The sequence below is a fragment of the Peribacillus sp. B-H-3 genome, from assembly GCF_048572925.1.
Taxonomy (GTDB): Bacteria; Bacillota; Bacilli; order Bacillales; family DSM-1321; genus Peribacillus.
Window position 1 is genome coordinate 288358 of sequence record NZ_CP183879.1, and the last position, 57671, is coordinate 346028.

General features: G+C 42.8%; 51 protein-coding genes and 2 pseudogenes (2 of these 53 only partly in view). 19 read left to right on the forward strand and 34 right to left on the reverse strand.

The genetic code is table 11. From position 1 onward, the window contains the following. Window positions 1–743 carry the 5' portion of a ParM/StbA family protein gene (locus tag ACN6MY_RS01280; RefSeq protein ID WP_090988533.1) on the reverse strand. It extends 451 nt beyond the left edge of the window, so 743 of the gene's 1194 nt are visible here — the first part of the coding sequence; its start codon is at window positions 741–743; its stop codon lies off the left edge, out of view. Window positions 744–1277: 534 nt separating this feature from the next. Here ACN6MY_RS01280 and ACN6MY_RS01285 point away from each other — a divergent pair. The 3 genes from ACN6MY_RS01285 (at window position 1278) to ACN6MY_RS01295 (ending at window position 3318) form a co-directional block, all read left to right on the forward strand. Further along, entirely contained in the window at window positions 1278–2819 is a 1542-nt protein-coding gene (locus tag ACN6MY_RS01285; RefSeq protein ID WP_419882476.1) for an FAD-dependent oxidoreductase, read from the forward strand. A gap of 106 nt (window positions 2820–2925) precedes the next feature. Further along, on the forward strand, window positions 2926–3117 hold the full coding sequence (locus ACN6MY_RS01290; RefSeq protein WP_419882477.1) for a hypothetical protein: 192 nt from the start codon (window positions 2926–2928) through the stop codon (window positions 3115–3117). Continuing rightward, window positions 3118–3318 (forward strand): YwbE family protein, encoded by a 201-nt coding sequence (locus ACN6MY_RS01295; RefSeq protein WP_090988530.1) that lies wholly within the window; start codon window positions 3118–3120, stop codon window positions 3316–3318. Window positions 3319–3358: 40 nt separating this feature from the next. Here the strand turns inward: ACN6MY_RS01295 and rluF are convergent, their stop codons facing one another. Then, on the reverse strand, window positions 3359–4045 hold the full coding sequence (rluF, locus tag ACN6MY_RS01300; RefSeq protein ID WP_419882478.1) for a 23S rRNA pseudouridine(2604) synthase RluF: 687 nt from the start codon (window positions 4043–4045) through the stop codon (window positions 3359–3361). A 131-nt stretch (window positions 4046–4176) separates the two neighbouring features. Between rluF and ACN6MY_RS01305 the strand changes: the two genes are divergently transcribed. Next, complete coding sequence (locus tag ACN6MY_RS01305; protein ID WP_419882479.1) at window positions 4177–4806, forward strand: SIMPL domain-containing protein; 630 nt, start codon at window positions 4177–4179, stop codon at window positions 4804–4806. Between the two features lie 53 nt (window positions 4807–4859). Here the strand turns inward: ACN6MY_RS01305 and ACN6MY_RS01310 are convergent, their stop codons facing one another. Beyond that, on the reverse strand, window positions 4860–6119 hold the full coding sequence (locus tag ACN6MY_RS01310; RefSeq protein WP_419882480.1) for a M14 family metallopeptidase: 1260 nt from the start codon (window positions 6117–6119) through the stop codon (window positions 4860–4862). Window positions 6120–6255: 136 nt separating this feature from the next. On the opposite strand from ACN6MY_RS01310, the gene ACN6MY_RS01315 reads away from it, so the two are divergent. The 5 genes from ACN6MY_RS01315 to ACN6MY_RS01335 all read left to right on the forward strand — a co-directional run bounded on the left by ACN6MY_RS01315 (window position 6256) and on the right by ACN6MY_RS01335 (window position 12095). Continuing rightward, window positions 6256–7686 carry a methyl-accepting chemotaxis protein gene (locus ACN6MY_RS01315; protein ID WP_419882481.1) on the forward strand — a complete coding sequence of 477 codons (1431 nt, stop codon included), beginning with the start codon at window positions 6256–6258 and terminating at the stop codon, window positions 7684–7686. Between the two features lie 246 nt (window positions 7687–7932). After that, window positions 7933–8712, forward strand: coding sequence for a transporter substrate-binding domain-containing protein (locus tag ACN6MY_RS01320; protein ID WP_419882482.1), 780 nt, complete (start codon window positions 7933–7935; stop codon window positions 8710–8712). A 33-nt stretch (window positions 8713–8745) separates the two neighbouring features. Next, on the forward strand, window positions 8746–9411 hold the full coding sequence (locus ACN6MY_RS01325; RefSeq protein ID WP_419882483.1) for an amino acid ABC transporter permease: 666 nt from the start codon (window positions 8746–8748) through the stop codon (window positions 9409–9411). A gap of 12 nt (window positions 9412–9423) precedes the next feature. Then, a complete protein-coding gene (locus ACN6MY_RS01330) occupies window positions 9424–10167 on the forward strand; it encodes an amino acid ABC transporter ATP-binding protein (protein ID WP_419882484.1) in 744 nt (247 codons plus the stop codon). Between the two features lie 275 nt (window positions 10168–10442). Next, a complete protein-coding gene (locus tag ACN6MY_RS01335) occupies window positions 10443–12095 on the forward strand; it encodes a glutamine--tRNA ligase/YqeY domain fusion protein (RefSeq protein ID WP_419882485.1) in 1653 nt (550 codons plus the stop codon). A 528-nt stretch (window positions 12096–12623) separates the two neighbouring features. On the opposite strand, the gene msrB is transcribed toward ACN6MY_RS01335, so the two are convergent. The 5 genes and pseudogenes from msrB to ACN6MY_RS01360 form a co-directional block, all read right to left on the reverse strand. Beyond that, the gene (gene msrB, locus ACN6MY_RS01340) at window positions 12624–13583 is read right to left on the reverse strand and encodes a peptide-methionine (R)-S-oxide reductase MsrB (RefSeq protein ID WP_419882486.1); all 960 of its coding nucleotides are present in this window, start codon (window positions 13581–13583) and stop codon (window positions 12624–12626) included. A 186-nt stretch (window positions 13584–13769) separates the two neighbouring features. After that, window positions 13770–14372: an AmiS/UreI family transporter gene (locus tag ACN6MY_RS01345; protein WP_419882487.1), complete on the reverse strand. Its 603-nt coding sequence runs from the start codon at window positions 14370–14372 to the stop codon at window positions 13770–13772. 115 nt (window positions 14373–14487) lie between these two features. Continuing rightward, window positions 14488–15671, reverse strand: a pseudogene (locus ACN6MY_RS01350) (NupC/NupG family nucleoside CNT transporter). A 104-nt stretch (window positions 15672–15775) separates the two neighbouring features. Then, entirely contained in the window at window positions 15776–16174 is a 399-nt protein-coding gene (locus tag ACN6MY_RS01355; RefSeq protein WP_419882488.1) for a cytidine deaminase, read from the reverse strand. 513 nt (window positions 16175–16687) lie between these two features. Further along, window positions 16688–17623 carry a sugar-binding transcriptional regulator gene (locus ACN6MY_RS01360; RefSeq protein ID WP_419882489.1) on the reverse strand — a complete coding sequence of 312 codons (936 nt, stop codon included), beginning with the start codon at window positions 17621–17623 and terminating at the stop codon, window positions 16688–16690. A 376-nt stretch (window positions 17624–17999) separates the two neighbouring features. Here ACN6MY_RS01360 and ACN6MY_RS01365 point away from each other — a divergent pair, with 376 nt between their 5' ends. Further along, on the forward strand, window positions 18000–18704 hold the full coding sequence (locus ACN6MY_RS01365) for a DUF2278 family protein (protein WP_419882490.1): 705 nt from the start codon (window positions 18000–18002) through the stop codon (window positions 18702–18704). A 92-nt stretch (window positions 18705–18796) separates the two neighbouring features. Here ACN6MY_RS01365 and gntK read toward each other — a convergent pair whose 3' ends face one another. Beyond that, window positions 18797–20347: a gluconokinase gene (gntK, locus tag ACN6MY_RS01370; RefSeq protein ID WP_419884040.1), complete on the reverse strand. Its 1551-nt coding sequence runs from the start codon at window positions 20345–20347 to the stop codon at window positions 18797–18799. A gap of 506 nt (window positions 20348–20853) precedes the next feature. Between gntK and ACN6MY_RS01375 the strand changes: the two genes are divergently transcribed. Then, complete coding sequence (locus ACN6MY_RS01375) at window positions 20854–21678, forward strand: MurR/RpiR family transcriptional regulator (RefSeq protein WP_419882491.1); 825 nt, start codon at window positions 20854–20856, stop codon at window positions 21676–21678. Window positions 21679–21711: 33 nt separating this feature from the next. On the opposite strand, the gene ACN6MY_RS01380 is transcribed toward ACN6MY_RS01375, so the two are convergent. The 8 genes from ACN6MY_RS01380 to ACN6MY_RS01415 form a co-directional block, all read right to left on the reverse strand. Further along, window positions 21712–22950, reverse strand: a complete 1239-nt coding sequence (locus tag ACN6MY_RS01380) for a sensor histidine kinase (protein WP_419884041.1) — start codon at window positions 22948–22950, stop codon at window positions 21712–21714. A gap of 10 nt (window positions 22951–22960) precedes the next feature. Further along, window positions 22961–23632: a response regulator transcription factor gene (locus tag ACN6MY_RS01385; RefSeq protein WP_419882492.1), complete on the reverse strand. Its 672-nt coding sequence runs from the start codon at window positions 23630–23632 to the stop codon at window positions 22961–22963. A gap of 195 nt (window positions 23633–23827) precedes the next feature. Then, complete coding sequence (locus ACN6MY_RS01390; RefSeq protein WP_419882493.1) at window positions 23828–24973, reverse strand: ABC transporter permease; 1146 nt, start codon at window positions 24971–24973, stop codon at window positions 23828–23830. Then, window positions 24945–25685: an ABC transporter ATP-binding protein gene (locus ACN6MY_RS01395; RefSeq protein ID WP_419882494.1), complete on the reverse strand. Its 741-nt coding sequence runs from the start codon at window positions 25683–25685 to the stop codon at window positions 24945–24947. The genes ACN6MY_RS01390 and ACN6MY_RS01395 overlap by 29 nt, the downstream gene beginning before the upstream one ends. Then, window positions 25686–26648: an efflux RND transporter periplasmic adaptor subunit gene (locus ACN6MY_RS01400; RefSeq protein ID WP_419882495.1), complete on the reverse strand. Its 963-nt coding sequence runs from the start codon at window positions 26646–26648 to the stop codon at window positions 25686–25688. Between the two features lie 400 nt (window positions 26649–27048). After that, complete coding sequence (locus ACN6MY_RS01405) at window positions 27049–27777, reverse strand: amino acid ABC transporter ATP-binding protein (RefSeq protein ID WP_419882496.1); 729 nt, start codon at window positions 27775–27777, stop codon at window positions 27049–27051. After that, window positions 27774–28418 (reverse strand): amino acid ABC transporter permease, encoded by a 645-nt coding sequence (locus ACN6MY_RS01410; RefSeq protein ID WP_419882497.1) that lies wholly within the window; start codon window positions 28416–28418, stop codon window positions 27774–27776. Before ACN6MY_RS01410 ends, ACN6MY_RS01405 begins: the two co-directional genes overlap by 4 nt. 57 nt (window positions 28419–28475) lie before the next feature. Then, window positions 28476–29246 (reverse strand): transporter substrate-binding domain-containing protein, encoded by a 771-nt coding sequence (locus tag ACN6MY_RS01415; RefSeq protein WP_419882498.1) that lies wholly within the window; start codon window positions 29244–29246, stop codon window positions 28476–28478. Window positions 29247–29718: 472 nt separating this feature from the next. Between ACN6MY_RS01415 and ACN6MY_RS01420 the strand changes: the two genes are divergently transcribed. Both ACN6MY_RS01420 and ACN6MY_RS01425 read left to right on the forward strand, forming a co-directional pair. Beyond that, entirely contained in the window at window positions 29719–31608 is a 1890-nt protein-coding gene (locus tag ACN6MY_RS01420; RefSeq protein ID WP_419882499.1) for an OPT family oligopeptide transporter, read from the forward strand. Beyond that, window positions 31601–31957 (forward strand): hypothetical protein, encoded by a 357-nt coding sequence (locus ACN6MY_RS01425; RefSeq protein ID WP_419882500.1) that lies wholly within the window; start codon window positions 31601–31603, stop codon window positions 31955–31957. Before ACN6MY_RS01420 ends, ACN6MY_RS01425 begins: the two co-directional genes overlap by 8 nt. A 46-nt stretch (window positions 31958–32003) precedes the next feature. On the opposite strand, the gene ACN6MY_RS01430 is transcribed toward ACN6MY_RS01425, so the two are convergent. The 6 genes from ACN6MY_RS01430 to ACN6MY_RS01455 all read right to left on the reverse strand — a co-directional run bounded on the left by ACN6MY_RS01430 (window position 32004) and on the right by ACN6MY_RS01455 (window position 36613). Beyond that, window positions 32004–33050 carry a class I SAM-dependent methyltransferase gene (locus tag ACN6MY_RS01430; protein ID WP_419882501.1) on the reverse strand — a complete coding sequence of 349 codons (1047 nt, stop codon included), beginning with the start codon at window positions 33048–33050 and terminating at the stop codon, window positions 32004–32006. A gap of 362 nt (window positions 33051–33412) precedes the next feature. Further along, on the reverse strand, window positions 33413–33856 hold the full coding sequence (locus ACN6MY_RS01435; protein ID WP_177201316.1) for a threonine/serine exporter family protein: 444 nt from the start codon (window positions 33854–33856) through the stop codon (window positions 33413–33415). Between the two features lie 12 nt (window positions 33857–33868). After that, window positions 33869–34624, reverse strand: coding sequence for a threonine/serine exporter family protein (locus ACN6MY_RS01440; protein ID WP_419882502.1), 756 nt, complete (start codon window positions 34622–34624; stop codon window positions 33869–33871). A 283-nt stretch (window positions 34625–34907) separates the two neighbouring features. Continuing rightward, window positions 34908–35342, reverse strand: a complete 435-nt coding sequence (locus ACN6MY_RS01445; protein WP_419884042.1) for a hypothetical protein — start codon at window positions 35340–35342, stop codon at window positions 34908–34910. A gap of 15 nt (window positions 35343–35357) precedes the next feature. Further along, window positions 35358–35702, reverse strand: coding sequence for an ASCH domain-containing protein (locus tag ACN6MY_RS01450; protein ID WP_419882503.1), 345 nt, complete (start codon window positions 35700–35702; stop codon window positions 35358–35360). Between the two features lie 101 nt (window positions 35703–35803). Next, window positions 35804–36613 carry an alpha/beta fold hydrolase gene (locus tag ACN6MY_RS01455; protein WP_419882504.1) on the reverse strand — a complete coding sequence of 270 codons (810 nt, stop codon included), beginning with the start codon at window positions 36611–36613 and terminating at the stop codon, window positions 35804–35806. A 239-nt stretch (window positions 36614–36852) separates the two neighbouring features. On the opposite strand from ACN6MY_RS01455, the gene ACN6MY_RS01460 reads away from it, so the two are divergent. Beyond that, the gene (locus ACN6MY_RS01460; protein ID WP_419882505.1) at window positions 36853–38118 is read left to right on the forward strand and encodes a dicarboxylate/amino acid:cation symporter; all 1266 of its coding nucleotides are present in this window, start codon (window positions 36853–36855) and stop codon (window positions 38116–38118) included. A gap of 68 nt (window positions 38119–38186) precedes the next feature. Here ACN6MY_RS01460 and ACN6MY_RS01465 read toward each other — a convergent pair whose 3' ends face one another. From ACN6MY_RS01465 to ACN6MY_RS01500, 8 genes are all read right to left on the reverse strand, one after another. Beyond that, window positions 38187–40412 carry an alpha-galactosidase gene (locus ACN6MY_RS01465; protein WP_419882506.1) on the reverse strand — a complete coding sequence of 742 codons (2226 nt, stop codon included), beginning with the start codon at window positions 40410–40412 and terminating at the stop codon, window positions 38187–38189. A gap of 103 nt (window positions 40413–40515) precedes the next feature. Beyond that, window positions 40516–41505, reverse strand: coding sequence for a LacI family DNA-binding transcriptional regulator (locus ACN6MY_RS01470; RefSeq protein ID WP_419882507.1), 990 nt, complete (start codon window positions 41503–41505; stop codon window positions 40516–40518). 23 nt (window positions 41506–41528) lie between these two features. After that, on the reverse strand, window positions 41529–42578 hold the full coding sequence (locus tag ACN6MY_RS01475; protein ID WP_419882508.1) for an aldose epimerase family protein: 1050 nt from the start codon (window positions 42576–42578) through the stop codon (window positions 41529–41531). A gap of 15 nt (window positions 42579–42593) precedes the next feature. Then, window positions 42594–44093, reverse strand: a complete 1500-nt coding sequence (galT, locus tag ACN6MY_RS01480) for a UDP-glucose--hexose-1-phosphate uridylyltransferase (RefSeq protein ID WP_419882509.1) — start codon at window positions 44091–44093, stop codon at window positions 42594–42596. A 13-nt stretch (window positions 44094–44106) separates the two neighbouring features. Then, a complete protein-coding gene (gene galE / locus ACN6MY_RS01485; protein ID WP_419882510.1) occupies window positions 44107–45096 on the reverse strand; it encodes a UDP-glucose 4-epimerase GalE in 990 nt (329 codons plus the stop codon). Further along, the gene (locus ACN6MY_RS01490) at window positions 45093–46274 is read right to left on the reverse strand and encodes a galactokinase (protein ID WP_419882511.1); all 1182 of its coding nucleotides are present in this window, start codon (window positions 46272–46274) and stop codon (window positions 45093–45095) included. Before ACN6MY_RS01490 ends, galE begins: the two co-directional genes overlap by 4 nt. A gap of 731 nt (window positions 46275–47005) precedes the next feature. Continuing rightward, window positions 47006–47695, reverse strand: coding sequence for a DsbA family protein (locus ACN6MY_RS01495; protein WP_419882512.1), 690 nt, complete (start codon window positions 47693–47695; stop codon window positions 47006–47008). Between the two features lie 51 nt (window positions 47696–47746). Further along, window positions 47747–48943, reverse strand: coding sequence for a class I SAM-dependent rRNA methyltransferase (locus ACN6MY_RS01500; protein WP_419882513.1), 1197 nt, complete (start codon window positions 48941–48943; stop codon window positions 47747–47749). Window positions 48944–49299: 356 nt separating this feature from the next. On the opposite strand from ACN6MY_RS01500, the gene ACN6MY_RS01505 reads away from it, so the two are divergent. Beyond that, a complete protein-coding gene (locus tag ACN6MY_RS01505) occupies window positions 49300–50241 on the forward strand; it encodes a Gfo/Idh/MocA family protein (RefSeq protein WP_419882514.1) in 942 nt (313 codons plus the stop codon). Between the two features lie 82 nt (window positions 50242–50323). Here the strand turns inward: ACN6MY_RS01505 and ACN6MY_RS01510 are convergent, their stop codons facing one another. Beyond that, complete coding sequence (locus ACN6MY_RS01510) at window positions 50324–51340, reverse strand: PTS transporter subunit IIC (RefSeq protein WP_419882515.1); 1017 nt, start codon at window positions 51338–51340, stop codon at window positions 50324–50326. A gap of 422 nt (window positions 51341–51762) precedes the next feature. After that, window positions 51763–51921, reverse strand: a complete 159-nt coding sequence (locus ACN6MY_RS01515; protein ID WP_419882516.1) for a hypothetical protein — start codon at window positions 51919–51921, stop codon at window positions 51763–51765. Window positions 51922–52164: 243 nt separating this feature from the next. Here ACN6MY_RS01515 and ACN6MY_RS01520 point away from each other — a divergent pair, with 243 nt between their 5' ends. The 4 genes from ACN6MY_RS01520 to pepT all read left to right on the forward strand — a co-directional run bounded on the left by ACN6MY_RS01520 (window position 52165) and on the right by pepT (window position 57239). After that, entirely contained in the window at window positions 52165–53631 is a 1467-nt protein-coding gene (locus ACN6MY_RS01520; RefSeq protein WP_419882517.1) for an alpha-amylase, read from the forward strand. A 257-nt stretch (window positions 53632–53888) separates the two neighbouring features. Further along, window positions 53889–54371 carry a hypothetical protein gene (locus ACN6MY_RS01525; protein WP_419882518.1) on the forward strand — a complete coding sequence of 161 codons (483 nt, stop codon included), beginning with the start codon at window positions 53889–53891 and terminating at the stop codon, window positions 54369–54371. Between the two features lie 119 nt (window positions 54372–54490). Further along, entirely contained in the window at window positions 54491–55849 is a 1359-nt protein-coding gene (locus ACN6MY_RS01530) for an MATE family efflux transporter (protein ID WP_419882519.1), read from the forward strand. Window positions 55850–56000: 151 nt separating this feature from the next. Continuing rightward, window positions 56001–57239 (forward strand): peptidase T, encoded by a 1239-nt coding sequence (pepT, locus tag ACN6MY_RS01535; RefSeq protein WP_419882520.1) that lies wholly within the window; start codon window positions 56001–56003, stop codon window positions 57237–57239. 293 nt (window positions 57240–57532) lie between these two features. Here pepT and pulA read toward each other — a convergent pair. Next, window positions 57533–57671: pseudogene (gene pulA / locus ACN6MY_RS01540) on the reverse strand (type I pullulanase) (its annotated part continues 1751 nt past the right edge of the window); the annotation flags it as partial.

The window sequence follows — 57671 nt, forward strand, 5'->3', positions numbered from 1 at the left end:
GCTTCTGCCACACCAAGATTAAATCCCTGGGCCTTATCATCATCCACTTTGCGGTTCTTGATTACAGCGATGTCTGTAGATAATCCGCCAATATCCTGAATAAGAATTCTTTTGTCTATTAAATCTCTGTTTATGATATTTGAATCATTGTCCATAACCAGATTTATGAAAGCTGCAAATCCCTCTGGATAAATTTTGACCTCATCAAATCGGATATTCACCTTTTTCCCCTGATACTTAGGAGTTACAAGGAATTCAACCTGATGAACAGACCCAAGAAGACGGGAGCGGTAGCCGACATCCTTTCCTTCCTTTACTTCACGAAGGGGCAATCCTGTTCCTAATGTATAATTTGCTTCAACAACTGAATTATTCGACTTGAAAACTTGATTATTCTCTTCCTTCACTGCATCAAGTGCAAGTGCTGCAAAAAGCATGATTAATGTCTGGTCTTCTTCCGACTTGCTGCTTCCTGGATCTAACTCAGACGGATTGTCAGCTTTCGTAGCCAGGTTACCCACACGGTAGATTGCATTGTTATCCTGAAGGGCAGGGGAGTGGACCCTAATATGAATACCTTCAATAGGATCATTGTCATCCAAATCTTCAATACCGATTACCGGGCGGTCTTCTATATCTCTTGCGATGACATTTGGTATGTAAAGTTCAGAATCCATTTTGCCAAACAAAGCTTTAATTGCATCATTTCCTACATCAACTGCTGCGATTCTTGAGTTACTCATCAAACCATTCCTTCCCTTATAAAAAATGATAAAACTCTTAACATGCTCTATTCACTTTTTATCGGCCTTACACGGCCATCTTTTTTTATGAGCTTTTTCCACATACAAAAAAACTCATTACACTAAGAATAAAAAAAATCCCACGTTTGGTCAATACTTCTTTAGTTGCATACTTTTATGTATACATGTAAACAAATTCGTGTACAAGATATTTAAAATTGTATACATCCCGTCATATCAACATGTATACATGTTTGTACACATGTAAACGAAAAGTGTATACAACACATACAAAAATGTTTACAAGTATACAATTTTGTAAACATACAAATTTCAAGCGTTGTCCAGCTGTCCTTCACCTCCCTTTCTCCCCCTGCAAAATAAAAGAAAGAAAAACCAATATTCAAAAAACTGCTAATGGATATCTCTTAATGAAGGTGAACATTTAACTCTGTAAAAGCCGTGTATAAATTTCGAATATGGGTATGGTAATAAATGGACTTAATCTGATTAAAAATACAGGAGGGGTTATTTATGGCTGACAAGCCGCAAAGCCTGCCGAAGTACCCGGAATCTTATTGGAGAGATCACATTTCCATCCCGTCTTTTCCGAAACTAGAAGAAGATATAGAGACAGAAGTAGCGATTGTAGGAGGAGGAATAACCGGCATAACAGCTGCTTATCTTCTATCCAAGGCAGGAGTTCCAACAGTGCTTATAGAATCTGGGGAACTGCTGAACGGCACCACAGGCCATACAACAGCCAAAGTGACTGCACAGCATGGATTGATTTATGATCGCCTGATAAAAGAGCATGGCCGGGAAAGCGCAAAGTTATATTATGAAGCAAACCATGAAGCAATGAACTTTATTAAAAATCTATCAGAAGAATTACATATTGATTGTGACTTAACCATTGAGGATGCTTACGTATACGCACAAACAAAGGAATATGCAGACAGTATCATTGATGAATTAAAAGCATATAAATCTCTGGACATTCCCGGAGAATTTGTCGAATCGCTTCCTTTCTCCCTTCCCTGCATGGGTGCAGTTGTGATGAAAAACCAGGCTCAATTTCATCCGGTAAAATACCTTGCCGGATTGATTCCATCCATCGAGCAGTCGGGGGGAAGAATTTTTGAGCATACAGCAGCCATGAAGGTGGAGGATGGCGACAATCCCGTCATTATAACCGATAACAAGAAAAAAATACGCTGCAGTTATCTGATTACAGCATCACACTTCCCTTTTAATGATGAAATGGGTCTGTACTTTGCCAGAATGCATGCGGAAAGATCATACGTGCTTGGTGTAAAAATTGATGAGGAATATCCTGGAGGGATGTATGTTAGTGCAGACAGCCCTTCACGTTCACTGCGTTACACTATGGTGGATGGAGAACAGCTGATTTTAGCCGGCGGGGAAAGTCATAAAACAGGACAGGGCATATCAACACACCAGCATTACGAAGAACTGGAGAAGTTCAGCAGAAACCACTTGGGCGTAAAGGAAATTCCATATCGATGGTCGGCGCAGGACCTAATCACTCCAGACCATCTCCCCTATATTGGCCCGATAACCGTAAACCACCATAATATATTGGTAGCTACAGGCTATGCCAAGTGGGGGATGACCAATGGAACTGCAGCTGCAAGGATTCTTACTGATCATATTTTAAAAAGAGAAAATCCATATGCAGACTTATTTCATCCCAGCCGTGTTAAAGGGGTTAAGAATCTCATCAAGGATAATGCAGATGTTGCGAAGCATTTAGTTCAGGGTAAATTTTCCATTGTACACAAAAATCCAGAAGACCTTGCCAATGACGAGGGAGCCATCGTCAAAGTTAATGGACAGAAGGCTGGCTGCTACCGTGATCCAGAAGGAAAGCTTCATATAGTCGACTCCACCTGTACGCACATGGGCTGTGAGGTGGAATGGAACAGCGGCGACAGATCATGGGACTGCCCTTGCCATGGATCCCGCTTCTCGATTTCAGGGGAAGTCCTTGAAGGTCCTGCTGTAGAACCACTGAATGTTATAGAAAACCAAAATCATCAGGACCAAGACTAATTGTCCTTTCCTTCTTTATCTGCACGGGTAGTGAAAATAACTCACAGCTGGCAGGCATTATCGATTATACTGTAGTTACTGCATACCTGCTCAGGAGGGATATTAAATGAGTGAATCAGAACAATCAGCACCTAAAAAGAAAATAAGCCTGCAAGAGGCAATTAAAAAGCAGCTGGAAAGCAAGAAAAATCAGGGAGAATCTGGAAAATCTTCTACCAACTCTCCACAAACAACAAAAAAAATGAAAAGCCAGCAAACAAAAAAAGCTAATAATCAGCGAAGAAGAACAGGTGTTTAAATGAATGGACAGAACCGCAAAGACATTATACCCGGAACCGCAGTGGATATTGTCTTAAAGGCAGATCAGCGAACCGGAAAACTTACCAGCGGCATTGTGAAAGATATATTGACAAATTCCCAATTTCACCCGCACGGAATTAAAGTACGACTCACGGATGGTCAAGTGGGAAGAGTACAGGAAATTAAAAAGCAGCCTTAAAGTAAAAAGCATTCAGAATGTCATCTGAATGCTTTTTACTTTATAATTTGTTCATCAAGTCCTGAAGTTCGCTGGCAGTAAGATTGCGCCAGCTGCCAGATTTAAGGTTATTCAAATGAATATTCATAATCCTGACCCGTTCAAGCTTGTCCACACGGTAGTCGAATGCCTGGCACATTCTCCTGATTTGGCGGTTCAGTCCCTGTGTCAGGATAATCTTAAATGTCCTGCTATTAATCCTGTATACCTCACAGGGCTTTGTAACTGTATCTAAAATTTCCACTCCGCTTGCCATTCCCTTTAAAAAAGAATCAGTGATAGGCTTATTAACAGTGACAATGTATTCCTTGTCATGGTTATTTTCAGCACGCAATATTTTATTAACAATATCCCCGTCATTTGTCAGCAAAATTAATCCCTGCGAATCTTTATCCAGTCTCCCGATTGGAAAAATCCGCTCTGGGTAGCCGATAAAGTCAATGATATTCCCAGGGACATGAAGCTCAGTCGTACTTGTGATTCCCACCGGTTTGTTCAAGGCAATGTATACCGGCTTTTTCTTTTCTCCAAGAGGCCTGCCGTCAACCCTGACATCATCATCAGGCCCAGCCTGGCTTCCGAGCTCTGCCAGCTTGCCATTAATGGTTATTCTTTTTGCCTCAACAAGCTTGTCTGCCTCTCTTCTGGAACAATAGCCCGTTTCACTAATAAATTTATTGATTCTCATCTATTCACATTCCTTATATCACTAAAATTACGTTTATTGTAACACATCCGGCACTTAAACTCGAAAAAGCGAATGCTGTTCCAGCTCAAGCCGTATACTTATATACCTCCATTAAAGGAAGTGGAAAATACATGCCCCAAAAAGAACATAAGCTGATTTCTGTCTCTGGAGAAGGTTCTGTGCCTGCCGTACCTGATCAGGCTGCCATAACACTTGGTGCGGTCACAGAGTCCAAGGATCCGGCATCCGCACAGAAAGAGAATAATAAGTCTATCACAGACATCCTTTCTGCTTTAGCGGCTAAGGGAATGAAGAAGGAAAACATGAAAACAATTGAGTATAGAGTGGATCCTCTTTATGATTATGCTGAAGGAAAAGCGGTGTCTGCCGGCTACAGGGTGACTCACATGATCAGGATCATAACTGATGATATTGAACAGGCAGGGGAGCTGGTGGATACAGCTGTCCAGCATGGGGCGAATGCGGTTGCCAGTGTCAGCTTTACCTTAAAGAACCCGGAAATGTATTATAACAAGGCATTCATCCTTGCATTACTGCAAACAAGGAGTAAGGCAGAAGCAGCAGCAAAAACATTAAGGGTCTCCCTCAACGAAAAGCCTGTGTATGTCCAGGAACTTTCCCAGTCACCTCAGCCATTTTCCTATCAAAGTGCTGTTTTTGCCAAGAGCCCCGGTGCTCCCATCCAGCAGGGAGAATTGCTTATTTCAGCATCAGCCAAAGCGGACTATACGTATCAATAAGGAACAAAAATGCAGTGTAATTGGCTCCATGCCACATACACTGCATCTTTTGATTAACGAGTTATAATCCCGCGGTTCACAAGCACTCCGTTCAGTCCTTGCCGGAAATCCCTTACTGCTTTTTTGCGCCACTTTTCATCAGTTGGGTAAAACATCTGCAGATACCTGTTCCTGATCATTTTTTCTGTTATCTTGCTCGATGATCCATGCTGATATAGACGATTTTCATCAATTGTATTTTTTAGAGATTGTATAGAGGCCGGCATATCATCCCCTAATGTTCCAAACTCGAATGTTGTGGAATACAGCGTTTTATCAGGTGCAATGGATTGTTTCAGTTTATTAAAGTATTCAGTGTTATCACCATTTGTCACATAATAATCCTCAGCATCTGGTGTTAATACCAATGGATAGTTAAAGGCTTTTTCTGCCTCTTTTTGATTCATCGTTTCATTGCTGGAGCTGAAAATGCTCATTTGGCTGCGGGGACCATATCCTGTGTGGAGGTCCACATGTACAATATTGCTATACGGTCCCTTAAGAATGCTTTTATACAGCTTTTTTAATAGCTTAGTAGCATCGGTATCGCTGTTTCCCCCAAAATAAACGCCATTAGGATTTGTATATTGCCCTGTCAGCAAAGCATCCTGAATTTTTCCTGTACCTGAAAAGACCGCTTCTTTACCAAGGCCAGCATAGTAACCAATTTCATGCAGTGTACTGTTGCCAAGCCCGCTGTTTTTTTCAAAAAATGCAGCCAGATCACTATAATCCTTATTTTTGTTAAGATTGAATGTTTTCCAGTTATATATAAAATTACGGTTAAGATCTACATTATTTTCATTATAGCGCCGGAAATTTTTCATTCCCCATGGATTTACCGAATGTACAATCACGATTCCCGTATTCTCAGGGTTAATCTTTGATAAAAATTCATGCTGAAATACATCGAGCATGGCAGATCCCTGATAGCCCTCGATTCCATGCACGCCTGCTGTCAGCACAATCAGATTCTTCCTCGTTCCATTTGCATCAGCCATCATATAATCCTGTGTTAAGCCCGTTTTTCCCACTTGGATTTTTTCGTGATGAACACTTTTCCAGGTTTTCTTCAGCATGGATTCATAGTTTAGAAAACGGTTCAGTGACTGATCGTAGGTATTGATATAATACGATAATTCTTTCCCTTTACCCTTCCTTTGGGGTTCATCTGCTTTAGACAGCTGAAGCAATACCGGTGGAATCACCCATTGTATAAGGATGATACTGAGCAATACAGTAATTAATAATACATATCCATTTTTCTTTTTCATGCGTCTCTCCTGCAAAATATATTTTTCCTTATACTACCTTAATTGCTATTAATGTGTATAATTTACTATATTTATCATAACAGCTATATTAAAATGGTAAATAGTTCAAAAATATAAGTCATACAGGAGCGTTAACATGGAAAATAAAACTGCTATTCGAAGTGAGGAAATGGTAAACAAGATCATCTTTCGTATATTCCTTGCTGCTGCCGTACTCATGGCGCTAAATGATGTTTTTCAAATTGTACTTTATGGCATGCCAAAGCTTAAGGTCATAAGTGTTCTTTATAATCTTCAGTTCATTTTGTTCCTTGTGCCGGCTATGTATTATAAATTAGGCAGGGACGCCAGGAAATTCAAGAGTTTATCACTCGTTTCCATGCTCATTTTTGCCTTTATCCTGCATACCGATTCCTGGGTCAATGTCCCATTTGTCTGGCTGATTCCCTTAGGCCTGGCCAGTCTATATGCCGATTATTCCCTTATTAAAAAGACATTATTTTTAACGGTTCCCCTTTTGGTTCTGTCTCAATTCACACATTACTATTTTGCAGACCGGATGGTTATCGAATCAAGCATACACCGTTCCATTTTGACTTCGGTCTACTATGGCATTCAATTTATATTGGTAGGGATTATTTTTCTGAACAGCACAAAACGGGCAAGAAAAACTCTTGAGAATAGCGAGCAGCTTACAGCGGATATCCAGGCTGTCCTGGAAGCCGTTAAGAGTTCCTCCGTTCAGCTTAATCAAAATGTTTCAAGCCTGAATCAAAACATATCAGATTCAACCGGCGCCCTTCAGCAAATAGACGGATTTGTCCAGGGAATCCATACGGAAAGCCAGGACTTCTCACATATCATTGAAGATACAGAGGAAAAGGTAAATGACATCATCGGCCGTTTAAGGGAAAACTCTGAAAAAGCAATTGAAATCAAAGGCTATACCAATCATGTTTCAAAAATGGCGGAAGAAAATAAAACAGCCCTAGAAAATACTGCGGCCCATATCGGGGAAGTTAAGCAGGCATCAACAAAGTCCAAATACGCGGTAACAGCTCTTGATAATAAAATAAGCGATATCACGGAGGCACTGAATTCCATCTCTGCAATTGCCAGACAGACGAACCTGCTGGCCTTGAACGCGGCCATAGAAGCTGCAAGAGCGGGTGAACAGGGTAAAGGCTTCGCAGTCGTTGCCGATGAAGTCCGCAAGCTTGCTGAGCAATCTTCACAGTCTTCTCAGTTCATTCAGCTGCTGCTGATGGAAATAATGGATGAAAAAGATAAAGTCATAGAATCACTCAATGAAACAGATTCTATAGTTGATTCCAATGTCACAGCCATTACGGCCTCTGTAGATGGATACGATGAATTAGTAGGCCTCCAGAAGGTGATGAATGCCCAATTGCAGGAAATGGCAGGTTCGATTAATCAGCTATCACAGAATGGCAGTGTTATTTCTCTATCAATGGGTGATTTCGGGAAAAGCATGCTAAAAACAACAGCAGCATCACGGAAATTGCTTCAGCCATCGAGCAGGTTTCAGCTACCTTCCAGGAAATAGCTGCAAATGTAGAAAATGTGCATGAAAAATCAAGCAATTTACATGAACTTCATAATCTTTAACTCAAAAAACCTGCATGGATGAATGCAGGTTTTTTTTGCTTCTCCTTCCTTCTCAAGTCTCCATCTTCCCTTTGGGCATATCAATTAATGGAAGTTAGTTAACTAGCGGATTACCAAGGAAAGATTAGGGGTATGGAAATAACTAAGCTGAAAATTTATGTAAAAAGGGGGCTAATTATACAGCATGAAAAGAAAAATGACATTTTTCCTTTCTTCCGTTCTCCTGCTGGGTCTTTTGGCAGGCTGTGCTGAGAAAGACCAGTTGCCCGATGGCGCCAAGCTCATCCATAAAGGCGAATTCATATTTGCAGCATCCGGCGAGTTTAAGCCGTTCAGTTATGTAAAGGATGATATGTCTTTAACCGGCTTCGACATTGAAGTGGGACGGGCCATTGCCAAGGAATTGCATCTAAAGCCAGTCGAAAAAAGGATTAAATTCAAGGGAATCGTAGAAGGAGTTAAAACAGGCCGGGCTGATGCGGCGGTAGCCAGCCACACCATTAATCCCCAGCGGAGCAAACATGTTTCATTTTCAACGCCCTATTACTACTCCGGACCTCAGATTTTTGTAAGGCCAGACAGCAAAATCAAGACGGTCCAAGACTTAAAAGGAAAAGAAGTGGCTGTAGCAAAGGGTTCTACATATGCTGATACAGCAAAAAGGTACACCAGCAACATAAAAATGTATGACAGTGACATCACTGCCTTGAAAGCATTAAGCGGAGGCAGGCATGATGCCGTAATCACGGATTTCGTAACAGGCAAAACCGCTGCCAAGGAAGGGTTCAAGATTACAGGCCGCCAATTGATTGAACGAAGCGAACAGGCTGTCGTCCTTCCGCAGGATAATCCCCAGCTTGTTAAAGATATAAACAAAGCGCTGGAGAACCTCCGCAAAGACGGTACTCTTGCCAGGATCTCAAAGAAATACTTTGGCGAGGATATCACAAAGAAACCTGAGTGACCCAAAAGTCCAGATAGAAAGGAAGTTGTCCATTTGCCTAGTTTTTCTCATTTTTTCGACACCTTATTTGGCTCGACCAATGTATTTGTCGATGCCATGCTCCTGACTTTGGAGCTGACAGTCGTATCTGTTTTAATCGGTATTGTGATCGGTCTGTTTTTTGCACTTCTTAAAATATCAAATATTAAAATTCTGGAGTATATCTCCAACGCCTATATTTATCTCATCAGGGGAACACCGTTAATCGTGCAGATCTTTATCTTATACTTCGGGATCAGCGGCATCTTCCTGCTTCCTGATTTCTGGGCAGCTGCACTGGCTCTTGCCCTGCATAACGGCGCATACATAGCGGAAATTTTCCGCGGAACGATACAATCCATTGATGAAGGACAAATGGAAGCCGGCCGATCCCTGGGAATGAGCAAGTCACTTACACTTCGCAGGATCATCCTCCCTCAGGCTCTGCGCAGGGCATTGCCACCGCTTGGCAACCAATTCATCATCGGCTTGAAGGATTCATCACTGGCCGCCTTCATTTCCATGAATGAATTGTTTAACGTTTCCACAACGCTCGGATCGAATAATTTTGACGAAATGACGTACTTGCTGATCGTTGCCGTTTATTATTTAATTCTGGTTGCGATATTAACGATTGCTGTAAACCTGATCGAAAAGAAACTGGCAGTCAGCGACCGATAGGAGGATGCTTACATGGAACAAAAAGTTATGATAAGAATTAAGAACCTGAACAAGTCCTTCGGTGACTTGCATGTTTTAAAAGATATAGATATGAAGGTCCTTGAAAGTGATGTAGTTTGCCTGATCGGCTCAAGCGGTTCCGGAAAAAGCACCCTGCTCCGCTGCCTGAATTATCTCGAAAAGAAGGACAGCGGCCAAATTATCATTGAGGGCAAGGAAATTAATCCGGGCAAGCAGGATATTAATAAGCTCAGAGAAAAAATCGGCATGGTATTCCAGCATTTTCAGCTGTTTCCGCATATGACCGTCCTTGAAAATGTAATTGAGGCTCCCATACATGTCAAAAAGGTATCTAAAGACACAGCCATTCAGGAAGCACAGGAGCTGTTAAAAAAGGTCGGTCTTGAAGATAAGGCGGATGTGTATCCAAGCAAGCTTTCAGGCGGACAGAAGCAGCGCGTTGCCATTGCCAGGGCTCTCGCCATGAAGCCTGACATTCTCCTATTCGATGAACCTACATCCGCGCTTGATCCGGAGCTGGTGGGCGAGGTTCTTGCCACAATGAAACACCTTGCCGATGAAGGAATGACAATGGTTGTCGTTACGCACGAAATGGGCTTTGCCCGGGAAGTAGCTGACTGGATTGTCTTTATGCATGAAGGCAAAATTGTAGAAAGCAATAGCGCCGCCCAATTCTTTGATAACCCAAAGGAAGAGCGCACAAAAGAGTTTCTTCAAACTACATCTCTTAAGTAAAAGTTAGGAGGCTGTCTGAAAAGGTCCTATTTACCGGACCTTTTGGGACAGCCTCTTTTTTGGGAAGAAAAGCTTTTAAACAGAAAATGGCAAGGCTGGCGGACTTTCAGTTCAGAACGTGGAAAAAAGTCTGTATTTATGGTATATATACAGGTAAAATTATATGATATAGATTTGCTCCCTTTACGAAATTTAAAAGGCGCATGCATATGCCCGGCGCTATCAGATCCTATTATCACGATATATATCCTTAAACACGAAAGAGGTCGAAACAGTTGGAACATAACTCTTCGAATTTTATCAGAAATATCATCCAAGAAGATTTAGAGACTGGAAAACACGAGAAAATTGTCACCCGTTTTCCTCCTGAACCAAACGGATATTTACATATTGGCCATGCTAAATCCATTATCCTGAACTTTGGCGTGGCGGATGAGTTCAACGGAAAAACAAACCTGCGTTTCGATGATACTAATCCTTTAAAAGAAGATATTGAATATGTGAATTCCATCAAAGAAGATGTAAAATGGCTTGGCTATGATTGGGACGGACTCTTTTTTGCTTCTGATTATTTTGGCGAAATGTATGACAGAGCCGTGCTTTTAATCAAAAAGGGCTTGGCTTATGTGGATGACTTGAGTGCAGATGAAATCCGTGAGTTCCGCGGAACACTGACTGAGCCTGGAAAGGACAGCCCCTACAGAAACCGCACAGCAGATGAAAACCTGGAACTATTTGAAAAAATGCGCGATGGCGTTTTTGCCAATGGAGAAAAGGTTCTGCGCGCAAAAATTGATATGTCTTCCCCTAATATCAACCTGCGCGACCCGGTTATTTACCGAATTTCACACACGGAGCACCATAACACAGGAAATAAGTGGTGCATTTATCCAATGTACGCCTTCGCACATCCGCTTGAAGATGCTATTGAGGGTGTGACCCATTCTCTTTGCACGCTCGAGTTTGAAGACCAGCGTCCGCTATACAACTGGATTATTGAACAATGCGAAATGGAAAACAAGCCTCAGCAGTATGAATTTGGCCGGCTGAATCTTTCCAACACCGTAATGAGCAAACGCAAGCTGAAACAGCTGGTTGAAGAAGGATATGTAGACGGCTGGGATGACCCGCGTATGCCGACTGTTTCCGGTCTTAGGCGCAGAGGATATACACCAGAAGCCATTCGTGCGTTCTGCCATGAAATCGGCGTATCCAAAGCATATGGAACAGTAGATTCACAGGTGCTGGACCACTTTGTAAGGGAAGACTTAAAGCTGAAAGCACCTCGTACAATGGGTATTCTTGATCCGTTAAAAGTAGTGATCACAAATTATCCTGAAGATGCAGTGGAAATGCTTGATGCAGAAATTAATCCCGAAAATCCTGAAATGGGCACACGCCAGATTCCATTTTCACGTGAAATATATGTAGAGCGCGATGATTTCATGGAGGATCCTCCAAAGAAATACTTCCGCCTGTTTCCGGGCAATGAAGTCCGCCTGAAGCACGCTTATTTCATTAAGTGCGAAGAAGTAATCAAAGACAATGAAGGCAATGTTATTGAGCTCCGCTGCACGTATGATCCTGAAACAAAGAGCGGTACAGGATTCACTGGACGGAAGGTAAAGGGAACTCTTCACTGGGTAGATGCCAAGCATGCCATTCCTGCTGAATTCCGGATTTATCAGCCTTTAATCTTAGATGATGAGACAGAGGAAGAAGAGGAAAAAACTTTCCTTGAACGAGTAAACCCTAATTCCCTGACTATCCTTAACGGGTTTGTAGAACCGAACATGAAGGAAGTAAAACCTCAGGACAAATTCCAGTTCTTCAGGCACGGATACTTTAACGCAGACCCGAAAAACACAACAAAAGACCATATCGTCTTTAACCAAATAGTAGAACTAAAAAGCTCATTTAAACTATAAAGCGAAAGCGCCTGGTCAGCCTCGACCAGCATAAGACGCGTAAGAATAGAAGGCGCCCTTTGCCTTCAATTCTTACGTGGCTTATGACCTCGAGAGGCTAGGCGCTGCAGCTGGATTAAATAAAGCGAAAGCGCCTGGTCAGCCTCGACCAGCATAAGACGCGTAAGAATAGAAGGCGCCCTTTGCCTTCAATTCTTACGTGGCTTATGACCTCGAGAGGCTAGGCGCTGCAGCTGGATTAAATAAAGCGAAAGCGCCTGGTCAGCCTCAACTAGCATAAGTCGCGTAAGAATAGAAGGCGCCTTTTGCCTTCAATTCTTATGTGGCTTATGACCTCGAGAGGCTAGGCGCTGCAGCTGGATTTTTAAAAAGCGAAAGCGCCTGTTGTCGTAGGAACAAAGACTAAGAGCGCCGCGTCCTGCGGCAGCGTCTTTGTGACCCCCATCCTGGGGGCCCTCGACCAGCATAAGACCAGTAAAAAGCCTGAATCCCCAGCTTGCCGGGATTCAGGCTTTTTTTCTGTCCTTATTATTTGATCCGGAACAGCAGCAGCAGATCTCCATAGCCCTGCTGTTCCATCTCTTCCCTTGGTATAAACCTTAAAGCGCTGGAATTGATACAGTAGCGCTGTCCGTCAGGTCCTGGGCCGTCCGGGAACACATGACCAAGGTGTGAGTCCCCTTCCCTGCTCCTAACCTCTGTCCGCGTCATCCGGTGGCTCAGGTCCACGGTTTCTTTTACACTTGAATACATAATGGGTTTTTTGAAGCTGGGCCAACCGCATCTGCTGTCATATTGGTCCCGGGAGCTGAACAGCGGTTCTCCCGAAACAATATCCACATATATGCCTTCGCTTTCATTGTCCCAATATTCGTTCTCAAAGGGGGGTTCTGTGCCGTTTTCCTGAGTGACATGAAACTGGAGTTCCGTAAGTTTTTCTTTTAAATCTGAAAGATCCCTGGGCCAATGCTCTTTTAAAAACGCCTCCCTCCCTGACCCCCTGCGATAGAGGGCATAGCGAAAAGCATTCTTTTTGTAAAAATCCTGGTGGTATTCTTCAGCATGATAAAAGACTCCTGCCGGTATGATTTTAGTCACAATCTCTTTTTTAAACCTGCCGCTTTCCTCAAGCAAACTTTTAGAGGCTTCAGCCTCCCTTTTTTGATTTTCATTACTATAAAAGATAGCTGTCGAATAGGAATGCCCTTGGTCAGAAAACTGGCCAGCTTCATTTGTAGGATCAATTTGCTTCCAATACACATCAAGAAGTTCTTTGTAGGTAATCTTATTGGGATCATATAGAATTTCCACTGCCTCCAGGTGTCCAGTCATTTCTGATGTTACCTGTTTATATGTCGGGTTTTCCGCAAAACCGCCTGTATATCCCGATATGACCCGGATAATCCCTTCTCTTTCATCAAAGGGCTCAACCATGCACCAAAAACAGCCGCCTGCAAATACGGCCCTTTCATGCTGAGCTGATATCATATGATTTCCCTCCTCTTACTCCTATATTTACGCGAACAGGCAAAAGACCCATTATTTTAACACTGCACACCGCATGCGTTTCACTATTATTATAAAGGGTATTTTTCTGCAAATTAAACCAGACAGTTCATCCGTATAAAAAGGCAAACGGGCGGGAATGAACATTCCTTGCCGTTTGCCGGGAAATCAGGAAGCATATTGTTTTCTGCGCTGCCAGCTGAATGTCAGATAGCAGAAATATACGATGGCACCAAGTGAGATGACATAATTTATTAGAGCCACTGTTTCCTCTGCTACTCCTGTCAGATTAAGTAATGATGGTATTGTCAAAGTTACCCACGATAACACGACAGCGACTTTTCCGATATACTCATCAATATCTTTGCCGCGTGACATAGAAAGGTAAAACAAGAACCAGAGATATGCCCACATAATCCATGTCAGTGCGCTTGATAAATCTCCAAAATGAATGACGGAAACAGCAGCATATACAATGGCTGCAATGCTTACCCACAGAGAATAATAGCCAAGTCCGCTGCCGTTCAAGTCCTTTATCGTAGTAACACCAACATAAAGATACGTTAACCCGAATAAAAAGATGCTGGCGTTATTGTAAAGCTCCCAGTTGCTTTGATCCGAAACAACCGCCAAGTAAAACGGAGAAACAGTTTGAATCGCTCCTACGAATAAGTTGAAATATGCAACGCTTTTTCCATCTGCTTTTCCAAGCAGCATAAGTCCATTTAAAAATAAAACTGCGCCTGATAAAAATAATCCTATTGTACCCATATGTTACTGTGAAAAGCTGCCTTTTCACCATTCCTCCTTATTATTCCATAATTATATTGTTAAAAAAAGAAAAGGCAGTTCTCCTTCTTTTTTGAAGGAGAATTGCCGTGTTTAATTATTTGATTATAAGACTTACAATGATTGATGATAAGACACTTACAAGTGTAGCGCCATATAGAAGCTTTAATCCAAAACGAGCTACTACATTACCTTGTTTTTCGTTCAGCCCTTTTACAGCTCCCGCAATGATTCCGATGGAAGAGAAGTTGGCAAAAGAAACAAGGAAGACAGATATGATTCCTACAGTTCTTGAACTCAATTGTGAAGCAGTTTTGCTTAGGTCAAGCATAGCCACGAATTCATTGGTAACCATCTTTGTAGCCATGATTCCGCCGGCTTTAACTGCTTCTCCTGCCGGTATCCCCATAAGGATGGCAAATGGAGAGAAGATATACCCTAAGATTGCTGGAAGCTGATACCGAAAATCATATCAAACAGACTGTTAATCGCAGCCATTAATGCTACGAAACCAATTAGCATGGCAGCAACAATGATTGCAACCTTAAAGCCGTCAAGAATATATTCTCCGAGCATTTCAAAGAAGGACTGTTTTTCTTCTTCTTGAACAATAAGAATATCCTCTTCATCAGCAATCGTGTAAGGGTTAATGATAGAAGAGATAATAAATCCTCCGAACAGGTTGATTACAATGGCCGTTACCACATATTTAGGTTCAATCATTGTCATATAGGCGCCAACGATGGACATAGATACTGTGGACATGGCAGAAGCACATAGCGTGTATAGACGCTGAGATGTTAATTGGCCGAGCTGTTTTTTTACAGTGATGAAAACTTCTGATTGGCCGACCATAGCAGAAGCAACCGCATTGTAAGATTCAAGCTTGCCCATTCCGTTTACTTTGCTCAGTAAAAACCCGATCCATTTCATGATGAAAGGCAGAATCTTAAAGTACTGGAAGATTCCGATCAGTACAGAAATGAAAACAATTGGAAGCAGCACATTCAAGAAAAAGGGCCCTTCCCCTTTATTGGCAATTCCGCCGAACACGAAGGAAATTCCTTCTCCTGCATATTCGAGGAGCTTTGAGAAAACATTCGCAAAGGCTTTTATAATAATGTAACCGAATTTAGTATTCAATAAGAGAAAGGCAAGAACAATCTGTATGATGACCATCGTTATGATAGGCTTGATTTTCACTTTTTTACGGTCGCTGCTTGCAAGGAATGCAAGTCCAAAGACCACAATCAGGCCGGCAATCGCAATAAGATATTTCATGATGTACCTCCGCTGGATGATTTAAATTTCTGTATGTGCATGCCACAAGCATGCTTACGTATATCTTGTTTATTCTTTGTACTAACTTCCTGAATTATAACTGATTACTGATTCAAATCTGATGCAGCGAAATACCCTGGAAGCAATTGCTTAATCGTTGTTTCAGTGACATCGCCTTTAAGATTGGTCAGGTATATTTTTGTGTTTTCATCAGAGAATTCTGCTATTACCTGTCTACAGGCTCCGCATGGAGAAACCGGGCCTTCTGTATCCCCCGCCACTGCTATGGCCTGGATACCTTTTGCGCCTTCTGATACTGCTTTGAAAATAGCTGTCCGCTCTGCACAATTTGTCAGGCCATATGAAGCATTTTCAATGTTGCACCCTTGATAAACACGGCCATCGGCAGTCAGCAGGGCTGCTCCCACCTGAAATTTGGAATACGGTGTATAAGCCTGCTTTCTTGCTTCTATTGCTTCTTGTATTAATGTTTTTTTATCCATATAAAACACTCCATTTCTTCAAATATGGAACGAACTTTCCCCAAAAATCTTCTATTTTTCTATCTATTTCAGGAAACGCTTTCATCACGCTCAAAAAAAGAGACCCTCTTGGAAATTCATACAAAGAGGTACGTACTTCTAACACTTTTATACTACAACAGGACTTGAACAAATGTAAACAGGAAATTGAACAAATGTAAAAATTATTTTTCTGGTATATAAAAAATGGCTTTTTTCGTAAATTTGCTGATATGGAACATGGTGGCTGATTTCCGCTCCAGGATGCTCGCTTTCCGCGGGGCGGGCGGCTGCGCCTGCGGCTCACCTGTTCCGCTAATCCCGCAGGAGTCTCGCACCTTGCGCTCCAATCAACCTGACTTAACAATGGGATCGCCTCACAGAACTTATTAAAAAACAACAATTTTTAAGAAAAGAGGTTAAGAAAAGAGCCAAAAAATAAACCAGGTTCAAAAAAAAAACGATCCCACTATAGGATCAGTTTTTTCATCTCCGCTATCCAAGCAGAGCCTGTGCAGTATATTGGTCAGTTATTAAAATGTTGGCGTACTCTCCGTTTAAGGCGCCTTTGATTCCAGCAATCCGGGCAGAACCTCCGGCTACAAGAATCGACTGATCCTTATCTTTCAGGCAATCCAGTTCAATGCCTAATGTCCGCTGATTGATTCCTTCATTGCAAACCTTCCCGCTTCTATCATAAAACCGGGAGCAGATATCGCCTGCCGCATGCTCATAGAGATGCCTTTTTTCATCCTCAGTAAAATAGCCCATCTGAAATAGCAGTGATTCTGCTTCAACTGAACCGACCGTGAAAACAGCAATGTTTGCCTTCTTGCCTGTATCCAGCACCCTGCGTATATGGCGGTCTGCCTCCATGGCTTGCTTGACAGCCATATGGTCGACAATAGCAGGAAGATGTAGCTGGATAGGCACTGAGTTGTAAGCCTTGCCAAAAAGGAATAATATTTCAGATGCATATGTGTTTTTTTCGGAGTGGCTGACGCCTCCCTTTAGCTGTACCACCTTAACATTTCTCACTGCTTTGGGCTTTAATTCAGAAGCGATATGGTAAAGTGTTGTTCCCCACGTAACTCCGACAATATCGCCATCCGCAACAACTTCATGCAAATAGGCCGCTGCTCTTTCACCAAGCCTTCGTTTTATCAGTTCTTCATCATTGAAGGGCACCGGAACAATGATGGCATCTTTAAGCTTATATCTATGCTGAAGCTTTTTTGCCAGGTCAGCCGAATTTTCTGCCGGATCCATGATGGTGATTTGGACGATCCCCTTGGTTTTTGCCTGCTGCAAAAAGCGGGATACTGTAGGCCGCGACACCCCAAGCTTTCTGGCAATGTCGTTTTGATTATAATCATGCAAATAATAGAGCTTAGCCGCCTCGATAATTTTTTTGATTTTTTCATCATCCATAAAGCACACCCGCTCACCTAATTGAATTAACATTATTCTACCAAAAATAATGGAAAGTGGTACTTCTTTTTTTCAAATGCACTCCAATCAACAATGTACTTTAACCAAAGCCTACTTCTAAATAGGACCTTCTTCGCAGCGAACTTTAAAAGAGAGAGAACCATGGCCATTTGCCCATTTTGATTCAGCAGGAATGAGCTTTACTCTTCTTTGGTTATATTACACTGAATATTTAGTATGTTATCTTTAAAATATGATATAAATAAAGAGCGGGTATTTTGAAAACGCCAGATTGATGGGGAATCTGTCAAGCGCATAAAAAGCCATGTTTAGTCCCTCTCAATGTTACATTCTTAAAAATGTCAGGAGGATGTTTATGCCAGTTCAGAATTATGGTGTACTGAAGGGAATTGTTTTAGAAGGCCGTCCTGAACGGAATGCCGATACTCCCCATTACCAAATCCATATGATTGGCGAGGAAGGCATGCATTACAGAATTGCAGTGAATGTGATGTCAAGCTCACAGCAGTCCGAGGTGCTGTATATGGCAGATGAAAATTTTAACGGTACTTCCTTGCGTGCCCTTCTTGCAATGAAGCCGGGATATACAAGAATTGACAGGGAAAGCAGCATTCCCGGGCTGGATTATGTACGAGGCAGACTATTTGACCCTTCCTTAATGAAAGCATTGCCCTTTGATGCGGCAGGACCAGATGATGATTTGAATGACAGGCTTGATGCTTATATTCAAAAAGCAAAAGCAGAGAAGGCTCCCGTATATATCTACGGATCCAGATTCGGGCCTGAAAATACCACTGATAAAGTGTTCGGGTTCCGCCCAGAAAATGGCATGCATAATGTTCATATGAACCAGGGAAATGAAGATAAACCAGGAAACGAAAAGGACTGGGCCAGGGACAATGGGATTTATCATGACGGAGGCATCCTCATTCAATTTGATTCACATTGGACGGCCGTGTTTTTAGCCTTTCTTTCACAGTCCTGGTGTACAGATGAACGGGGCTACCCTGATGGAACCTGTACCCATGACCAATTGTTAAAAAATGCGGGAGCGCCTTGACCTCCAGTCTGAATAAAGTATATAAAGAAAATCCCCAGCTTCCTTTCACGGCGGAAAGGAAGCTGGGGATTTTAAATGTAGATTTTCAGGACTTAAGAATTCGAACTCATTTTACGCTGAAAATCTGAGATAGCTTTATATTCTTCCTTCAATAAACGGGACATTCTAATGAAAATCGGAACAAGTTCCTCATAAATTTCCACATTTTCAGGAACTGGCTTATGATAATGGTCTGCTCCCACCATATCGGAAACAGCATCCAGCGAGTCAATCTCCCCTAAAGAATATAAGCCGAGAATGACTGCACCCAGGCAAGAGCTTTCAATGCTTTCCGGGACAAATACTTCATGGTTGAAAATATCAGCCATCATCTGCCTCCATAGCTCCGATTTAGCAAAACCGCCTGTAGCCTGGATTTTAACTGGTTCACCGATTAATTCCTTCAGTGCAAGCAGTACAGAATACAGGTTGAAGATTACACCTTCCAATACAGCCCGAATAAGGTGTTCTTTCTTATGGTGGAGCCCAAGACCAAAGAATGAGCCTCGTGCATTAGCATCCCACAATGGCGCCCTTTCTCCAGCGAGGTATGGATGGAACAGCAATCCTTCAGAACCCGGGCTTACTTTGGCCGCAATGGATGTCAGTACTTCATATGCATCCATTCCAAGGCGTTTCGCCGTTTCAACCTCTGCTGAACCGATTTGTTCTTTTACCCAGCGGAAAATCATGCCTCCATTGTTGACCGGCCCGCCGATGACCCAATGGTTTTCCGTTAATGCATAACAGAAAATCCTGCCTTTTGGATCCGTTATCGGACGGTCAACCACTGTGCGGATTGCACCGCTTGTACCGATTGTAACTGCCACTACACCCGGTTTAATTGCATTCACTCCAAGGTTTGACAGAACGCCGTCATTGGCGCCAACGACAAATGGCACACTCTGCGGCAAATTCATTTCAGCTGAATAGCCAGCATCAAGGCCAGTCAAGCTGTAAGTAGTCGGCACAAGCTGTGACAGCTGATCACTGGTAATGCCCGCCACATTTAATGCGCCTTCGTCCCATTGCATGGCTTTCAGGTTCAGCAAACCCGTTGCAGAAGCTATAGAATGGTCTACAACATACTGTCCAAACAGCTTAAAGAAGACATATTCTTTGATAGAAATAAATTTATATGTCATTGAAAATAGGCTGCTTTGTTCATTCTGCAGCCAGACGAGTTTTGAAAGCGGCGACATTGGGTGTATTGGCGTCCCTGTCCTGAGATAAATTTCGTGTCCGCCCATTTCACTCAGAATCTTCTCTGACCATTCTGCACTCCGGTTATCTGCCCAGGTAATGCACCTTGTCAGCGGCTTTCCATCTTTGTTCACAGCAATAAGGCTGTGCATGGCCGCACTGAAAGATACACACAGAATATCCTCTGGATGCACATTACTTTTCTTTACGGCTTCTTTTACTGTGGAAATTACGGCCTGGAAAATTTCTTCCGGATCTTGTTCAGCCGTCTCTGGAGTAGGGGAATACAACGGATACTCTTGGCTATGGCTGGAAATGATTCTTCCGTTTTTTGCAAATACCACAGATTTTGTACTCGTTGTCCCTATGTCTACACCGATTAGATATTTTTCGCTCATTATGCTGCCTCCTTGCATCTAACTTTTTTAAATCATCATGCATGTCCAAATAAAAGAAGACATTAGGTGCCTTCCTGGCCCAATCTTAAAAGTATATATCTCCCAAGAATAAACTAAGGTTCTATTATATGAGAATAAATTGAATGCAACGGCATCATGTGCTGTTCATTGCATAATTCCGCTTCATCCGTCACACTGAAAAAAAGAATGCGCTTAAATTTAAGTCTCTCCCGTTATTGCATGCAGAAAATCACAGCACTTCAAAAAAATCCCGAAAGAAGCAGCAATCCCCTTATAATCTTAAGAATCCCTTAGGCGCACATATATATCTCCCTAACATTTTATCATATGAAAAAATTTTTTTCATACTTGTACAGTTACTGAAAAATATTTCCGGCGATATTTGTGCTATAATTTTTTTAATAACGCTTACATTTTTTTATAGCAGAAAACCTTTTTACCGAAAGATAGGGAAATCATCACTCAATAACGCAGAAGGGAAATTTCACATGAATACAAATTGTTTGAGTAAAATACGTTCCTATTATCCGAGATTCAGCGATAAAGAAAAAATAATAGCTGATTATATTCTTGAAAACTCCGGTAAAATTATTCATTGCTCCATAAATGAAGTGGCTGAAGACCTAAAAGTTGCAGAAGCAACCGTATTTCGTTTTTGTAAGCGGATCGGCTACAAGGGATACCAGGCCATGAAGATTGCTCTTGCTTCTGAATCTATGACAGCCATTCAGCCAGCCAGTGAATTAATGAATGATGAAAACATTACCGAAAAGATTTTCAAGTCCAATATACGTTCTTTGGCAAATACGCTGCAAATAAATGAATGCGCTTCCGTAGAAAAAGCAGCTGAATGTATACTTTTTGCAAAACGAATTTCTTTTTATGGAGCTGCCGGTTCATCTGCTATTGCAATGGATGCATTCCAGAAGTTTATCTCTGCTGGATTTCATGCGTACTCTTTTATGGATACCCATTTTCAGTCAATGTTTGCTTCCCAGCTTGACAGTCAGGATACGGCTGTTATAATTTCTCATTCCGGTTCTGATAAGGAGAGCCTGAAGATACTAGATGCGGCGCTTGAAAAAGGAGCAAAAACAATTGTCATTACTGGCTTTCCCAACTCCCCGCTGGCTCGGAGGGCGCATGTTTCACTCTGCACAAGCTCGGAGGAAACCGAATACAGACCAGAAGACCTGGCATCCCTCATCACACAGTTAAGCTTAATCGATGCCCTATATGTAAATGTTATGGTGAAAAGAAGAGAAATTTCGAGATTGCCGGCCAGCAGAGAAAAAGCAACATCCAGAGCTTGAAAATAAAAAAAGCTGCTTCAGCGGCTTTTTTTATCATTGGCTTTTTTGGTTTTTTGGAAAAATCACTTCTATCTTTGTTCCTTTACGTAATTCGCTTTTCACTTTAATCGTCCCTTGATGTGCATCAATTATCCACTTGGCAATTGACAGGCCAAGCCCTAACCCTGATTCTTCACGGGCTGTCCTCGATTTATCCACCTGATAAAAGCGGTTGAAAATATTCGGAATATCTTCTTCAGGTATTCCAATTCCGTCATCTTCTACGGACAGGAAGATTGAATGTGAATTTTTATGGCAGGATAAACGGATTTCCTTGCCTTCTTCTGTATATTTCATGGCATTGTCCACAAGAATTACAAGAAGCTGATGGATCCGTTCTTTATCACCCAAAAAGGTCAGTGGTTCTTTAGAGTCATGAGTGATTGTTTTACCTTGAAAAGCGGCAATATCTGAATATTGATTAACAATTTCCGTGAGCAGGTCATTTAAGAAGAAACGCATTTTAATCACCTGGAGCTGGTTTGAGTCTGAACGTGCCAAGGTAAGCAGGCTTTTCACTAATTTATTCAGCCGCCTTGTTTCCTTGGAAATCATGGAAATGTCAACTGCTTTTTCTTCTATGGTGCTGTTCGGAGACTGAAATAGTAAATCTGTCCGCGACTGAATGACAGACAGAGGCGTGCGAAGCTCATGTGATGCATCTGAAACAAATTGCTGCTGGTTATCCCAGGCTCTCTTAATGGGAATTAAAGCGCGGCCTGCAAGGAAATATCCTGCAGCAATTGCCAGAACTCCGCCTAATCCCCCGCCAATCACCATAATGAGCAGCAGCCGGTGAAGAAGGGCAGCTTCAGCATCGACATTGCGGATAAATTGCACAGTTACTTTCCCGTATTCGGTATCCACCTGGTTTGCAAGAGTGCGGAATGTAGAGTCCCTCACCTTGATCGTTTGTATTTTCCTTAAAACCTTAGGATATAATGTTTTTTCATTTTCTCTGAACGGGTCATTTTCCTCCCCAAGTCCTGTATCGAGAATTTTTTTATCCGGACCCCAGATTATGACGCTCGGCCCTCTTCCCAATTGGACTTCCCCATGCGGCCTTTCTCCCCTGAATGAAGGACTGCTTTGCATTTTATCTAACGAGCGGTTCACTTCCCTGTAAATCTGCGTTTCTGTATAGTAATAAATGGCCCTTCCAAGCGCACCGATTAAAATGATAAAGACAATGGAATTTAAAATAGTCAGCCTTAATCTGGTTTTTTGGAACATCATATTCTCCTCAGATCTGTTTTAGCATATAACCGATGCCTCTGACCGTTTGAATATCCTTATGATATTGAGACGGCTCTAATTTCTTTCTTAAATGGTGAATGAATACTTCAACAATGGCAATGGTTGTATCTGAATCGAATCCCCAAATCCGGTCAAAAATCTGTTCACGGGTAAGGATTTTGCCTGCATTTTGAATCATATATTCTAATAGCTCATATTGTTTAATGGTCAATTTAACAGGCTGTCCGTCCACTAGCATTTCATGCTCCTTTCCCGTTAGCTGTATTCCCCTGTAATTCACTCCGGAATCAATGGACAAAATTCCGCTTCTTCTCAGCAGCGCGCGGATCCTGGCTTTTAATTCAGGTGCCTGGAATGGCTTTACTAAATAATCATCACCGCCTATATCAAGCCCCTTGACACGATCCTCTAAAGAATCCTTTGCCGTCAGGAACAGCACTCCTGTATCATTTTTCTCTTTGCGCAGCTGCCGGACAATTTCAAAACCATCCATACCCGGCAGCATCACATCCAGGACAATGCTGTCATAGATATTCTGCTGTGCCAAAAACAATCCGTCTTCGCCATTATCTGCTGTATCTACTTCAAATTCATCCGATAGTATCTCCTTGATTGACTGAAGCAAGGAGATACTATCTTCGACTACTAATATTTTCATCTCTATCCCCCTTTTTTATTATACAGTCCCATAACTTCCGCTCTTCGGCACTGCGTGTTTGTGGAGAGGAAATCAAGGCTTTAACAAAGCCCATTATAAAGTGAAACGCTCCTCCGCGGAATATTTTCTTCTACTATACCTAAATCTTGTCGCTGCAAAACAAGCGCCCGCAATTCAGCAGCCGCTTTGCTTTAGTTATTCGTACCTCAGTGCCTGGATCGGGTGAAGCCTGGAAGCCTTGCTTGCCGGGAAAACACCAAAAACAACGCCGATAATCAATGAAAATAAGAAACTTATGATTGTAACGGACATAGAATAGGAAATTGCCATTCCTGTTGATAGGGATACGAGTTTTGCTATACCTAATCCTACTCCAGCTCCAATAATTCCTCCCAGTGAGCTTAAGACAATTGCCTCGATTAAAAACTGAATCAGTATTGTCCTCCGATTGGCACCTATCGCCTTTCTGATGCCGATCTCCTTCGTTCGCTCCGAAACGGAAACAAGCATGATGTTCATGATCCCGATGCCACCTACAAGCAAGGAAATGCTGGCGATTCCTCCCAGCAGCAAGGTCATCGTATCAGAGACTGAACTCATTGTTTCCATGAGATCAGTTTGATTAACCACAGAGTAATCATCGCTCTTTTTAGGAAACAGCCTGCTCATTGTCCCCTGAACTTCAAACATGGCTGCAGATAGCATACTTTCGCTTTTGGCTTTGATATACATCGTTTGGATACTTGTTGTTTTAGTCAGGCGCTGTGCTGTCGAAATTGGCGTGATGATGACATCATCGCCGCTCTGCCCCATAGAACTGCCTTTTGAAGCCAATACCCCGACCACTTTAAAGGATGTGCCATCAATCTTTATGCTTTGGCCGACAGGATTGCTTCTGCTGAATAAGGTTTGAGCTGTATCCGAACCGAGAACAGCAATTTTCTGTCTGAAAGCAACATCCAAATCAGATAGAAAACGCCCTTGATCCAGTTTTAAATCTCTTACCGAAAGATAATCTGCATTCGTGCCGGTCAGTGCTGTCTGGGCGGATACTGTGCCATTTTGTGCCGTCACCCGGCCGGATACTGAAGGCGAGATGTTTTTGACAGCAGATAAGGTGCCGAACTTCTCCGTATCTTTTTCCTTTAAAGTAACCGAATCTGTATCGGTAATATTAACGGTCACTAGGTTTGTGCCAAGATTACTGATTTGATTTTTGACAGTTTGAGAGGACCCCTTCCCTAATGAAACAAGAACAATTACTGAAGCCACACCGATAATAATGCCAAGCATCGTCAAAAATGCCCTTACTTTATTGCTCCTGATACTGCGTATAGCCATCTTCATAGATTCCTGAAGGCTCAATCCAATCACCTCCATCTTCTGACAATCTGCCGTCCTGGATGCGCACCACTCTATTGGCTTGCTTCGCTACTTGAAGGTCATGGGTAATCAGGATAATTGTTTGGCCTTTGGCTTTCAGCTCCTTCAGCATATTCAGGAGTTCAAAGCTTGTTTTGCTGTCAAGGGCACCTGTCGGCTCATCCGCCAGCAATACCGGCGGGTTTCCGGCAAGCGCACGGGCAATTGCCACACGCTGCTGCTGCCCTCCCGAAAGCTGGGAAGGCAAGTGGCTGGCCCTGTCCCCTAGCCCAACCATTTTCAGGCTCGCCGCTGCCGCTTCCTTCCGGGTTTTTCCGCTCATTCCACGATACACAAGAGGAAGTTCTGCGTTTTCCAAAGCCGTCATTTTCGAAAGCAAATTAAAATTCTGGAAAACGAATCCAATCTTCACATTCCGGATTGCCGCGAGCTCATCCTCCTTCATCCTGCTCACTTCTTTGCCGTCAAGAAGGTATTGGCCGGAATCTGGTGTATCCAAACAGCCTATCATGTTCATAAAGGTTGATTTTCCTGATCCAGATGGACCAATAATTGATATAAAGTCTCCTTTATGTATTTGAAGTGATACATTTTGGAGAGCATTTACTGTTTCCCCTCCTAATGTATAAGACTTCGAAATATTATTGATTTCTATAATGGGTGTGGACATTTAGTTGCCTCCCTTTCCTGAACCGCCAAAATTTCCTCCTCGCATGGATCTCATGCCGTCTCCCTGGAAGCCTGCTCCGCCCATTCCCATTCCGCCTCGGCCCATCATATTAGGCGCATTCTGGCTGCTGCCGGTTTTAATGGCTGGAAGCTCTACGGTCTGGCCTTCTTCAAGACCTGAAGTTATCTCCACATATTGATCATTGTGTATGCCAATTTTCACATCTTGTCTCACAGCTAAACTGCCATTTTCTTTTGAAGGAGATCCAATCAGGACATATTTCTCCTCATTGTTAGTTCGGACAGCTTCAATAGGGATGTACAGGGCGTTATTTTTGCTGTTTGTTAATATGTCGGCTTCTGTCGACATCCCGATTTTCAAACCTTCAGGCCTTGTAATGTGTACGGTAACATTGAAGCTTGATACTCCGCCTTCAACGGTTCCTTCTTTTGCCACATCTGTCACTACGCCTTGAAATGTCTTATTTTCAAAGGCACTTGCCGTGATTTCAGCTTTTTGTCCCTTTTTAATTGCTGGAATATCCAGTTCATCGATAGAAACCACCGTCTGAAGATTATTGTAATTCGTTATGTGTCCCAGGACTGCACTGTTAGCTGGCCGCTCTCCGCTCTTGGCAGCCATGGCTGTTATCGTTCCATCAAAAGGGGCTGTAATCGGGTCACTTCCATCCGTAAAAGTAACCAGCTCATCCCCTTTTTTCACCTTATCATTCACATCCACAAGGACCTCATCGATTTCACTCGATATAGAGGATGTCAGGTCTTCACTATGAACCGCTGACACAGAACCCGATCCATTGACCTTCACTTCGAGCTTGCCTTTTTGGGCTGCAGCCGTCATAGTCTGTGCAACGGCTGGCTGAGTGCCGCTTCTATTAAAAAACCAGTAACCTCCCCCCAAAACCAAAACTAAAACCACGCCAATTACTATCCACTTCTTCACAAAAACTCCTCCTTCAATCATTATGCATTCCCTTGATAAACCCATTATGAAATCCAAGCCTTAACTTTTCCTTAATAAAAAGCGCAAGCGCCTTGATCAGAGGAACAAAGACTAAAAACACCGCGTCCTGCGGTAACGTCTTTGTGACCCCCATCCTGGGGGCCTTCGACCAGCATAAGACGCCTCAGAATAGAAGGCGTTTCTTTGCCTTCAATTCTGATGTGGCTTATGACCTCGAGAGGCTAGGCGCTGGAGCTGGACTAATAAAAAGCGCAAGCGCCTTGGTTGGAGGAACAAAGACTAAGACTCATCAGAATAGAAGGAGAGTTTCCGCAAATGATAATACAGAAACAAAAATAGACCAGGCAAACATTCACCTGATCCATCTCTGCATTTGCTATTACAAAACCTTGCTTAAAAACAACTTTGTTCTCTCATGCTGCGGGTTCCCGAATAACGCTTCCGGTTTATTTTCTTCCACGATGTATCCGCCGTCCATAAATAAAACACGATCACCCACTTCACGTGCAAACCCCATTTCATGGGTAACAACCACCATCGTCATTCCTTCTTGTGCAAGCTGCTTCATGACATCCAGCACATCTCCCACCATTTCCGGATCCAGGGCTGAGGTAGGCTCATCAAACAGCATGATTTTAGGATTCATAGCTAGTGCCCTTGCTATGGCTACCCGCTGCTGCTGTCCGCCTGATAATTGAGCAGGATAATTTTCGGCTTTTTCCGATAATCCTACTTTCTTTAACAGCTCCAATGCTTTATTTTTCGCAGTTGCCTTTTCCGCAGACCGCACTTTCATGGGCGCAAGCATTATATTTTCCAGGACTGTTTTATGCGGAAAAAGATTGAACTGCTGAAAGACCATCCCTACGTCCTGACGAATTTCATTAATATTAATTTTGGGATCAGTGATGTCATGTCCATTCACAATTACATGTCCACCTGTAATATCCTCCAGTCTGTTCAGGCAACGGAGGAATGTACTTTTTCCTGAGCCGGATGGCCCGATGACACACACCACTTCGCGTTCGTTAATTACGGTATTGATGTCTTTCAGTACCTCAAGCTCACCGAATGACTTTTTTAAATTTTTCACTGAAATCATGCTCATCTGACTATAAATCTCCTCTCTAGGAAATTGGCAAGCAGGGTTAAGAGATAGATGATGATGAAATAGATGATTCCAACTGCCAGCCAGATTTTAAAGGCTTCGAATGTAGCCGCCTGCTGAATCTGGCCTCTCTGTGTTAAATCAGCAATGCCGATTATAGAAAGCAGTGAGGTATCCTTCAAGCTGATAATTGCCTGATTCGTGATTGTTGGCAGCATCCGGCGGAATGCCTGCGGAAGAACGATAGAAGTCATCGTCTGTCTGCTTGTTAAACCAAGCGACCTTGCCGCCTCTGTCTGGCCTTTGTCTATTGACTGGATGCCCGCACGGATAATTTCCGCAAAGTATGCACCTGCATTAATGGCTACCGTCACAATTCCAGCTGTTGTTCTATCCAAATGAATGAACGAAAGAGTATTTAAACCCTGATAGATAAAAAACAATTGCACGATAAATGGAGTCCCCCGGATGGCGTTGATGAAGACCAGGGAAATTCCATTTAACAGCTTAAGAGGTGCAAGCCTCATTAATGCCACGATCAGACCAATGATAAAACCAAGAATTACAGCAATAACAAAAATATAAAGTGTCGTCTGCAGCCCCTTCATTAAATAAGGAAAGGCTTCACTGATTACATCCATAATTCCGCTCCCCCCAAAAAGAAGACGCGCGATATGCACGCCTTAACAATCTCTTCTCTATTTTTGATCACCAAGATATTTTTTGATGATTTCGTCGTATTTTCCGTTTTTCTTCAGTTCTGCCAGGCCTTTGTTGACTTTTTTCAAAAGGTCTTCATTCTCCCCTTTTAAAACAGCAATGCCGTATTTATCTCCATTTAGTCTGTCCCCGGCGATTTCAAGCCCAAGATCTTTTTTGGAGATAGCATAGGCTATAACCGGATAGTCTTCGATTAGGACATCTGAACTTCCATTAGACACTTCCTGGAACATGGAGGGGCTGTCATTGAATTGAACAACCTTAAATCCGATCTTATCCGCTTTTTCTGCAGCAAATCCCGCACCTGTTGTCCCTTTTTTAACAGCCACTTGCTTGCCCTTTAAATCATTGATAGTCTTAATATCCTTATTGCCTTTCTTTACAACAAGGCTAAGGCCCGCATTGAAATACGGATCTGAAAAGTCAACTACCTTTTTCCGTTTATCTGTGATGCTCATGCCTGCAATAGCCATATCCAAATCTCCCGCCTGCATAGCAGGAATGATTCCAAGGAAGTCCATGGCGCTGTATTTCACTTTAAAGCCCTGGCTTTTAGCAATTGCATTCATTACATCAATATCTATCCCTTTATACTTTCCGCCTTCTTCATATTCAAATGGAGGATATGTCGTATCTATGCCCACACGGTATGTCTTGTTCTTCCCATTTCCTCCGTCATCAGAAGTTCCGCAAGCTGACAGTGCAATAATCAACGCAAAAAATAAACCTAATAATCCTATTTTCTTCAAAAGTCTTTCCCCCCTGGATTCAATAATTAAAAATATTGAATTTTTTATTATTGAGAGTAAATTAAAGCTGCATTATGTATGGATAAAGCTACTGCTATTTACCCTGCTGCAAAACTCTTTAAACATCCGCACACCAAAATTATGCAGATATTTTCTGGATTCATTAAAGCACAGTAAAATTAAAACTTCACTCAAGCCGGAATAATTTTAGGCAAACAGGCTTTCTATTTCCCTGCAATTGATGACAATAATAACTTTCCAGGTTAAATATAATGCTGTAAGTTGTGACAGAATAGTAATAACGGAATGTACAGTTCCATGCTTGGATCTCTGCCAAATCCCTTTAATGCAGTGAAGTAAGCGTGGTCAACTATCAGAAAATAGCAAATATAAAGTTTTCATTGCATACCTTAAAATTAGAGTGCTATAATGATTTTTATGTTTTTAAAAGTTCAAACAGGCGGTGGAAAAATTGTCTAATAATTCGAAAGAAAGTAATTTCGTCCCTTACGTTTCCGCATCCAGATCTCTTCCTGAACTAACTGTAACTGCAATTATTCTCGGGATCATTCTTGCGGTCATTTTCGGGGCAGCAAATGCCTATTTAGGATTGCTCATCGGTTTAACTGTTTCAGCCTCCATTCCGGCTGCCGTTATTTCCATGGCAATTCTTCGGGGAGTTTTCCGCAGAAATTCAATCCTGGAAAACAATATTGTCCAAACCATGACAACAGCCGGTGAAGCTATTGGAGCCGGTGCAGTCTTCACCCTTCCTGCCTTGTTTCTCTGGAAGGTTCCGGTCAGTCAGGGACTGATCATGTTTATCGTATTGACAGGTGGATTTCTGGGAGTCTTCATGATGGTTCCCCTTCGCCAGCTTTTGATTGTAAGAGAACATGAAACACTTCCATATCCTGAGGGCACAGCTTGTGCTGAAGTGCTTAAGTCAGGTGAGGAAGGCGGCACAAGTGCCAAGCTGATTGGTATCGGCTTAGCCATTGGCGGTGTTGTAAAAGCACTTGGAGATGGTTTTAAACTCTTCAAAACTGAGGTAGAAACAGGAATCTCACACTTTAAAAATGCTGTAGTCGGCCTTGATGCTTTTCCTTCGCTATTGGGCGTCGGATATATCATCGGACCGCGTGTAGCAGGGGAAATGCTTGGCGGCGGCTTATTGGCTTGGGTTGTCCTGATTCCGGCCATCAGCTTTTTCGGGAGCGGCAGTGCTCATGCCATTTTCCCGGCAGATGTTCCTATTTCCAAGCTTGATGCATGGGGAATCTGGGACAGCTATATCCGGTATATCGGTGCAGGTGCTGTTGCTACAGGCGGATTGATCACGCTCGTTAAAACGATTCCTACTCTGGTTGGTTCCGCTATAGCCACTATTAAAGGTGTACAAGCCAATAGAGGCCAATTAAAGGCGGGTTCACTACGCACTGAAAAGGATATGCCGGCAAAATATGTCTGGATCGGCATCCTTCTTATCATTTTAATTATTGCTTTCACGCCATTTACTGATGTCGGCATTATCGGGGCTATTGCCATTGCCGTCTTCGGATTTTTATTTGTTACCGTGGCATCACGTATTGTCGGAGTTGTCGGCAGCTCCTCATCCCCTGTTTCTGGTATGACCATTGCTACTTTATTGATTGTTACATTGATTTATAAAGCGACTGGGTTTACAGGCATGAACGGAATGGTGGCAGCTTTGACAGTTGCTGCAATTGTTTGTACGGCACTGGCCGTTGCAGGAGACGTTTCGCAGGATTTAAAAACAGGATATATTGTCGGCGGTACTCCATGGAAACAGCAGGTTGCCATGATGATTGGCGTAGTTGCTTCCGCTTCTGTCATTGGATTTATCCTGATTTTAATGAACAAGGCGTATGTAATGGGCTCTCCAGCTCTGCCTGCTCCTAAAGCGGCCCTGATGAAAATCCTGGCTGAAGGTGTATTGGGCGGCGACCTTCCATGGACACTGATTTTTATAGGTGCAGCCATTGCCATTACACTTGAATTCTTTGGTCTGAACTCTTTGGTTGTTGCTGTGGGAATTTATCTTCCTGTCCATACAAGCGCTCCAATCATGTTTGGCGGATTTGTTCGCTACTTTGTGGAACGCTCTGCAAAATCGAAGGAAGAACGAAAGCTGCGTGTAGATCGCGGTACATTATTCGCATCTGGTTTAATTGCAGGGGAATCCCTGATTGGTGTTGTCATTGCAATTTTAATTGCGGCAGGCGTATCAATACCTGACGCTGCAAAATCAGCGAGCAACCTTCTTCCATTCATTTTATTCTTAATCCTTGCAGGACTGCTCTGGTTCGTTTCAAATAAAGGGAAAAACCAGAATGTCTAATAAACGCAATTCAAAAAAGAAGAACCTGCTTACTATGGTTCCTCTTTTAGAAAATCGTGTCAGACTTGAAAGTGACGCCGCTGATTCATTTCTTGTAATCAGCAGGACGAACCTCATCGAACGTTTTTCGATTAAATTCCTTAAGCAGCCAGGCTACCGCCGGATTAAGCTGGATAAATTCGGGGCTTTTGCAATCGGCCAAATGCAGCATCACAAAAATGTCGAGCAAATTTCAAATGACATGCTGCTGCATTTCGGAGAAGAAGCAGACCCTTCCTTGCCAAGGCTTGTAAAGTTTCTTGAAATCCTGGAAGCCCACGATTGGCTGAAATGGGAAAATGAAAAATAAGCAAAATGAAGGCCGAAGCGCAAAAGTCAGCGCTTCGGCCTTTTAATTACCTGGGCTTTGCAACGATTCCGTTATGAACCTTAATATAGCCATGGCGAAGGATGTCAAAGCCTGATTCATACACGTATAGCCCCATCTGTCGCACATCCATCAGTTCCCTGTAGGTATGGTTCATCACATCTGCCATGATGTTATAGAAAAGTTTGGACTTGAACTGCAGCCTCGGAGTAGTCATGATTACATATCCCCCGGGTTTCAGAAACTTCCTGTGCCATTCCATCACTTCGTGTTTATGCTCATCAGGAAAATGCTCCAATAAACCAACACTTAAAACAATATCAAATTCATGGCCAAACGGAAGGTTTCTAATGTCGTTTACCTCATAGTGAATATTCATCTCACTTTTATGCCAGACTTTAGGATGCCCGGATACAGGATTTGATCCGAGGAAGGGATAACTGTCCGGGAAGTGCCCAAAGCGGTCTGTCCGGCAGAAGTCATCATAATCGACCATCAAAACTTCTCCTTCCGGATACATGGCATAAAGCTGCATGGCTTCATATCCTTCCGCCGCACCCAAAAAGAGAATCCTCGGCTTCCTCACATCAAGCCCTTCAAAAAGGGCCCGTTTCCCCCGTGGATCCCAGATTCCATCCTCCACCCGGTGGGCATAATTCCAAAGCGATAACTGGATGGTTTCTCCAAGAGCCGCTTTTACATCACGCATCTGAAAACGTGATAAGTATTTTTTTAGCTCTTTTTTTGATCTGGTAAGCTCTTTTGGGACATCCTTAACAAACCATTCATGAAAGGAACGGTTAAAAAACTCCCAAGAGGTTTTGACAGACATGTCTCCATGTTCTTTTTCCCAGTGTTGCTTGGACTTTGCCACAGACTTTACTTCATAGGGCTTGCCTGCTTCCTTCCACGATAGCTGTGACCAGTCAGAAACCAAATCTGCATTAAAAAACTGATCGAGATGTTCATTTCCGGCATTTCGCAAATCAACCCGGTAGCCGGGAGTGAGCAGCGTTGTCTCAAAATCTTTTTCCGAATAATAGCTTTGATCTTCCTCAAGCCTGCCTATGCTCATATGTCCTCCTCCTTTAACTCTTGGTTTTTTCAGTTCTGTCACTATGCGAAACATCAGGAGATCAGCCAAAACTCAGTGGAAATATAATCAGTGTATAATACTAAAAAGCCATATACGGACGCTCAGTTTGCAATGCTGCGGGAGATCAAGCTGCCACTCTTCCCTGCCCAGGTTCCTTCAATGATGCTCAAGTCTATAGTAACTTTCTGCCATACTAAGGAACAATATTGTCTGAATATCACCAAATTTATAAAGCGCTCACATAAACATTCAACACTTTACAGTACATTTCCTTTTTCAGGAAAAACAAAAAAAGACAGGATGCAAACAAGAGCATTTTCCTGCTGCCTGCTATAATCCCATCATGCTTTCACTCTTTTATTATATTTGATATATACCTGATTCATTACTTCTGCAAACATCAGACCCATGGCTATGGCTCCTGAGAGCATGAAGGCTTTTGCCGCAAGCTGTATGGCGACATTATAATCATTTTGGACAAAATGCCTCATCGCATCATAAGCCATTCCTCCAGGCACAAGCGGGATGATGCCGGATACGCTGAAAATAATGATGGGTGTTTTATAAGCCTTAGCAAAAACCAGGCTGATCACCGCTACCAGAAAAGCTGCGGCAAGTGTTGCGATCACACTGTTCACGCTATTTTCAACAAGGGCATAATAAAGAAGCCATCCAATCATCCCGACCAATCCGCATTTAACGATTGAGTTTTTAGGAACATTAAAGATAATTCCAAAGGATGCTGATGCGATAAAACTGGTGATAAGCTGTGCTAACATCTTCATTTCCTTTCTTTTTTAGTTGAATATAAAAGCAACGGCAATTCCCGTCCCGATGGCAAAGGCTGTCAGAAAGGCCTCAGCACCTTTTGATATCCCTGATACCAAGTGGCCTGCAATTAAATCCCGCACTGCATTAGTTATTAATAATCCCGGAACTAAAGGCATCACAGAACCGATAATAATTTTGTCCACTTCACGCCCCAGATCCATATTTACGATGCAAATGCTAAATACCCCAACGACTAAAGCAGCTATGAATTCTGCAAAAAACTTTATTTCAAGAAGCCTGTGCAAGTAAATTAAGCACGAAAAGCCCAATGCCCCTGCCATGCATGCTACAAGGAAATCGTGCCACTGGCCCTGAAACATGATTGTAAAGCAGCCGCTTGAAATAAAAGCAGCAAAAATCTGTACCCAAATCGCATAAGCATGGCTGGCCTTTTCCACTTCCTTTAAAAGTCCATATGCTTCGATGGCGGACAGTTCTCCAGCGGAAATCTGCCTCGAAATGCTATTGACATTGGCAACCTTCTGCAGGTCAGTCGAGCGTTCGGAAATTCTGACCAGCTTGCTTGGATCAGCTCCATCCGCGGAAAAAATGATGCCTGTCGGCGTTACAAAGCTGTGGGAGCTGGTAATTCCAAATGAGGCGGCAATGCGTGTCATCGTGTCTTCAACGCGGTAGGTTTCTGCTCCGCTTCTCAGCATAATTTTCCCCGCCAGCAGACATACCTCAATAATGTCATATCGATTGTTCATTTGTTTTTCCATTCATCTCTCTCCGAAGAAACTAAAATTTCAGGTGATAAAAAGCCATCAAAATGCCGCCTCAGAAAAGTGAGGGGCGCCAGATACTACTCTTATTGTGTGAAGTTCATGTGCATGGCATTCTAAAAGCATTTTCATTACATCATTGATTTTCTTGCGTTCGGCTTTCTTATCCAATATAACACTAAATTTCACCAGATGTTTAGTTCATGTTTACTTTTCCTATATATTTAGTGCGGCACAAAAAAAACGATCATTCCTTGACAGAATAATCGCAGAAGGCTGCTCACCATAAAACTGGTTTTGCGACCATAAACCAAAGCATGATCAGCAGCAAAGCCATATAAATGTAAACTGCATTTCTCAGGGAATCAGCTGTTTCGCTGAACCCTTCCTTCTGCTGTCTATATTTTCGCAGCTTTGGTGAAAAAGCACGCGCAAGAAAATACAGGGAAGCAGCAAGAATAATGAGCGTCATGTCAATCCAGGCAGTCTTCCAGGTCCAGGGACCTATTATGACTAGCAGGACTCCTGATCCCACGAGGACATGGCCTGCGTGCTTTGCCAGCCGCACCACAGACTGAAACACATTCAAATATCCTTCATTTCCGCTATCTTCACGCACTCTCAGCTTTTTTGCAATAGGGAAAAGAATGACAAACGGGCCGATAGAAGAAATTACGCTTAAAATATGAATATATAAAATCACTTTATATAAAATATACATATCCTAAACCTATGCTTGGCGGAATTCGTGCACCCATACCTTCATTTGAGGCAGCCATTTCATGCCTTTATGCATTGAAAGAATGAATTCTTTGTAGCTCTCAAGATTTTCATAACCTTCCTGAACCGCATGTTCTTCCGTCATTTCTCCAAGTGTCTGCTGATAGACTTTATCCACTACAAAATCATTGCCTTCAAGGACCATCACTTCTCCAACATCTGCATACCGGCCATTTCTTCGTGCTGCTGTTTTTTCGCCGGCCATTACTTTTGCTACATCCTGTTTTACAGTCACTAACCGGTCAATACTGCAAGTTTTTGGCGGCAATGTCTGCTGCATTTTTTCATTGGTCATTTTATAAATCTCCCCTGCTCCAAAATGGTATTTAATCCCCTGATTTACTTCCTTATTGTACCTGCTGGTCCTTGAAAAGGAAATATAATTCACCCTTAGGATCAAATTCCATTTTTTCTAAGAAAAGCGGCTACTGTATCGTTAAACAAGTCCGGTTCTTCCAGGAAAGGACAATGGCAGCTATTTTCAAAAATGACAAGCTCGGAGGGAGCTATATGCTGATTTAAATGTTCACCTGCCGCAACGGGTATGACCTTCTCCTCTCTCCCGAAGCAAAGCAGGGTGGGAACGCTGATCTGCGGTAGAAAGTCTCTGTAATCTACAATTGACTGATCAAACAATATCGCACTCGCAGTGGATTCAGGCATTCTTGACACTTCCTTCAGCATCCACCTTGCGTCAGCCGGACTGCATTCTTCCTTAAACATGGAGGACAAAAATCCTTTTAAAAACTCTGTCCTGTTCATTTGGATTTCCGTCATAAAGGCGATTAATGTTTCCATTGTAAACGCTCCGATATCAAAGCCGGGCCACCTAAAATCGGATGCAAGCTCATCAACAATAACAGAAGACTTTATATTTCCGTCACCAAACTGCTTCAGATAATCCCAGACCACAAACGCTCCCATCGACCAGCCGACAAGCGTAACATCCTGAAGATCAAGCTCATGTATCAGATGATGCAAATCACGGGCATAATTAGCAACCGTATGGCCATGATGGACAGAGGATGAATGGCCATGGCCTCTGAAGTCCACTAAAATAGTCTGGTAATTTTCCGAAAAATAGGAAAGCTGTTTTTCAAAAAAACGGCTGCTCATCCAAACTCCATGAAGGAAAATAATGGGCTTCCCTTGCCCCTTTTCTTCATAATACAGCTCTGTGTCCTTTTCAATATGTATAAATGGCATCTCTGTTCCTCCTTTTTTTAACACCCGGTATTTGCGCCTGACCGCAGAATTTTAAGCGGGGATTACTGTCCTGAAGGGCTGATTTATTTAACTAACCGGAGACGAAAATAATCCCACTGCCGGCAGCCTATCGTTAGATCATTATCTAATCCATATAGAAATAGAGGTTGTCAAACCATGTCTCAGCCCTGATAATAAAATTTATGCACTTATAAGCAATCTTAGAAAGGCGTGACAAAATGAATTATTTTAAAAATTACCGCACCACGATTTTCCTTCTTGGAGCGATTCTTATCGGCGGGGCTGCAGGCGTTATATTCGGCACTAAAACGTCGATTGTCCAGCCGCTTGGCGATTTATTTTTAAACTTAATGTTTATGATCATTGTTCCATTAGTATTTTTCAGCATTTCCTCTGCCATCGCCAATATGAGTGAAATGAAGCGGCTTGGCAAAATTATGGGAAGCATGGTCCTTGTATTTTTAGCAACAGCTGCCATTGCCGCCATCTTGGGATTTGCAGGCACATCCGTAATGAATCCGCTCGAGCATACCGATACTTCTGCGATAAAAGAACTTATGTCAAAAAGCGAACCTTCTGCCGACACGGAAGATGTAACTTTTTTAGGGCAGCTTGTCAAAACCTTTACTGTTTCTGATTTTACAGAGCTGCTGTCTAAAAGCAATATGCTGGCACTTATTGTATTTTCTGTTCTTTTCGGACTTTCTGCTGCACTTTCAGGAGAAAAAGCCAAGCCTGTTACTGCATTCCTGTCTGCAGGAACAACTGTCATGATGCGCATGGTGAAAATCATCATGTACTACGCTCCAATTGGATTAGGCTGTTATTTTGCAGCAATCATCGGGCAGCTTGGACCGCAGATTCTGGAAGGATACGCAAGAAGCTTTGGGCTTTACTTAATCCTGGCTGTTATCTATTATTTTGGCTTCTTCACTTTATATGCCTTTTTTGCCGGCGGAAGCCAAGGGGTGAAGGTGTTTTGGAAAAACGCCATGACACCTTCCATTACAGCTATTGCTACTTGTTCAAGTGCCGCTTGCATACCAGTCAATCTGGAATATACAAAAAGAATGGGCGTGCCAAAGGACATCGCAGAAACGATTGTTCCGCTTGGCGCCAACACACATAAAGATGGATCCGTTTTTGGCGGAGTATTAAAAATCGTCTTTTTGTTCAGCTTATTCGGCAAGGATATGACGAGTATTTCAAGCATTCTCAGCATTCTTGCCGTCTCCTTCCTCGTGGGAGCCGTCATGGGTGCCATCCCAAGCGGAGGCATGATTGGCGAAATGCTGATCCTGAGCGTGTTCGGCTTTCCAGCAGACGTGCTGCCGATCATTGCAGTCATCAGTACAATTATTGATGCACCTGCGACTCTTCTAAACTCTGCAGGCAATACCGTAAGTGCCATGATGGTAACCCGCCTAGTCGAGGGGAAAAACTGGATGAAGCGGTCTCTTAACCGGGAAAAAACCGTTTCATAATATGTATTCTGAAGCTCCCTATCCTCGCAGGATAGGGAGCTTTTTATAAAAAGAAAAGCCTTTATTACTTACTTTTTAACCAGATAAAATACTGCCGACTGGAAATCTCCTGCCCGTTTTGCCCGCTTTTTGTTTGGGCCATTGAATTCGAGCGGCAAAGTAAGGCCATGATACATGAGCTCATCCCCATTATAGATATCTTCTGTTTGGACAAGCATATATTTAGCAGAAGGAGCCAGGCCAGCCAGTTTCAGCTTCTGCTGGATGCTGGGATTCGGTTCTGCCAGGATTTTGTACCACCCGCAAAGCGCCTCCTTTTTATCTTTGCTGACCACCATCCATGCAGCTTCGTTCCCTGCAAACGGGCTATTAAGCCGAAAAAAATCCCCTGTCATAATCAGATGGCGATGCTGTTTAAAAAACCGGATTTGTTCTTTGACTTCTTTTTCCTCCGCATCAGAAAGCGCTCCAGGATCCAATTCATAGCCGAATGTTCCAAAATAAGCCACATTTGCCCTCATAGATAGCGGAGAAATGCGTTGTGTCTGGTGGTTTGGCACAGCTGATACATGGGAGCCTATACTGTAAATTGGATAGGCATATGAAGATCCATATTGGATTTTCAGCCGTTCCACAGGATCCGTATCATCGCTTGCCCATGCTTGAGGTGCGTAATAAAATAATCCAGGATCAAATCTGCCCCCGCCTCCTGCACACGATTCAAAAAGAATCTGCGGAAAGTCCGAGGTGAGCCGTTCATACAGCTCATACACACCCAATATGTAGCGGTGAAAAAATTCATCCTGCCGGTCAGCGCCCAGCCCCCTGGAATAAGCTTCAGTAATATAGCGGTTCATATCCCACTTGATATATGAAAGCTTTGTTTCCCTAATGATATCTGCCATTCTCCTGTATACTTCTTTAACAATTTCCTTTCTTGAAAAATCCAGTACCAGCTGATTTCTTCCCAGTGAAGCAGGCCGCCCGGGCGTTTTGACCGCCCACTCAGGATGGGCCCTCATCATCCCGCTATCCGGGCTGACCATCTCAGGTTCAAACCAAAGCCCGAATTTCAAACCGATTTTTTCTATCTTTTCTGCCAGTGATTTCATACCATGCGGAAGCTTTTTAGGATCAGCATACCAGTCGCCAAGAGATGAAGAAGCGTTGTTTCTTTTGCCAAACCAGCCATCATCGAGGACAAACAGCTCAACACCAAGCTCCTTTGCCTTCCTGGCAAATTTCAATAAGATATCTTCATTGAATGAAAAATAAGTGGCTTCCCAGTTGTTAATTACGATGGGCCGCACGTCATTTTTCCATTTTCCTCTAAGGAGATGCTTACGGTACAGATCATGATAAGCCTGGCTCATGCCTGTCAGGCCATCACTCGAATATACCATCACAGCTTCAGGCGCCTGAAAGTGCTCATTCTCGGAAAGCTTCCAGGAAAACCGGAAAGGATGGATGCCCATCGTCGCCCTTGTTACCCCAAACTGGTCTACTTCTGCCTGAGCAATGAAATTTGAACTGTAGACAAAATTAAAACCATAAACCTCCCCCTGGCTTTCTCCCGCATTTGGCCTCTTCAGCACAAGGAGAGGATTATGCTGGTGCGAGCTTGCCCCGCGGATGCTGGAGATGGACTGTATGCCCGCTTCAAGAGGGCGCTCCTTCACATAGCGCTCCCGGGCCCATGCCCCGCTCAGCTGGAGCATGTGGAAGTCTGCATCCGGAAAATCCACTGACATACTCATGAAGCGCTCGAGGTAAAAGGGGTCAGACCCCTTATTAAAAATATAGGCGCTTCTCGCAATCACAGGAAAGTCCTTGAATATGGTGTAGCATAAGATCAGCTCAGCCTGGAGTTCTTTATCTTCAAGAATGATTTGGATGCTCTCAGCATCCCCCTCATTCACGGTATAAGTAGAAGGCAGCCCTGCAAGCGGAGGTTTACCCGAGGATCTCACATAGGTTTTATAGGTAAAATCTGTGATATGGCTGCCATTTTGGAGGCGGATACTATAGGCAGGCTCCCTGAAATCTGATGTACCGTAGGCTGGATATTCCTGGCGCAGGATTTCAAGGCTGAACGCACGCTTCCCGTGATATTGGGCGGTATAGGTGGCAGGAACTCCATATGTTTGCATATGCGAAAAGTCTTCCTGGTGGTGAAGCGCTTTGCCATAATACAAGGACCCAAGCTGGCCATTTTCCATCACATGAAAAATATAGCTTACCTTGCCATTGCATAAATGAAATTGTTTTTTTTCTTCGTTTATCAGGATCAGCACAGCTCTTTCCTCCAATACACAGAAATCTTCCTCCACTAAATCTATGCAGGCGAAAGGCCCATTAAAACAAACAAGGGACCGCTTATATAAGCGGTCCCCGAATTTAAAAGCTGCTTTTCCTAATTACCAGTTCTGTGGCGATGAAGATCTTCTTGGCGATTTTCCTGCCTGCTATTCTTTCTAAAAGCAGGTCGACAGCTGTCTCACCCATCAATTCAGTGTGCACCTTCACCGTGCTGAGAGGCGGATATACATACTTAGATACGCTTATATCATTTACGCCGATAATATTCACTCTCTCAGGAACAGCAATCCCTTTTTCATGAAGTGCCCTTAATGCCCCAATTGCAATCAGGTCATTTCCGGCAAAGAATGCTGTTGGCAAGGCATCACCGAAATCATCAATGGCCTTTTGCATAAGGAGGTAGCCATCCTGAACGGTGAATTCCCCTGTATATACAAAGGTTTCATCATACATATTTTTCTGTGCCATATATTCCTTGAAGGTTTTTTCCCTCAAGTCTTCTATTTCAGCCGTCTGATCTTTAAATGCCTCATGCCCGCCGATATATCCGATGCTTTCGTGGCCTTTATTAATAAAATAATCCAGTATCTTTTTTGCTGCTTTTTCAAAATCAATTACAACAGAGTCGAATTGCTCATCATCAGGGCTTGAATCCACGAAAACGATCGTATCAGCAACCCTTGAAAGCTCATCTACCTGCTTTTGGCTGAACTTGCCGATTGCAACGATTCCCTGGATATCTGATGATTTTATCTGCTCGATATCATAGGAAAAAAACTTTACCAGCTGAAGGTTCTGATGCATGCACTGCTGCTCGACGCTTAAGCGGATCGACATATAATACAGATCATTTAGCTCTTCTTGCTCAGAATACCAGTGGATCATGGCAATCCTTGGGGCAGCGGCCTTTTTTGATGGACGCTTTTTATAAGAAAGCTCTTCAGCAATTTCAAAGATTTTCTTTTTCGTCTCATCGCCTACAGATAGCGTTGTATCATAGTTCAGCACCCTTGAAACTGTTGCAATTGATACATTTGCTTTTTCAGCAATATCTTTAATGGTTGCCATCAAATGTCTCCCGTCCGGTTTCCTTAGCTTTGCACGCTGAATACGTACTTTGTAAGAGAACGGTATTCCTCATTCTTGTCCAACACAATAGAAGGAAAATTGGAATGATGGATAGCATCCGGCAAACCCTGTGTCTCCAGGCAGATGGCCAAATGGTTACTGGCCTTGACTCCCCTGATGGAAAAATCCCCTTCCAGCATGTTGCTCGTGTAAACAACGACGCCTGGCTGGTTTGTTTCAATAGTCAGGGTGCGCCCTGACTGCGGATCTGCCAGATGAATTTCCTGGTTATCGTTTTCGCTCAGGCAGAATGGCGTATCAAAGCCGCCTCCAGCTATCAGGTTTTGGGGATGCCTGTATGTTTTTTCCTCAAATAATTGACGTTCCTTCCTGAAGTCGAATGGAGTTCCTTCTACATCAAGCAGTTCTCCGGTAGGAAGCAGCTCCTCGTCCAGTTCAAGAAATTGCTCACTTTTTAGTGTCAGCAAATGTTCTTCCACATTACGCTTTATTTCTCCTGAAAGGTTGAAGTACGTATGATTAGTTGTATTAATTAGCGTCTTTTGGTCGGTTTCTGCCTTGGTTTCGATCATAAACTCATTCTTATCATTCAGGCTGTATGTGACTGCCACTTTTACATTGCCGGGATATCCTTCTTCACCATCCGGGCTTATGCGTGTAAATGTGATGCCTGATGCATCTTCGCGTTCAAACAAGGCAGCATTCCAAAATGTATTGCTGAAGCCCTTTATTCCTCCATGAAGATGCTGGTTACCATCATTTTTCGCAAGGGTATATGAAGTGCCATCCAATTCAAATTTCCCTTCTTTAATCCTGCCGGCCACACGTCCTACTATTGCTCCAAAATAAGGGGAATGCTCTATATACTCCTCTATGCTGTCAAAACCGAGTACAATGTTTTCAAGCTTTCCCCCGCGGTCAGGCGTCTTGATTTCTGTGATGATGCAGCCATAGTTCAAACAAGTGATGCTCATGCCGCGGTTATTTTTAATTGTATAGGCCTGAACCTGCTCGCCATTGATTTCCCCAAATTCCATAACCTTGACTTCCATCCAATCTCTCCTGACCTAGATCATTTTTAATGAATCAATAAATCTCAGAAAACCATCTTTTCCTTCACTGTCTCTCTTAAAAACTCCTGCGTGCTGAAGCACCCTCAGAAATTTAAGGCCAGTTTCCTTCTTCACAATATCGGACACATTATTTTTATTCAAATCGTTTCCATATCGCATTTTCAGCTCTTTTGCCCAATCCAAATGGTAAGAAGCCACCGCTGCATCAGGGTTTCCGGCAAGATAGCTTTCGATTTCTTTAAGCTCTTTCTCCAGACGTGCAGGCAATACTGCGAGTCCCATCACCTCAATCAGTCCGATGTTTTCCTTTTTAATATGATGTACATCGGCATGCGGGTGAAATATTCCAAGAGGATGTTCATCATTGCTCCGGTTATTCCGCAGCACAAGATCTAATTCAAACAGTCCGTTCCTCTTTCGGGCTATAGGGGTGATGGTATTATGCAAAGACCCATCAGACATTGCTAAAATACCCAATTCAGGGTCACTGTAATCCTTCCAGAAAGCAAGAATCATATCGGCTGCATCTGCAAGTATGGAGGCATTCCTGCTTTTTAACCGAAGGACAGACATCGGCCATTTTACAATTGAAAGATCCAGCTCTGGAAAACGGTCCCACCTGCACGGGAATTCTTCCTGCGCCTTAGCCATGGCAAATTCATAGCGCCCGCCCTGATAGTGATCATGAGTTAAGATCGATCCCCCTACAATTGGCAGATCTGCATTTGAACCGATGAAATAGTGGGGGAATTGTTCAACAAATGACAACAGCCTTTCAAAGGTTGCTTTACTGATCTTCATATCTCGATGCTCTTCACAAAGAAGGATGCAATGCTCGTTATAATAAACATATGGCGAATATTGCAGATACCATGTTTCACGTGGAACATTTACTCGAATCATGCGGTGGCTGGATCTTGCCGGATGTCCGATTCTTCCTGCATAGCCTTCGTTTTCAATGCACAAAAGGCATTTGGGATACTTTGTTTCAGGCTGTTTGGCCTGGCGTTCCATGGCAATTTGCTTAGGATCTTTTTCAGGCTTTGATAAATTAATTGTAATATCAAGGTTTCCGTACTCGGATTCTGTTTGAAAAACAATATTCTTAGAGATTCTGTTCATTTGAATATAATTGCTATTTTTGCTTAACTCGTAAAAATAATCAGTTGCATCAGCCGGGTCTTGTGTATACTTTCGGTAAAAGGATTCATTAACGGCAGACGGCAAAGGGATCATTACATCCATAATTTTGCTTGCGAAAATTTCCCGCGCATCTAAATAATCCCCGATGATTCTCTTTTCACACGCATATTCAGTCAAGTCTTCCAGAAGATCAGGAATTTCCCTATCAGAGCCTGCCTGCTCCGGGATGTAATTTTCAATAGAAAGCAGAGAAAGAATCTGGTTTCTTGCGTAAATCTCATCTTCTTTTTTTAGTAAAAAAACCTCTTCTGCCTTGTTGAGCAGCTGCTGGACAGTGCTGAATATATTCATGATGCTCTCTCCCTCAGCTTTCATAGCCGTTTTGATGGTTTACATGCCAGTTCCAGGCATCCTCAATAATTTTATCGACTGATGTTTTCTTAGGCTCCCATCCAAGTATTTGGTGCGCTTTTTGTGAGGAAGCAATTAACGTGCTTGGATCACCTGCTCGTCGCTCGCCAATCTCGACAGGAATGGTCCGGCCAGTTACAGCCTTAGCCGTTTCGACAATTTCCTTGACTGAAAAGCCCTGGCTGCTTCCCAAGTTGAAAATATTGCTTTCTCCGCCATTTTGCAGATATTCAAGTGCAAGGATGTGAGCATCAATCAAATCCTCGACATGGATGTAGTCTCTGATGCATGTACCATCCTCTGTTTCATAGTCTTCACCGAAAATAATGATTTTTTCTCTTTTTCCTAATGCAGCCTGCAGGACAACCGGAATTAAATGTGTTTCAGGATCATGATCTTCGCCAATTTCTCCAGTAGATTTGGCGCCTGCCACATTGAAGTAGCGAAGAGATACGAATTTCATACCATTAGCAATTTCTGTCCACTTCATCATTTTCTCCATAGCAAGCTTAGTTTCACCGTATGGACTCGTCGGATTGGTTTCCATATCCTCTGTAGTCGGCACTTGCTTAGGTTCTCCATACGTTGCAGCAGATGAAGAGAAGACAATCTTCTTCACATTAAATTCTTCCATGACCTCGAGGATTGCCTGTGTTCCAAAAACATTGTTGTCATAGTATTTAAGAGGCAGTGCCACAGATTCCCCAACAAGGGAATTAGCCGCAAAGTGGATGACAGCTTCAATTTGCTCTTGTTCAAAAACACTGCGCAAAAACTCGCGGTCTCGAATGTCACCTTGATAAAATTTCGCCTTCGGGTGAATGGCTTCTTTATGGCCAGTTTGAAGGTTATCGACGACCACTGCTTCAAAACCTCTGTCAATCAGCTGATAAACGGCATGGGAGCCAATATAGCCGGCTCCTCCAAATACAAGAATACTCATATTCCTTCAACCTCCTTTATTTCCTTTGCTCCATCACCGATGAGCACTTGATAAAATTCTGCTTCGTAACCGATCTTTTCTTTATACACTTTTCCTATTGCTTTCATGATCGCTTCCGCTTTGTCTGTTTCAACAATGGCAATGGCACAGCCCCCAAATCCTGCCCCGGTCATGCGCGCACCCAAAACACCGTCTTCCTTCCAGGCTGTTTCTGCAAGTGTGTCAAGTTCTGTCCCTGTAACCTCATAATCGTTCTTTAATGACAGGTGAGACTGATTCATAAGCTCTCCGAATGCTTCAAGATTTCCGTTCTTTAACTCTTTTAGTGCTTCAAGTGTGCGGCTGTTTTCATAGACCACATGCTTCGCTCTCTTTCTGAGCACTTCACTGTCAATTATAGACTGATATTCATCAAATTCACTTGGAGAAAGATTTGCTAATTCCTGTATATCCGCCTTTTTCTGAAGCTGGGCTAAAGCCTGCTCACACTCACTTCTTCTCTCGTTATACTTCGAATCAGCCAGCTCACGCCTTTTATTGGTGTTCATGATTAAGATGCTGTGCCTTTCCAATTCAATAGGCGCATATTCGTATTCAAGGGTGTCGCAATTAAGAAGGATTCCGGCATTTTTTCTGCCCATCCCTATTGCAAACTGATCCATGATTCCGCTGTTGACACCGATGAATTTATTTTCAACCTGCTGGCCGATTTTAACCATTTCTATCCGGTCCATGCTTAGTTCAAAAAGACTATCCAATAACACTCCGGTCACAAGTTCAATCGATGCGGAAGAGGATAATCCGGCACCATTGGGAATATTCCCGTAAAACAGCACATCGAATCCACTGCCGATGCTGCAGCCGCTTTCCTTAAGAAAACGGAGCATTCCCTTTGGATAGTTCGCCCATTCATGCTTCGCCTCATAATCGAGATTTTCAAGTTCGAATTCAACTATGCCAAGCTCCTTAAAGTTAACGGAATACATGCGGATTTTTTTGTCACTGCGTTTTGAAGCAAGGGCATATGTCCCCTTTGTAATGGCACATGGAAATACATATCCTCCATTATAATCTGTGTGCTCTCCAATAAGATTGATTCTTCCCGGTGCAAAAAAGACACGCGGGCTTTCTTCATGAAATATTTCCTGGTATAAGGTACGGAGCTGCTTTACATCCATGACGATTCCTCCCTAGCTCTTAATAGAGCTGCTTCTGTTTTTTTATTCTGCTATGGCCGCTCATCAATCACCTTCTGAAAGCGCCTTCAGATTCATTATAATACAGCGGATTTTAGAGTCAATTATTTTTTTAGTAAAAAATATATGTTTTTTTACTTAAATTAATCTTATGCACTCTACCATATCAGCAAGGAAACAGCCATTTTAAAAGAAAATGGACAAAAAAAGCCCTCCGATTAATTCAAGAGGGCTTCACTTTGGAGTGCATATTATGAAAGTTTGTTCGTTCAGGAGAAATTTTATTTCGTTAACGCACCCTCGGTAATCTTTTGGAGGAGTATCCTTACACCTTTTCCGCACAGAGATAACGTAATGATTACCAAAAACAGTTCGCTAGTTACTTTAAGGATCTTATTCTCAAAATACCCAGAAACCGAATTTCCAATGTAGTATATAATCATATAGGCTATAAGTAATGAGACAAAAATGAAACTGCAGCACCTAGAATTTGTAGTATTGTTAATTTCTTTACTATGCTTTTGTTCCTTCTGATGACATAAACCAGAGCTGCGGGAAACAATATTGGCATTAACATATTATTCATATACATTTCCACCTGACAGCTTTACAATATCACATTTCCCCAATTTATTTACTAACAAAAAAACCCGCCAGGATTGACGAGTTTTTTAACTATTGGCTCCCTTAGATTCACTCTGCAGTGCCTTACGTTATTCGGATGCTTTTTCAACCATTTTCTTCAAATCTTCAAGAGTTTTGCCTTTGAACTGCTTTCCGTTGACAAATATGGCCGGAGTGCTTTCTACCCCCAGTTTGTTTGCAATTTTCACATCTTTGTCGGAAGCTTTTGCTGACTTGCTTGCACGGAAGGCAGCCAATACTTTGTCTGCATCCTCTTTGCTTGCTGTCTCTCTCAATACCTTAACAAGCTTATCTTCTGTGAAATAGTCAATCTGCTCATATTTTCTGTCATCAGGCTGGGCAGCATATAACTTTTCATGAAATTTCCAGAATGCATCATTGCCAAGTTCTTTATAAACAGCCTCAGCAAACCTTGAAGACCGTGTAGAATCATTATTAATGAAAGGATAGTTGAAGAAATAAAACGAAGCCTTTCCCTTTTTAACGATTTCCTTATCAATTTGAGGAAAAGCAGATAATGTGAAATTTTTGCAATACGGACATTTATAATCGCCGAATTCTACAATTTTCACAGATGCTGATTTATCTCCCAAAACTGGCTGGCCGCTGTAATCAATCTTAGAGTCATTGTGCGCTGTCTTTGCCAGGACGATAAAGACCACTATGGCAGCTATCACCACTCCGAGCACAACATATAAAGCAGTATTGGACTTCTTTTGCTTGTGAAGTGAATTTTTATTTTTTTGCTTGTTCGCCATTTTCCCACTCTCCGTTTTATCTATTAATCTCATGCAGAAAAAACTGCTCCCTTAGTTTACCTTTTTTATAAACACAACTTTTAAATAGTTGCCTTCTTTAAATTCAGGAATCGTTTTAAAATCTTCCGGCAGTGAAAACTCTTCCATCAGCCGGTACGAACCGCCTGTTTCTTTAAAGGCAGCTGCAATGAATCCTTTGAATCTCTTCATATCAAAAGAGCTGCTGTTGGTTGATGCTACGATCAAGCCATCTTTCTCAGTAATGGAAATGGCATCCTTTAATAGGTTCTTATAGTCCTTGCCTGCACTGAAGGTGAATTTTTTGGATTTGGCAAAGCTCGGAGGATCCAATATGACCATATCATATTTGATTTCCTTTTTGGCAGCATATTTAAAATAATTAAACACATCCATGACGATTATATCCTGTTCAGCAGGATCGATGCCATTCACCTGAAACTGTTCAGTTGTTTTCGGCAGGCTCCTGTTGGCAAGATCTACACTTGTTGTTTTTTCTGCACCGCCGAGAGCCGCAAAAACGGAAAAAGCGCCTGTATACGAGAACGTATTTAATACTTTTTTGCCAGAGGCATATTTATCACGGATTGTCTTCCGCACCTCACGCTGATCTAAAAACACACCCACCATGGCACCGTCATTCAAATAAACGGCAAAGCGGACGCCATTTTCTTTCACAATCAGCGGAAATTCCGGCATTTCACCCATAACAAAATCATCTTCATCCATATACTGGCCCTTTGCATCAAATCGTTTTTTCTGATAGATCGATTTAACTTCGGCCGTATTGCACAGCGACTTGATGATAAGGTCTTTATACTGATAAATCCCCTGGCTGTACCAGCTAATTACATAATGTCCGTCATAATGGTCAATCGTGACCCCGCCGATCCCGTCGCCTTCCCCATTAAAAACCCTGAAAGCAGTGGTGCCTTCGTCATTAAAGAGGTTCTTTCTGTGAGTAACGGCAGTTTTTAATTTTTTATCAAAAAATATCTGATTGAAAACATCATTCTTGTTTCTGGTTAAAATCCATCCAATTCCTTTATTCTGCTTTCCATAATACCCTTTTGCCAGGAAATCCCCGCCCCTGTCCACCAGCTTTACGGCACATCCTTCTTCCTTTAAATCCCCGATGTTAACAACCGCGTCTTTGGTTATCAGCGGATATCCCTTTTGAAATTTATGGACATTCTCCTGTTTCACTTGTAACACAATCTCAGTTTTCATGCAGACCATCCTTCTACTTTACGGAAACCTCAAACGTGTTTCCAGACTTAGTATAGCTCTACTTTACCCTATCTCCTCCGCTGTTTCAAAAAAACAATCAAAAAGAGCTGAATAATCCCGGCCATGCTTCTTTAAAGTATATCTTTTTAAAATTGTACGGGTGCAGGAGTCTCGCATCTTTCGTTCCAAATCAGCAAATGCTTGAGAATCGTGCACCTTTACAAAGAAATCATGCAGCTTCCCGAAGAAATCATGCAACTTCCCCCAGAATTCGTGTAACTATTTATTTCAACCTTTTGAATATTTACATATCATACTATAATGATCATAAAACAAGAAAGATAAGGAGGGGTAATATGATTAAAACAGGGATTATCGGGTTAGGGGCAATTGGACAGCGCCTGATTAAACAATTTGAAAGCCATCCGGAAACTGAAATTGCAGCGGTATGCGATTGTGATAGGACTCTGGCACAGCAGGTTTCTGAAAGTCTTGGCAGCATCCCATTTTTTTCTGATTATAAAGAGATGCTTGAAACAGCTGAACTGGATCTTGTTTATGTTGCCGTTCCGCCTAAACATCACCACGGGATAGCAGCTTCTGTCATGGATAGGGGGATACATATCCTTTGTGAAAAGCCTTTGGCAAATTCTCTGGAGGAAGCAGAGGATCTTTTTAGAAAATCACAGGGAAAAAAACTGGTTTCAGCCATGAATTTTCCCCTTAACTACAGCGCGGGTGCCAGGACATTTGCAAATCTCATTCGTTCAGAATACATAGGAAAGCTTCGGAGGGTAGAACTGCATATGCGTTTTCCGCAGTGGCCAAGAGCCTGGCAGCAGAATAACTGGGTGGCGAGCAGGGAGCAGGGCGGATTTGTTCTTGAAGTTGGCATCCATTTTATTCAGCAAATCCACATGCTGTTTGGACCATTAACCGTGAAAAACCGCAGTCTAGAGTTTCCAGAGGACAAACTGGCAAGCGAACAGGGCATTGTTGCAGAATTAAGCCTTGGTGACGGAACTCCTGTCATCATTAACGGATTGAGCGGGATTGCAGGAAGTGAGGAAATCCGATTAACCGCATACGGAACGGAAGGAACACTTTCGCTGCTAAACTGGTCTGATCTCGAAGGCGGAAAGCTTGGTGAGCCCCTTGCTCCAATTGAGCAGGATTCTTCCTTTAACGAAGCTCTTATTGATCATGTTGTCAGGGCATTAAAGGGTGAAGAAAGCATCATTATCGGCTTTTCAGAAGGTTTCCAAGCACAAACGGTCCTTGAGCAGCTTAGAAATTAACAAAGATAGAAACTGCAGCACCACCATAGAGAATGAACAAAACAGAAAAAAAGCGCAATCGGCAGTGATTGCGCTTTTTTTCTTATTGGACTTCCATATGCAAGTCCCCTTTTTTCGCCCAGCCTAAAACCTTGATCAGCTGATACAAGCCCAGAGAAATTACAATTGGAAGAATGACTCCTACAGCAATGTAAATCAGAAAAACCCTTATTCCCTGTGTAGCAAGGATGTTGATTGGCGCAATCATGGAATTTAAGCCAAGCCCTGCAATTTCATAGGTGGCATGAAAGCCAAAAGCAAGTGTTGCAATAGGCGCGCATACAATCGCCGAAACAAACGTCGGAATGGCCAGCCGCGGATTTTTAATTAAATTCGGAAACTGAACCTTAGGTGTCACCAGCACCTGGGCAAGAAAACCTCCCAGGTCATTTTGGCGAAGAGACATTGCTGTGAACCCGACAAACTGTGCCGTGCATCCTATTAGTGCAGCAGCACTGGATACCGGATCCATCTGAAGAGCGATGGCAATCGCCGCAGAAGAAGCAGGCGTCATGAGAAGGATGCTCCACACAAGCGATATCACCATGGAAGCAATGAACGGGCTTCCCTGGACAGAGGAAGTAATTTCTCCGCTGATCCACTGTAATAAAGGAGTTGTCACTGCAGCAAGCCCCACTCCAGCTACCCCTCCGGTAAGAATGGAGGCAAATGGAATCGCCATCATGTCAAGCTTGGTGCGTCCAGTCAATCTCTTGCCTACAAACGTAGCTACTGCGGCCGCTAAAATGGCACTGATTGGCTGCCCTGTAACTAGCGTGAACACTCCATCCGGTGTTTGATGGATAGCGTTGCCCCCGATGGCCGCACAGGCCATAGCGCTAAAAAGGACCAGGGTATTGCCGCCAAGCTGATAAGCAATTGCAGCACCTATTGCAGGCGCCAGGAGAACCTTCGTAGTGCCGCCGATAATCAGGAATATTTCCCAACCCGTAAATTTTCCGATAGATTCAAAAAGCAGGCCAATACCCAGTGTTACCAGCACGGCATTGGCAACCCCTGCTGAGGCTTTATACATTCTTTCAACAAAATAAGCTTTCATATGTTTCACGCTCCTGTTGCTTCATTTAATTAATTGAATTTTCAGTTAAAATACCAAATTTTCTTACCATTTACTATGTATGCAGGACCTCCAATTAATACCTGTTGGTTTTCATCTAAGAGAAAGAACGGATTTCTTTTTTAAGACAATAAAAGAATCATATCTTTGTGTTATCCGGGTGTCAATTTTGAAAAATTGTTTCTCTTAGATTAATCTATCGGCAATAATATCACAAATATTCTGACAATGTAAGCACTTTTTTATTTCAGTAAAATAAGTAAGCGCTTAACACGTTGATAAATAAAGATATTTTTTTATTTTATTTAAAAAAGGACTATTCAAAAATAGGGATTCACCACAGACTATATAGAAATACTTTCTAGCAAAAAAACCTGACGCCTTGAAGACACCTTAAGATTCCGTTATAAAGCTAAACCTCCCCGGTGCATCCAGGATCTCAGAACTTCGGCGCCGTTTGCAGCCTGTACTGCCTTGATGCCTTCATATGATAGGTATATTTCAATGGCATCGCGGATTTCTTTTTCATCATCTGCAATCACCATGGTGAAATTCTGATTCATCTGTCTCACACTCCTTTCTCAAATATAACAGAATCCTCTTTGAAGTTATTTACATTTTAAGCAAAAAACCTTAATAACTATCAAGTATAAATCTTTAAAGTTTCTTAAGAATGAATGGCCATTTATATCTGGTTTCAGGGTGCAGGATATTTGTTTACATTTAGAAACTATTGGGTAAATTGAATTCATTCATTAGATGACGGCAGATGATAAAAAGAAATCAGGAGCAGGGGGTAATGTTTAGTGGACAGGAATCATACCATCATGCAATTTTTTGAGTGGCATATTAAGCCCGATGGCTCGCATTGGAACGTACTGAGAGATTCTGCTTCTCAATTAAAGGATATCGGGATTGATTCAGTGTGGATTCCGCCGGTTACAAAGGGCCAATCTGCAGAAGATACCGGGTATGGGATTTATGACGGGTATGATCTTGGCGAATTTGATCAAAAAGGCACCGTCCGGACAAAGTATGGAACGAAAGAAGAACTTCAGGAGGCCATTACAGCCTGCCACGATCAGGGGATTTGCGTTTATGTGGATGTGGTAATGAACCACAAAGCCGGCGCAGATGAAACAGAAGCCTTTCAGGTCGTGGAAGTAGATCCTATGAACCGGAACGAAGAGATATCAGAGCCCTTTGAAATTGAAGGCTGGACCAAATTCACTTTTCCCGGCCGCAAAGGGAAATATTCTGACTTTCAATGGAACTTCCAGCACTTCAATGGTACCGATTATGATGCTAAAACAGATAAAACAGGTGTTTTCAGGATATTAGGCGAAAACAAAAACTGGAATGAAAATGTCGATGATGAATTTGGGAACTACGATTATCTGATGTTTGCCAACATTGACTACAATCATCCTGTAGTCATAGAGGAAATGATTTCTTGGGGGAAATGGCTTTGTGAAAATGCTTCATGCGATGGGTTCCGGCTTGATGCCATAAAGCATATAAACCATGAATTTATCAGGCGCTTTGCACAGGAAATGCTGGAACACAATAATGGGAAATTTTATTTACTTGGCGAGTTTTGGAATCCTGATCTCGATGCCTGCCGGAATTTCCTGGATGAAACAGACTATCAAATCGATTTATTTGATGTTGCACTTCATTATAAGTTGCATGCGGCTTCACAGGCTGGCAGGGATTTTGATATGACAACAATCTTCGATGATACGCTGGTACAATCGCATCCGCTTCATGCGGTAACCTTTGTGGACAACCATGATTCACAGCCTCACGAGTCCCTCGAATCCTGGATAGAAGATTGGTTCAAGCAAATCGCTTATTCACTTATCCTTCTGCGCAAAGATGGATATCCTTGTGTATTTTATGGAGATTATTATGGAATCGGAGGACCCGTGCCGCAGCCGGGAAAAAAAGAAGCGCTCGATCCCCTTCTTTTCGCGAGATATCATAAGGCTTACGGCGAGCAGGAGGATTACTTTGACCATCCTAATACCATTGGTTGGGTAAGGTTTGGAACGGAGGAAATTGCCCATTCCGGATGCGCTGTGGTTATTTCTAACGGCGATGAAGGAGAAAAGCGGATGAACGTTGGAGAACACCGGTCTGGCCAGACCTGGGTCGATCTAACAGGCACACGGGAGGAAAGCATCACCATTGAAGACGGCGGGTTTGCAGTTTTTCCTGTAAACGGAGGAAGTGTTTCCGTTTGGGCTGAACTCGAAACAGGCGGAGAATAACTATTAAAGCGTAATAAAAATCCCTCCCCAGCAATTTTGCCGGGGAGGGATTTTTATTATTTTCCGGCATTGAATTTATTGACGTTTTAATTTTTTTGTTTTTACAATATAACTCGGGATCTCATCAAAAGGCTGTTTTCGTAAACTTTGCTGCTTTGGAACAAGGCAGCTGATTTAACAGCGGGATTGCCTCATACAACTCATTAAAAAACAACAATCTTTAAGAAAAGAGCTTATCAAAAAAAGGGCGTGAAATCTTGAGCACTAGAAGTAAAAGCATTGATATTGAGACACATAAACAGCTGGCCATCCAGCTTTTTAATCAAACATGGGATTTAATAGAGAAACAAGACCGGACAGCAGAAGAGGAAGAGCTGATGCTTTATGCAGCAAATGCCTCCCGCTACCATTGGGGAATTGCCGGGGAGCCGCTTCATTTAGCACGGGGTGAATGGCAGATTTCCAGAGTATATGCCCTTCTCAAACGGCATGAGCCTGCGCTTCATCATGCCGAGAGGTCGCTTCAGCTGTGCAGGGAGAATGAACTAGGAGCTTTTGATACCGGATTTGCTTATGAAGCAATGGCAAGAGCGTTCACAGTGGCGGAAAATCAGGAAAACATGGAAAGATACACAGATTTAGCTATCCAGATGCTTGAAAACATTTCAAAGGAAGAAGATAAATCCTGGCTGCTGAAAAATATAGCTACAGTAAAAACGAATACATTGCCAGTTTTCTAAAGAAGCCAATGAAATTTTTTTGATAATTTTTCCTATTCCCTTTACATTGCCCATATTCCGAGTAGAATGGATGTTGTGTTTTTTATTTCCCTACTCGAAATACATAAAGGAGAATCATTTTGGGCTACAAAAGCAATAACTTTCAAGATCAGACTCTTTTCAATATTACTTGGCCAATTTTAATAGAATTAGCGCTTCATATGGGCATGGGTATGGTTGCCACCCTTATGCTCAGTCATTATTCTGATTCCGCTGCAGCCGGTGTCGGTGTTGCCAATCAGTTATTAAATATCTTCATTCTGGTGTTCACCGTTACATCCGTGGGAGCAACCATTTTGATTGGGCAAAGACTTGGGGCTCAGCAATTTAGTGAAGCGCGCCATCTTGCCAGATCAGTGTTCGGCTTGAACTTCTGGGCAGGCCTCTGCGTTGCTTTTTTCGTCTTTTTGTTCGGAGAGTATTTTTTGCGGCTGTTCGGCATAGAAGGGAAAGTTCTTGGCTACGGCCTGACTTTCATCCGCATCTGCGGGATCTCTCTTTTCCTGGAATCTATTTCTCTTGCATTAAGCGCAGTCCTTAGAAGCCATGGACATGTAAAGGAATCTATGATGGTGACAGTTATCATGGATGTCATTAGTGCGGGCGGAAATCTGGTGGCGACAGCGGGGATTTTCGGGTTGCCGGTGACCGGCGTTGCAGGCGTTTCCTGGGCTATGTTTGCTGCCCGCGCTTTTGCGGTTGCAGCCCTGTTATTTCTGGTTTACCGCAGGCTTTCATTAAGGCTTGGGATTGCCGATATCTTTCAAGCCAGAAAAGAAGATATTAAAAATCTTTTAGCAATCGGAATTCCTTCGGCCGGTGAAAACCTGTCCTATCAGCTGTCACAGCTTTTCATTACCGGATTTGTGGTTACGATGGGGGCCCCCTCACTGACAGCCAGAGTATACATTTTGAACATTTCCATGGTCTGTTATTTATTTACCCTGGCAATCGCCCAGGGAACACAGCTCCTGATTGCACGCTATATAGGGGGCAAGCAGTATGAACGGGCATTTAAGCGCGGAATAGGCACACTGAAAATCGCCATGGCTGCCTCTTTGGCCGCATCGCTGATTTTAGCATTGTTCGGAAAGCCTGTTCTGAATCTCTTCTCAAATGATATGAATGTCATGACAGTTGGACTTCCTGTTTTATGGGCCATCGTTTTTGTTGAACCAGGCAGGGCGATGAACATTGTACTGATGAATTCATTAAAATCAGCTGGAGACGTGAACTTCCCTGTTGTTATTGGGATTTTTTCCATGTGGGGAATCTCCGTTGTTTTCAGCTACATGCTTGGCGTCCACCTTGGCTTAGGATTGCTCGGAGTCTGGATCGCAACGGGTATGGATGAATGGCTTCGGGGATGCTTTGCCTTCAGGCGCTGGCTCTCTAAGCCCTGGGAAAGAAAAAAAGCAGCGGCAGCAGTTGCCGTTTAACATTAGGAAGCAGCTTAACGGCTGCTTCTTTTTCATGCATTACTCTCCTGAAACAGCTAAGAAAAGCAAATAATTTTAAAACTTAACCTTATGGAAGAAATTCCTCGCGTGATAAGATATAGATATTAACCTCGAAAGGCAGTTGATTAAAATGAAGGAAGAAATAATCAAAAGGTTTACATCTTATGTACAGGTCGACACACAATCCAATGAAGAAAGCGAAACATGCCCTTCTACCCCAGGACAGCTGACACTTTTAAACATGCTCAAACAAGAGCTTAAGGAAATCGGCATGGATGATGTAACAATCGACGATAACGGCTATGTCATGGCAACCCTTCCCTCCAATACAGACAAACAGGTTGAAACCATCGGGTTCCTGGCCCACGTGGATACTGCCACTGACTTCTCAGGCACAAATGTCAATCCAAAGCTGATCGAAAACTATGATGGCTCTGACATTGTCCTTAATGAAGATTTACATATTGTTCTTTCACCTGAAAGCTATCCAAACCTGTCCAACTACAAGGGACAGACACTCATCACGACAGATGGAACCACACTCCTTGGGGCAGACGACAAGGCAGGCGTCACTGAAATTATGACAGCCATGGCTTACTTGATCCAGCATCCGGAAATTAAGCATGGCAAAATACGTGTCGCCTTCACTCCGGACGAAGAAATTGGCAGGGGCCCACATAAGTTTGATGTGGCTGCTTTTCAGGCTGATTATGCATATACAATGGACGGAGGTCCTGTGGGAGAGCTTGAATATGAAAGCTTTAATGCAGCGGGTGCAAAAATCACGGTAAAGGGAAACAACATCCACCCCGGATCTGCCAAGGGCAAGATGGTCAACTCCGCTAAAATCGCGATGGAGCTGCAAAGTATGCTGCCGGCAGAACAGTCGCCGGAAAATACTGAAGGCTATGAAGGATTTTATCATTTGCTGTCCATCAGCGGTGATGTTGAGCAAACCAGGCTTTCCTATATTATCCGTGATTTTGATAAACGGGAATTCGAGAACAAAAAGGCTAATCTTGAAAGAATCGTCAGCGAGCTTAAAGAAAAATATGGACAGGAAAGTATCACATTGGAATTGACTGACCAATATTACAATATGAAGGAAAAAATTGAGCCTGTTAAGGAAATTGTGGATATCGCCTATGAAGCCATGAAGAATCTTGATATCGAGCCTAAAATATCTCCTATCCGAGGCGGCACTGATGGCTCCCAGCTTTCCTACATGGGCCTGCCTACTCCGAACATTTTTGCAGGCGGAGAAAATTTCCACGGAAAATATGAATTTGTCGCTGTTGAAAGCATGATGAAAGCTGTCAGCGTGATTGTTGAAATTGCCAGGCTATTTGAACAAAAAGCTGCACATTGATCAAACTCCTGACAGTATCTATGCAAACAAAAAGCTAACCCGGGGGTTAGCTTTTTGTTTTAGGCTCTTTTCTTAAAGATTGTTGTTTTTTAATTTGTTATGTGAGGCGTTCCCATTGTCAAGTCAGGTTGATTGGAGCGAAAGGTGCGAGACTCCTGCGGGATTAGCGGTAAGGTGAGACCCCGCAGGCGAAGCAGAGGATGCTCACCGCCCGCCCCGCGGAAAGCGAGCATCCTGAAGCGGAAATCAGCCCCCTTGTTCCATAGCAGCAAAGCTTACGAAAACGCCTTGCTTTATGAAGGAACTTCCTCAGCTTTTAGTACGTATGAACAAATGGCCGGAACAGATGCTGTTTTCCCCGTAATCATTGAAAGAGGAACAGTTCCGGACTTACTTCCATCAGATAAAACAGCCCATCTGTCATTTCCGGGC

What these genes read in the sequence shown, in the direction of transcription:
- ACN6MY_RS01285 (WP_419882476.1), top strand. Translation starts at nt 1,278, where the DNA reads ATGGCTGACAAGCCGCAAAGCCTGCCGAAGTACCCGGAATCTTATTGG.
- ACN6MY_RS01290 (WP_419882477.1), top strand. Translation starts at nt 2,926, where the DNA reads ATGAGTGAATCAGAACAATCAGCACCTAAAAAGAAAATAAGCCTGCAA.
- ACN6MY_RS01295 (WP_090988530.1), top strand. Translation starts at nt 3,118, where the DNA reads ATGAATGGACAGAACCGCAAAGACATTATACCCGGAACCGCAGTGGAT.
- rluF (WP_419882478.1), bottom strand. Translation starts at nt 4,045, where the DNA reads ATGAGAATCAATAAATTTATTAGTGAAACGGGCTATTGTTCCAGAAGA.
- ACN6MY_RS01305 (WP_419882479.1), top strand. Translation starts at nt 4,177, where the DNA reads ATGCCCCAAAAAGAACATAAGCTGATTTCTGTCTCTGGAGAAGGTTCT.
- ACN6MY_RS01310 (WP_419882480.1), bottom strand. Translation starts at nt 6,119, where the DNA reads ATGAAAAAGAAAAATGGATATGTATTATTAATTACTGTATTGCTCAGT.
- ACN6MY_RS01315 (WP_419882481.1), top strand. Translation starts at nt 6,256, where the DNA reads ATGGAAAATAAAACTGCTATTCGAAGTGAGGAAATGGTAAACAAGATC.
- ACN6MY_RS01320 (WP_419882482.1), top strand. Translation starts at nt 7,933, where the DNA reads ATGAAAAGAAAAATGACATTTTTCCTTTCTTCCGTTCTCCTGCTGGGT.
- ACN6MY_RS01330 (WP_419882484.1), top strand. Translation starts at nt 9,424, where the DNA reads ATGGAACAAAAAGTTATGATAAGAATTAAGAACCTGAACAAGTCCTTC.
- msrB (WP_419882486.1), bottom strand. Translation starts at nt 13,583, where the DNA reads ATGATATCAGCTCAGCATGAAAGGGCCGTATTTGCAGGCGGCTGTTTT.
- ACN6MY_RS01345 (WP_419882487.1), bottom strand. Translation starts at nt 14,372, where the DNA reads ATGGGTACAATAGGATTATTTTTATCAGGCGCAGTTTTATTTTTAAAT.
- ACN6MY_RS01355 (WP_419882488.1), bottom strand. Translation starts at nt 16,174, where the DNA reads ATGGATAAAAAAACATTAATACAAGAAGCAATAGAAGCAAGAAAGCAG.
- ACN6MY_RS01360 (WP_419882489.1), bottom strand. Translation starts at nt 17,623, where the DNA reads ATGGATGATGAAAAAATCAAAAAAATTATCGAGGCGGCTAAGCTCTAT.
- ACN6MY_RS01365 (WP_419882490.1), top strand. Translation starts at nt 18,000, where the DNA reads ATGCCAGTTCAGAATTATGGTGTACTGAAGGGAATTGTTTTAGAAGGC.
- ACN6MY_RS01375 (WP_419882491.1), top strand. Translation starts at nt 20,854, where the DNA reads ATGAATACAAATTGTTTGAGTAAAATACGTTCCTATTATCCGAGATTC.
- ACN6MY_RS01380 (WP_419884041.1), bottom strand. Translation starts at nt 22,950, where the DNA reads ATGTTCCAAAAAACCAGATTAAGGCTGACTATTTTAAATTCCATTGTC.
- ACN6MY_RS01385 (WP_419882492.1), bottom strand. Translation starts at nt 23,632, where the DNA reads ATGAAAATATTAGTAGTCGAAGATAGTATCTCCTTGCTTCAGTCAATC.
- ACN6MY_RS01390 (WP_419882493.1), bottom strand. Translation starts at nt 24,973, where the DNA reads ATGGCTATACGCAGTATCAGGAGCAATAAAGTAAGGGCATTTTTGACG.
- ACN6MY_RS01395 (WP_419882494.1), bottom strand. Translation starts at nt 25,685, where the DNA reads ATGTCCACACCCATTATAGAAATCAATAATATTTCGAAGTCTTATACA.
- ACN6MY_RS01405 (WP_419882496.1), bottom strand. Translation starts at nt 27,777, where the DNA reads ATGAGCATGATTTCAGTGAAAAATTTAAAAAAGTCATTCGGTGAGCTT.
- ACN6MY_RS01410 (WP_419882497.1), bottom strand. Translation starts at nt 28,418, where the DNA reads ATGGATGTAATCAGTGAAGCCTTTCCTTATTTAATGAAGGGGCTGCAG.
- ACN6MY_RS01425 (WP_419882500.1), top strand. Translation starts at nt 31,601, where the DNA reads ATGTCTAATAAACGCAATTCAAAAAAGAAGAACCTGCTTACTATGGTT.
- ACN6MY_RS01430 (WP_419882501.1), bottom strand. Translation starts at nt 33,050, where the DNA reads ATGAGCATAGGCAGGCTTGAGGAAGATCAAAGCTATTATTCGGAAAAA.
- ACN6MY_RS01435 (WP_177201316.1), bottom strand. Translation starts at nt 33,856, where the DNA reads ATGAAGATGTTAGCACAGCTTATCACCAGTTTTATCGCATCAGCATCC.
- ACN6MY_RS01440 (WP_419882502.1), bottom strand. Translation starts at nt 34,624, where the DNA reads ATGGAAAAACAAATGAACAATCGATATGACATTATTGAGGTATGTCTG.
- ACN6MY_RS01450 (WP_419882503.1), bottom strand. Translation starts at nt 35,702, where the DNA reads ATGACCAATGAAAAAATGCAGCAGACATTGCCGCCAAAAACTTGCAGT.
- ACN6MY_RS01455 (WP_419882504.1), bottom strand. Translation starts at nt 36,613, where the DNA reads ATGCCATTTATACATATTGAAAAGGACACAGAGCTGTATTATGAAGAA.
- ACN6MY_RS01460 (WP_419882505.1), top strand. Translation starts at nt 36,853, where the DNA reads ATGAATTATTTTAAAAATTACCGCACCACGATTTTCCTTCTTGGAGCG.
- ACN6MY_RS01470 (WP_419882507.1), bottom strand. Translation starts at nt 41,505, where the DNA reads ATGGCAACCATTAAAGATATTGCTGAAAAAGCAAATGTATCAATTGCA.
- ACN6MY_RS01475 (WP_419882508.1), bottom strand. Translation starts at nt 42,578, where the DNA reads ATGGAAGTCAAGGTTATGGAATTTGGGGAAATCAATGGCGAGCAGGTT.
- galT (WP_419882509.1), bottom strand. Translation starts at nt 44,093, where the DNA reads ATGAATATATTCAGCACTGTCCAGCAGCTGCTCAACAAGGCAGAAGAG.
- galE (WP_419882510.1), bottom strand. Translation starts at nt 45,096, where the DNA reads ATGAGTATTCTTGTATTTGGAGGAGCCGGCTATATTGGCTCCCATGCC.
- ACN6MY_RS01490 (WP_419882511.1), bottom strand. Translation starts at nt 46,274, where the DNA reads ATGGATGTAAAGCAGCTCCGTACCTTATACCAGGAAATATTTCATGAA.
- ACN6MY_RS01495 (WP_419882512.1), bottom strand. Translation starts at nt 47,695, where the DNA reads ATGGCGAACAAGCAAAAAAATAAAAATTCACTTCACAAGCAAAAGAAG.
- ACN6MY_RS01500 (WP_419882513.1), bottom strand. Translation starts at nt 48,943, where the DNA reads ATGAAAACTGAGATTGTGTTACAAGTGAAACAGGAGAATGTCCATAAA.
- ACN6MY_RS01505 (WP_419882514.1), top strand. Translation starts at nt 49,300, where the DNA reads ATGATTAAAACAGGGATTATCGGGTTAGGGGCAATTGGACAGCGCCTG.
- ACN6MY_RS01510 (WP_419882515.1), bottom strand. Translation starts at nt 51,340, where the DNA reads ATGAAAGCTTATTTTGTTGAAAGAATGTATAAAGCCTCAGCAGGGGTT.
- ACN6MY_RS01515 (WP_419882516.1), bottom strand. Translation starts at nt 51,921, where the DNA reads ATGAATCAGAATTTCACCATGGTGATTGCAGATGATGAAAAAGAAATC.
- pepT (WP_419882520.1), top strand. Translation starts at nt 56,001, where the DNA reads ATGAAGGAAGAAATAATCAAAAGGTTTACATCTTATGTACAGGTCGAC.